The organism is Halorubrum tebenquichense DSM 14210, assembly GCF_000337415.1.
Classification (GTDB): domain Archaea; phylum Halobacteriota; class Halobacteria; order Halobacteriales; family Haloferacaceae; genus Halorubrum; species Halorubrum tebenquichense.
Map to the genome: position 1 here is coordinate 1 of NZ_AOJD01000064.1, position 52,045 is coordinate 52,045.

The 52,045-nt window shown below is 65.6% G+C and carries 67 protein-coding genes and 1 tRNA gene (1 of these 68 cut by a window edge); 61 read left to right on the forward strand and 7 right to left on the reverse strand.

The genetic code is table 11. The features are described 5' to 3' along the window. Positions 1 to 246: 246 nt before the first annotated feature. Positions 247 to 317: transfer RNA gene (locus C472_RS12075), tRNA-Gly, on the reverse strand. Between the two features lie 107 nt (positions 318 to 424). Between C472_RS12075 and C472_RS12080 the strand changes: the two genes are divergently transcribed. The 51 genes from C472_RS12080 to C472_RS12320 all read left to right on the forward strand — a co-directional run bounded on the left by C472_RS12080 (position 425) and on the right by C472_RS12320 (position 33,383). Next, positions 425 to 1,690: a PQQ-dependent sugar dehydrogenase gene (locus C472_RS12080; protein WP_006630122.1), complete on the forward strand. Its 1,266-nt coding sequence runs from the start codon at positions 425 to 427 to the stop codon at positions 1,688 to 1,690. 166 nt (positions 1,691 to 1,856) lie between these two features. Beyond that, positions 1,857 to 2,723 carry a putative RNA uridine N3 methyltransferase gene (locus C472_RS12085; RefSeq protein ID WP_049906615.1) on the forward strand — a complete coding sequence of 289 codons (867 nt, stop codon included), beginning with the start codon at positions 1,857 to 1,859 and terminating at the stop codon, positions 2,721 to 2,723. Between the two features lie 4 nt (positions 2,724 to 2,727). Next, complete coding sequence (locus C472_RS12090) at positions 2,728 to 3,744, forward strand: 50S ribosomal protein L3 (protein ID WP_006630124.1); 1,017 nt, start codon at positions 2,728 to 2,730, stop codon at positions 3,742 to 3,744. Positions 3,745 to 3,747: 3 nt separating this feature from the next. Further along, positions 3,748 to 4,494 (forward strand): 50S ribosomal protein L4, encoded by a 747-nt coding sequence (gene rpl4p / locus C472_RS12095; protein ID WP_006630125.1) that lies wholly within the window; start codon positions 3,748 to 3,750, stop codon positions 4,492 to 4,494. Further along, positions 4,491 to 4,745 carry a 50S ribosomal protein L23 gene (locus tag C472_RS12100; protein WP_006630126.1) on the forward strand — a complete coding sequence of 85 codons (255 nt, stop codon included), beginning with the start codon at positions 4,491 to 4,493 and terminating at the stop codon, positions 4,743 to 4,745. The genes rpl4p and C472_RS12100 overlap by 4 nt, the downstream gene beginning before the upstream one ends. Position 4,746: 1 nt before the next feature. Further along, the gene (locus tag C472_RS12105) at positions 4,747 to 5,469 is read left to right on the forward strand and encodes a 50S ribosomal protein L2 (RefSeq protein ID WP_049906594.1); all 723 of its coding nucleotides are present in this window, start codon (positions 4,747 to 4,749) and stop codon (positions 5,467 to 5,469) included. Next, positions 5,466 to 5,891, forward strand: coding sequence for a 30S ribosomal protein S19 (locus C472_RS12110; RefSeq protein WP_006630128.1), 426 nt, complete (start codon positions 5,466 to 5,468; stop codon positions 5,889 to 5,891). Before C472_RS12105 ends, C472_RS12110 begins: the two co-directional genes overlap by 4 nt. A gap of 3 nt (positions 5,892 to 5,894) precedes the next feature. Continuing rightward, positions 5,895 to 6,359: a 50S ribosomal protein L22 gene (locus tag C472_RS12115; RefSeq protein ID WP_006630129.1), complete on the forward strand. Its 465-nt coding sequence runs from the start codon at positions 5,895 to 5,897 to the stop codon at positions 6,357 to 6,359. Further along, complete coding sequence (locus C472_RS12120) at positions 6,359 to 7,297, forward strand: 30S ribosomal protein S3 (RefSeq protein WP_006630130.1); 939 nt, start codon at positions 6,359 to 6,361, stop codon at positions 7,295 to 7,297. Before C472_RS12115 ends, C472_RS12120 begins: the two co-directional genes overlap by 1 nt. Next, entirely contained in the window at positions 7,298 to 7,513 is a 216-nt protein-coding gene (rpmC, locus tag C472_RS12125; RefSeq protein ID WP_006630131.1) for a 50S ribosomal protein L29, read from the forward strand. A 1-nt stretch (position 7,514) separates the two neighbouring features. After that, positions 7,515 to 7,973, forward strand: coding sequence for a ribonuclease P protein component 1 (locus C472_RS12130; RefSeq protein ID WP_006630132.1), 459 nt, complete (start codon positions 7,515 to 7,517; stop codon positions 7,971 to 7,973). After that, complete coding sequence (locus tag C472_RS12135; protein WP_006630133.1) at positions 7,964 to 8,308, forward strand: 30S ribosomal protein S17; 345 nt, start codon at positions 7,964 to 7,966, stop codon at positions 8,306 to 8,308. Before C472_RS12130 ends, C472_RS12135 begins: the two co-directional genes overlap by 10 nt. After that, positions 8,308 to 8,706 carry a 50S ribosomal protein L14 gene (locus C472_RS12140; RefSeq protein ID WP_004597429.1) on the forward strand — a complete coding sequence of 133 codons (399 nt, stop codon included), beginning with the start codon at positions 8,308 to 8,310 and terminating at the stop codon, positions 8,704 to 8,706. The genes C472_RS12135 and C472_RS12140 overlap by 1 nt, the downstream gene beginning before the upstream one ends. Before the next feature lie 2 nt (positions 8,707 to 8,708). Then, a complete protein-coding gene (gene rplX, locus C472_RS12145) occupies positions 8,709 to 9,065 on the forward strand; it encodes a 50S ribosomal protein L24 (protein ID WP_006630134.1) in 357 nt (118 codons plus the stop codon). Beyond that, positions 9,062 to 9,781 carry a 30S ribosomal protein S4e gene (locus C472_RS12150; RefSeq protein ID WP_006630135.1) on the forward strand — a complete coding sequence of 240 codons (720 nt, stop codon included), beginning with the start codon at positions 9,062 to 9,064 and terminating at the stop codon, positions 9,779 to 9,781. Before rplX ends, C472_RS12150 begins: the two co-directional genes overlap by 4 nt. Continuing rightward, entirely contained in the window at positions 9,774 to 10,298 is a 525-nt protein-coding gene (locus C472_RS12155) for a 50S ribosomal protein L5 (protein ID WP_006630136.1), read from the forward strand. The genes C472_RS12150 and C472_RS12155 overlap by 8 nt, the downstream gene beginning before the upstream one ends. Then, positions 10,295 to 10,468, forward strand: a complete 174-nt coding sequence (locus C472_RS12160; protein WP_004597423.1) for a 30S ribosomal protein S14 — start codon at positions 10,295 to 10,297, stop codon at positions 10,466 to 10,468. The genes C472_RS12155 and C472_RS12160 overlap by 4 nt, the downstream gene beginning before the upstream one ends. A 2-nt stretch (positions 10,469 to 10,470) precedes the next feature. After that, positions 10,471 to 10,863 (forward strand): 30S ribosomal protein S8, encoded by a 393-nt coding sequence (locus C472_RS12165; RefSeq protein ID WP_004047215.1) that lies wholly within the window; start codon positions 10,471 to 10,473, stop codon positions 10,861 to 10,863. 2 nt (positions 10,864 to 10,865) lie between these two features. After that, positions 10,866 to 11,399 carry a 50S ribosomal protein L6 gene (locus C472_RS12170; RefSeq protein WP_006630137.1) on the forward strand — a complete coding sequence of 178 codons (534 nt, stop codon included), beginning with the start codon at positions 10,866 to 10,868 and terminating at the stop codon, positions 11,397 to 11,399. A 3-nt stretch (positions 11,400 to 11,402) separates the two neighbouring features. After that, entirely contained in the window at positions 11,403 to 12,113 is a 711-nt protein-coding gene (locus tag C472_RS12175) for a 50S ribosomal protein L32e (protein WP_006630138.1), read from the forward strand. Continuing rightward, the gene (locus C472_RS12180) at positions 12,106 to 12,567 is read left to right on the forward strand and encodes a 50S ribosomal protein L19e (protein ID WP_006630139.1); all 462 of its coding nucleotides are present in this window, start codon (positions 12,106 to 12,108) and stop codon (positions 12,565 to 12,567) included. The genes C472_RS12175 and C472_RS12180 overlap by 8 nt, the downstream gene beginning before the upstream one ends. Beyond that, on the forward strand, positions 12,567 to 13,124 hold the full coding sequence (locus C472_RS12185) for a 50S ribosomal protein L18 (protein ID WP_006630140.1): 558 nt from the start codon (positions 12,567 to 12,569) through the stop codon (positions 13,122 to 13,124). The genes C472_RS12180 and C472_RS12185 overlap by 1 nt, the downstream gene beginning before the upstream one ends. Next, positions 13,117 to 13,764, forward strand: coding sequence for a 30S ribosomal protein S5 (locus tag C472_RS12190; RefSeq protein WP_006630141.1), 648 nt, complete (start codon positions 13,117 to 13,119; stop codon positions 13,762 to 13,764). The genes C472_RS12185 and C472_RS12190 overlap by 8 nt, the downstream gene beginning before the upstream one ends. Next, positions 13,764 to 14,228 carry a 50S ribosomal protein L30 gene (locus C472_RS12195; protein ID WP_006630142.1) on the forward strand — a complete coding sequence of 155 codons (465 nt, stop codon included), beginning with the start codon at positions 13,764 to 13,766 and terminating at the stop codon, positions 14,226 to 14,228. Before C472_RS12190 ends, C472_RS12195 begins: the two co-directional genes overlap by 1 nt. Further along, positions 14,225 to 14,722 (forward strand): uL15m family ribosomal protein, encoded by a 498-nt coding sequence (locus C472_RS12200; protein WP_006630143.1) that lies wholly within the window; start codon positions 14,225 to 14,227, stop codon positions 14,720 to 14,722. The genes C472_RS12195 and C472_RS12200 overlap by 4 nt, the downstream gene beginning before the upstream one ends. A 1-nt stretch (position 14,723) precedes the next feature. Further along, on the forward strand, positions 14,724 to 16,208 hold the full coding sequence (secY, locus tag C472_RS12205; protein ID WP_006630144.1) for a preprotein translocase subunit SecY: 1,485 nt from the start codon (positions 14,724 to 14,726) through the stop codon (positions 16,206 to 16,208). 121 nt (positions 16,209 to 16,329) lie between these two features. Next, on the forward strand, positions 16,330 to 16,455 hold the full coding sequence (locus C472_RS18030) for a hypothetical protein (protein WP_275039751.1): 126 nt from the start codon (positions 16,330 to 16,332) through the stop codon (positions 16,453 to 16,455). After that, positions 16,448 to 16,645, forward strand: a complete 198-nt coding sequence (locus C472_RS12210) for a hypothetical protein (RefSeq protein ID WP_006630145.1) — start codon at positions 16,448 to 16,450, stop codon at positions 16,643 to 16,645. The genes C472_RS18030 and C472_RS12210 overlap by 8 nt, the downstream gene beginning before the upstream one ends. Beyond that, positions 16,638 to 17,150, forward strand: a complete 513-nt coding sequence (locus tag C472_RS12215) for a hypothetical protein (RefSeq protein ID WP_006630146.1) — start codon at positions 16,638 to 16,640, stop codon at positions 17,148 to 17,150. Before C472_RS12210 ends, C472_RS12215 begins: the two co-directional genes overlap by 8 nt. 183 nt (positions 17,151 to 17,333) lie before the next feature. Beyond that, positions 17,334 to 19,454, forward strand: a complete 2,121-nt coding sequence (locus C472_RS12220) for a minichromosome maintenance protein MCM (RefSeq protein WP_241432976.1) — start codon at positions 17,334 to 17,336, stop codon at positions 19,452 to 19,454. 2 nt (positions 19,455 to 19,456) lie between these two features. Next, entirely contained in the window at positions 19,457 to 19,909 is a 453-nt protein-coding gene (locus tag C472_RS12225) for a hypothetical protein (RefSeq protein ID WP_049906597.1), read from the forward strand. After that, entirely contained in the window at positions 19,906 to 20,127 is a 222-nt protein-coding gene (locus C472_RS17380) for a hypothetical protein (RefSeq protein WP_006630149.1), read from the forward strand. The genes C472_RS12225 and C472_RS17380 overlap by 4 nt, the downstream gene beginning before the upstream one ends. Then, positions 20,120 to 20,377 (forward strand): hypothetical protein, encoded by a 258-nt coding sequence (locus C472_RS12235; RefSeq protein WP_006630150.1) that lies wholly within the window; start codon positions 20,120 to 20,122, stop codon positions 20,375 to 20,377. Before C472_RS17380 ends, C472_RS12235 begins: the two co-directional genes overlap by 8 nt. 203 nt (positions 20,378 to 20,580) lie before the next feature. Next, on the forward strand, positions 20,581 to 21,000 hold the full coding sequence (locus C472_RS12240) for a hypothetical protein (RefSeq protein ID WP_006630151.1): 420 nt from the start codon (positions 20,581 to 20,583) through the stop codon (positions 20,998 to 21,000). Next, positions 20,997 to 21,173 carry a hypothetical protein gene (locus C472_RS17570; protein ID WP_006630152.1) on the forward strand — a complete coding sequence of 59 codons (177 nt, stop codon included), beginning with the start codon at positions 20,997 to 20,999 and terminating at the stop codon, positions 21,171 to 21,173. The genes C472_RS12240 and C472_RS17570 overlap by 4 nt, the downstream gene beginning before the upstream one ends. A 316-nt stretch (positions 21,174 to 21,489) precedes the next feature. Then, on the forward strand, positions 21,490 to 21,783 hold the full coding sequence (locus C472_RS12245; RefSeq protein WP_006630153.1) for a hypothetical protein: 294 nt from the start codon (positions 21,490 to 21,492) through the stop codon (positions 21,781 to 21,783). 120 nt (positions 21,784 to 21,903) lie between these two features. Next, entirely contained in the window at positions 21,904 to 22,617 is a 714-nt protein-coding gene (locus C472_RS12250; protein ID WP_006630154.1) for a hypothetical protein, read from the forward strand. Next, positions 22,601 to 23,938 (forward strand): terminase large subunit domain-containing protein, encoded by a 1,338-nt coding sequence (locus C472_RS12255; RefSeq protein WP_006630155.1) that lies wholly within the window; start codon positions 22,601 to 22,603, stop codon positions 23,936 to 23,938. The genes C472_RS12250 and C472_RS12255 overlap by 17 nt, the downstream gene beginning before the upstream one ends. Positions 23,939 to 23,943: 5 nt before the next feature. After that, positions 23,944 to 25,521, forward strand: coding sequence for an anti-CBASS protein Acb1 family protein (locus C472_RS12260; protein ID WP_006630156.1), 1,578 nt, complete (start codon positions 23,944 to 23,946; stop codon positions 25,519 to 25,521). Further along, positions 25,514 to 26,371, forward strand: a complete 858-nt coding sequence (locus tag C472_RS12265; protein ID WP_006630157.1) for a hypothetical protein — start codon at positions 25,514 to 25,516, stop codon at positions 26,369 to 26,371. Before C472_RS12260 ends, C472_RS12265 begins: the two co-directional genes overlap by 8 nt. 252 nt (positions 26,372 to 26,623) lie before the next feature. Then, complete coding sequence (locus C472_RS12270) at positions 26,624 to 28,150, forward strand: hypothetical protein (RefSeq protein ID WP_006630158.1); 1,527 nt, start codon at positions 26,624 to 26,626, stop codon at positions 28,148 to 28,150. Between the two features lie 3 nt (positions 28,151 to 28,153). Beyond that, complete coding sequence (locus C472_RS12275) at positions 28,154 to 28,639, forward strand: hypothetical protein (protein ID WP_006630159.1); 486 nt, start codon at positions 28,154 to 28,156, stop codon at positions 28,637 to 28,639. Positions 28,640 to 28,641: 2 nt separating this feature from the next. Then, positions 28,642 to 29,808, forward strand: a complete 1,167-nt coding sequence (locus tag C472_RS12280) for a hypothetical protein (protein ID WP_006630160.1) — start codon at positions 28,642 to 28,644, stop codon at positions 29,806 to 29,808. Positions 29,809 to 29,813: 5 nt separating this feature from the next. Then, positions 29,814 to 30,179, forward strand: a complete 366-nt coding sequence (locus C472_RS12285; RefSeq protein ID WP_006630161.1) for a hypothetical protein — start codon at positions 29,814 to 29,816, stop codon at positions 30,177 to 30,179. Between the two features lie 3 nt (positions 30,180 to 30,182). Continuing rightward, positions 30,183 to 30,593 (forward strand): hypothetical protein, encoded by a 411-nt coding sequence (locus C472_RS12290; protein ID WP_006630162.1) that lies wholly within the window; start codon positions 30,183 to 30,185, stop codon positions 30,591 to 30,593. Positions 30,594 to 30,595: 2 nt separating this feature from the next. Further along, positions 30,596 to 30,901 carry a hypothetical protein gene (locus C472_RS12295; protein ID WP_006630163.1) on the forward strand — a complete coding sequence of 102 codons (306 nt, stop codon included), beginning with the start codon at positions 30,596 to 30,598 and terminating at the stop codon, positions 30,899 to 30,901. A 3-nt stretch (positions 30,902 to 30,904) separates the two neighbouring features. After that, complete coding sequence (locus C472_RS12300) at positions 30,905 to 31,333, forward strand: hypothetical protein (RefSeq protein WP_006630164.1); 429 nt, start codon at positions 30,905 to 30,907, stop codon at positions 31,331 to 31,333. Next, positions 31,333 to 31,719, forward strand: a complete 387-nt coding sequence (locus C472_RS12305) for an HK97 gp10 family phage protein (protein WP_006630165.1) — start codon at positions 31,333 to 31,335, stop codon at positions 31,717 to 31,719. Before C472_RS12300 ends, C472_RS12305 begins: the two co-directional genes overlap by 1 nt. Beyond that, on the forward strand, positions 31,716 to 32,231 hold the full coding sequence (locus C472_RS12310; protein WP_006630166.1) for a hypothetical protein: 516 nt from the start codon (positions 31,716 to 31,718) through the stop codon (positions 32,229 to 32,231). The genes C472_RS12305 and C472_RS12310 overlap by 4 nt, the downstream gene beginning before the upstream one ends. Positions 32,232 to 32,262: 31 nt before the next feature. Continuing rightward, complete coding sequence (locus C472_RS12315) at positions 32,263 to 32,760, forward strand: hypothetical protein (RefSeq protein WP_006630167.1); 498 nt, start codon at positions 32,263 to 32,265, stop codon at positions 32,758 to 32,760. A gap of 2 nt (positions 32,761 to 32,762) precedes the next feature. Continuing rightward, positions 32,763 to 33,383: a hypothetical protein gene (locus C472_RS12320; RefSeq protein WP_006630168.1), complete on the forward strand. Its 621-nt coding sequence runs from the start codon at positions 32,763 to 32,765 to the stop codon at positions 33,381 to 33,383. Between the two features lie 172 nt (positions 33,384 to 33,555). Here the strand turns inward: C472_RS12320 and C472_RS12325 are convergent, their stop codons facing one another. Both C472_RS12325 and C472_RS17300 read right to left on the reverse strand, forming a co-directional pair. Then, positions 33,556 to 33,903, reverse strand: coding sequence for a hypothetical protein (locus tag C472_RS12325; protein ID WP_006630169.1), 348 nt, complete (start codon positions 33,901 to 33,903; stop codon positions 33,556 to 33,558). Positions 33,904 to 34,012: 109 nt separating this feature from the next. Beyond that, complete coding sequence (locus C472_RS17300) at positions 34,013 to 34,165, reverse strand: hypothetical protein (RefSeq protein ID WP_161612634.1); 153 nt, start codon at positions 34,163 to 34,165, stop codon at positions 34,013 to 34,015. 182 nt (positions 34,166 to 34,347) lie between these two features. Here C472_RS17300 and C472_RS12330 point away from each other — a divergent pair, with 182 nt between their 5' ends. After that, on the forward strand, positions 34,348 to 34,575 hold the full coding sequence (locus tag C472_RS12330) for a hypothetical protein (protein WP_241432977.1): 228 nt from the start codon (positions 34,348 to 34,350) through the stop codon (positions 34,573 to 34,575). 637 nt (positions 34,576 to 35,212) lie between these two features. Next, positions 35,213 to 35,404: an HNH endonuclease gene (locus C472_RS18140; protein WP_206536580.1), complete on the forward strand. Its 192-nt coding sequence runs from the start codon at positions 35,213 to 35,215 to the stop codon at positions 35,402 to 35,404. A 726-nt stretch (positions 35,405 to 36,130) separates the two neighbouring features. Here the strand turns inward: C472_RS18140 and C472_RS12340 are convergent. After that, on the reverse strand, positions 36,131 to 36,337 hold the full coding sequence (locus C472_RS12340; protein WP_006630172.1) for a hypothetical protein: 207 nt from the start codon (positions 36,335 to 36,337) through the stop codon (positions 36,131 to 36,133). A 44-nt stretch (positions 36,338 to 36,381) separates the two neighbouring features. Between C472_RS12340 and C472_RS12345 the strand changes: the two genes are divergently transcribed. From C472_RS12345 to C472_RS12370, 6 genes are all read left to right on the forward strand, one after another. Further along, entirely contained in the window at positions 36,382 to 38,598 is a 2,217-nt protein-coding gene (locus C472_RS12345) for a phage tail tape measure protein (RefSeq protein WP_049906605.1), read from the forward strand. A 236-nt stretch (positions 38,599 to 38,834) separates the two neighbouring features. Beyond that, complete coding sequence (locus C472_RS12350; protein ID WP_241432979.1) at positions 38,835 to 39,812, forward strand: hypothetical protein; 978 nt, start codon at positions 38,835 to 38,837, stop codon at positions 39,810 to 39,812. After that, positions 39,812 to 44,125 carry a fibronectin type III domain-containing protein gene (locus C472_RS12355; RefSeq protein WP_082238258.1) on the forward strand — a complete coding sequence of 1,438 codons (4,314 nt, stop codon included), beginning with the start codon at positions 39,812 to 39,814 and terminating at the stop codon, positions 44,123 to 44,125. The genes C472_RS12350 and C472_RS12355 overlap by 1 nt, the downstream gene beginning before the upstream one ends. Positions 44,126 to 44,202: 77 nt before the next feature. Continuing rightward, positions 44,203 to 44,886, forward strand: a complete 684-nt coding sequence (locus C472_RS12360; RefSeq protein WP_006630176.1) for a hypothetical protein — start codon at positions 44,203 to 44,205, stop codon at positions 44,884 to 44,886. Between the two features lie 63 nt (positions 44,887 to 44,949). Beyond that, complete coding sequence (locus tag C472_RS12365; protein WP_006630177.1) at positions 44,950 to 45,693, forward strand: homing endonuclease associated repeat-containing protein; 744 nt, start codon at positions 44,950 to 44,952, stop codon at positions 45,691 to 45,693. Between the two features lie 480 nt (positions 45,694 to 46,173). Then, positions 46,174 to 50,178 (forward strand): BGTF surface domain-containing protein, encoded by a 4,005-nt coding sequence (locus C472_RS12370; protein WP_161612638.1) that lies wholly within the window; start codon positions 46,174 to 46,176, stop codon positions 50,176 to 50,178. Between the two features lie 164 nt (positions 50,179 to 50,342). Here C472_RS12370 and C472_RS12375 read toward each other — a convergent pair whose 3' ends face one another. Genes C472_RS12375 through C472_RS12385 form a run of 3 tightly spaced genes read right to left on the reverse strand, consistent with a single transcriptional unit; the run spans position 50,343 to position 51,373 of the window. Continuing rightward, positions 50,343 to 50,984, reverse strand: coding sequence for a J domain-containing protein (locus tag C472_RS12375; RefSeq protein WP_006630179.1), 642 nt, complete (start codon positions 50,982 to 50,984; stop codon positions 50,343 to 50,345). Beyond that, on the reverse strand, positions 50,971 to 51,171 hold the full coding sequence (locus tag C472_RS12380) for a hypothetical protein (RefSeq protein ID WP_006630180.1): 201 nt from the start codon (positions 51,169 to 51,171) through the stop codon (positions 50,971 to 50,973). Before C472_RS12380 ends, C472_RS12375 begins: the two co-directional genes overlap by 14 nt. Further along, on the reverse strand, positions 51,161 to 51,373 hold the full coding sequence (locus tag C472_RS12385; RefSeq protein WP_006630181.1) for a hypothetical protein: 213 nt from the start codon (positions 51,371 to 51,373) through the stop codon (positions 51,161 to 51,163). Before C472_RS12385 ends, C472_RS12380 begins: the two co-directional genes overlap by 11 nt. Before the next feature lie 229 nt (positions 51,374 to 51,602). Between C472_RS12385 and C472_RS12390 the strand changes: the two genes are divergently transcribed. After that, complete coding sequence (locus C472_RS12390) at positions 51,603 to 51,914, forward strand: hypothetical protein (RefSeq protein ID WP_049906607.1); 312 nt, start codon at positions 51,603 to 51,605, stop codon at positions 51,912 to 51,914. Continuing rightward, on the forward strand, positions 51,914 to 52,045 hold the 5' portion of the coding sequence (locus tag C472_RS12395; protein WP_006630183.1) for a hypothetical protein. Its footprint extends 333 nt past the window's final position; 132 of the gene's 465 nt are visible here — the first part of the coding sequence; the start codon lies at positions 51,914 to 51,916; its stop codon lies beyond the right edge, outside the window. The genes C472_RS12390 and C472_RS12395 overlap by 1 nt, the downstream gene beginning before the upstream one ends.

Sequence of the window (52,045 nt, forward strand, 5' to 3'; positions counted from 1 at the left end):
ATCGCGGCCGAGGAGCGCGTGCGAGGGACGCGGCGAACGCGAGCGGCGAAGCCGCGAGCCGTGAGCCGCGAGGTTGGGGAGGCGTGAGGTGCGTTGCTGCGAGAGAAGACGGATCTACGGAACTACTCCGACCGAGACGAACAACTCCCTGTCCGGCTCGTGTAGTGAGGAACCGCACCGGCCGAGATTCCCGCGAGCGGAGCGAGCGGGAGTCAGGCCGGTGGATTTTCGAACGAAGTGAGAAAATGCACCGGCCGAGATTTGAACTCGGGTTGCAACCATGGCAAGGTTGCGTGATACCACTACACTACCGGTGCGTGCTTCGCATCCGATCGTAGCCGGAGTCGGAGATATAAGGGTTCCGAACGACGGTCGGCGGAAGGGTCATCGGTGCCGCGTCCCCATGTCGGGTCGAACGCAACCAATGGCCGACAGTTCCCCCCGGATCGACAGACGCACCGCCCTCCGCGCGACCGGCGGCCTCGTCGGGACCGGAGCCCTCCCCGCGCTCGCCGGGTGTCTCGGCGGCGAGGGTGACGACGGTGACGGCGAGGACGGCGACGACCCGCCGCCGGACGACGGCGCGGACGTGGACTACGCAGTCGAGACCGTCGCGGAGGGGTTCGAGAACCCGTGGGGGATCGCGTTCCTGCCCGGCGACGGCCGCCTACTCGTCACCGAGCGGCCGGGCCGGCTCTCGCTCGTCGACCCCGCGGACGGGACCGTCGAGGAGGTCGCGGGCGCGCCCGAGGTGTTCGCGGAGGGACAGGGCGGCCTGCTCGACGTCGCGGTCCACCCCGACTATCCGGACGACGGCCGGGTCTACCTCACCTACAGCGCGACCCGCGACGGCGAGCGCGGCGCGACGACGCACGTCGGGGCCGGGCGGCTCCCGCTCGACGGCGACGACGGGCCCGCGCTTGAGGGGTTCGAGGCCATCTTCGCCGCCGAGCCGTTCCGCGAGGGCGCGAACCACTTCGGGTCGCGGGCGACGTTCGGTCCCGACGGCGCGCTGTTCGTCAGCGTCGGCGACAGACGCGACACGAACTTCGGCCCCGACCACGTCTCGCAGGACCGGTCGACGGAGCTGGGCGCGACGCTGCGGCTCACGCCCGACGGCGACGCTCACCCGGAGAATCCCTTCTCCGACGACCCCGATGCGGCCGACGCGCTGTACAGCTACGGCCACCGCAACCCGCAGGCGATGGCCGTGCGCTCCGAGACGGGCGCGCTCTGGCAGTGCGAACACGGCGAGGAGGACGGCGACGAGATCAACGTCGTCGAGCGCGGGCGGGACTACGGCTGGCCGGTCGCCAGCGAGGCCTGTCGCTACGGGACCGACGAGCCGTTTGCCCCGGCGCACGACGAGCGCGAGGGCGTGACCGCGCCGGTCCACTACTGGCCGTGCGGCTCCGGCGGCTTCCCGCCGAGCGGGGCTGTCTTCTACGACGGCGACGCGTTCCCCGAGTGGCGCGGCGACCTCCTCGCCGGGACGCTCGCGGCGCAGTACCTCGGTCGGTTCACGGTCGCGGGCACGGGTGCCGAGGGGGCGTCGGTGACGGAGCGCGAGCCGCTGCTCGCCGACCGGGAGTGGCGGATGCGCGCGGTCGCGGTCGAACCGGCCACCGGCCACCTCTACGTCGCGGTCGACGACGGCGACGCGCCGATCGCGCGGATCGTTCCGGCGTGAAGGTCGTCACCGTCCCGGCCTCTCCCCCCGCCACCGCGGTGACGGTTCGCACGGTCTCGACGTCGAATTCGACCGCCAGACCCCGTGTGAACGCGGCACAGCCGGAGATCGGGACCGCTATCCTTTTACGGTGGCGTCCGAAATCGAGGGGTACAGTCTCGCCACGATGCGTACCGAAGACGGGCTCACGATCTGTGTACCGTCTTCGCTCGTTCGGGAGGCCGAGGATGACCGCGAGGCGACTCGCAAACTCGGCTACGTCGCCCGTGCGGCGGCGGTGTTCCGGGCGGATCGGCTGGTCGTCTTCCCCGACTCGGAAGGCGACGGTCGACGGGGCGGGGAGTACGTCCGCACCGTGCTGGGGTACGCCGCGACGCCCCCGGAGCTCCGGAAGGACCTCTGGGGGCAGCGCGACGAACTCCGGTACGTCGGTGTACTCCCCCCGCTCCGCGTGCCGTGGCGGACCGGCTCGACCCCTAGCGGGGGAGAGTCGAAAACACAGGGACTCGTGACCGAGGTCGGACCTGAAGGCCGCGTCCGGGTCAATTCCCCGCTGGGGGAACACCCGATCTCCCTGCTCGTTCCCTCCGGAATGGAGGTCGAGCAGGGGGAGCGCGTCACCATCAGGGTCTCTTCGAGAGAACCGGTCCGCGCCCGCATCACCGGGAAGCCCGAGGCGGGCTTCCAGGTCGTGGCCGCGGACCTGTCGGAAGCGCTCGCCGGCGACGGACTGGCCGTCGCGACGTCGCGACACGGGGAGGAACTCTCCGTCTCGCGGCTCGGCGACCTCGTCTCGGACGCCCGCGAGGCAGGCGGTTACACCGTCGCCTTCGGCGCGCCCGAGCGGGGGCTTCCGGAGATGCTCGGGCTCTCGCCCGACCGCATTCGAGCGGCCGTCGCCGACGGCCGCTCGGTCGAACCCGATCCGGGGTTCGACCTCTGGCTGAACACGATCCCGGCACAGGCGAGCGAGGTCGTCCGGACGGAGGAGGCTCTGTTCGCGACCCTCGGCTCGCTCACACTCACGGAGTAAACACATGCCACAACCAAGCCGACCACGAAAAGGCTCGCTGGGCTACGGCCCGCGCACCCGCGCAGACAGCGAGGTGCCGCGCATCCGTTCGTGGCCAGAAGACGACGGGGCCCCTGCGCTGCAGGGATTCGCCGGCTACAAAGCCGGGATGACCCACGTCATGATGGTCAACGACGAGGCGAACTCGCCGCGTGAGGGAATGGAGGAGGCCGTTCCCGTCACCGTCGTCGAGACGCCGCAGATGTACGCCGTCGCCGTGCGAGCCTACGAAGAGACGCCGTACGGACAGAAGCCGGTCGCAGAGGTCTGGAGCGGCGAGTTCCACGAGGAGCTCGACCGCGCCCTCGACCTGCCGGCGGAAGACACCTTCGAGGCCGACGCGGAGGAGCTGCGCGCGCTGCTCGACGACGACGTCGTCGACGACGTGCGCGTCATCACCCACACCGCGCCCTCGGAGCTCTCGAACGTGCCCAAGAAGAAGCCCGACGTCATGGAGACGCGCGTCGGCGGCGGCTCCTTGGAGGAGCGCGCCGACTTCGCGCTGGACCTGGTCGCCGAGGGCGGTGCCCACGAGTTCGGCGACGTCTTCCGCGCGGGACAGTACACCGACGTCTCCGGCATCACGAAGGGCAAGGGGACGCAGGGTCCCGTCAAGCGGTGGGGCGTTCAAAAGCGGAAGGGCAAACACGCCCGTCAGGGATGGCGGCGTCGGATCGGGAACCTCGGTCCGTGGAACCCCTCGCGCGTCCGCTCGACCGTGCCCCAGCAGGGCCAGACCGGCTACCACCAGCGCACCGAGCTCAACAAGCGCCTCATCGACTTCGGCGAGGGCGACGACGCCTCCGTCGACGGCGGCTTCGTCAACTACGGCGAGGTCGACGGCGAGTACGCGCTCATCAAGGGCTCGCTGCCGGGACCGGACCAGCGCCTGCTGCGCTTCCGCCCGGCCATCCGGCCGAACGACCAGCCGCGCCTCGACCCCGAGGTCCGGTACGTTTCAACCGAATCCAACCAGGGATAACCAATGAACGCAACAGTACACGACCTGGACGGCGACGAGGCCGGCACGATCGATCTGCCGGACGTCTTCGAGACCGCGTTCCGACCGGACCTCATCGGTCGCGCGGTCGGTGCCGCCCAGGCCAACCGAAAGCAGGCCTACGGGGCAGACGAGTTCGCCGGGCTGCGGACGCCCGCCGAGTCGTTCGGCTCCGGCCGCGGGCTCGCGCACGTGCCGCGTTCCGAGAACGTCGCCCGTCGCGTCCCGCACGCCGTGTCGGGGCGCGCCGCGCACCCGCCGAAGGCCGAGAAGGACCAGACGAAGAAACTGAACGACAAGGAGCGACAGCTCGCCATCCGGTCGGCCATCGCGGCCACGACCGACGCCGAGCTCGTCGCCGAGCGCGGCCACGCGTTCGACGATGACCTCGAGCTCCCGCTCGTCGTGAGCGACGAGTTCGAGGACCTCCAGAAGACGCAGGAGGCCCTGAGCGTGCTCGAAGCCGTCGGCGTCGACGCCGACATCGAGCGCTCCGAGGAGGGCCGCTCCGTCCGCGCCGGACAGGGCAAGGCCCGCGGCCGAAAGTACCGCCAGCCGAAGTCCGTCCTCGTCGTCACCAGCGAGGAGCCGTCCCGCGCCGCCCGCAACCTCGCGGGCGTCGACGTCGCGACCGCCGACGAGGTCAACGCGGAGGACCTCGCGCCGGGCGCGCACCCGGGCCGACTCACGCTGTGGACCGAAAGCGCCGTCTCGGAGGTGGCCGACCGATGAACTCGATCATCGAGCATCCGATCGTCACCGAGCAGGCGATGAACGAGATGGACTTCAACAACAAGCTCCTGTTCCTCGTCGACGTGGACGCGACCAAGCCGGAGATCAGCTCCGAGGTCGCCGACCGCTACGACGTGGGCGTCACGGACGTGAACACGCAGGTGACGCCGCAGGGCGAGAAGAAGGCGATCGTCACCCTCTCCGAGGACGACGACGCGACCGAAATCGCCTCGCGCATCGGGGTGTTCTAAGATGGGACGACGAATTCAAGGACAACGGCGCGGACGCGGCGGCCCGACGTTCCGGGCCCCCTCCCACCGTTACAAGGCGGAACTGTCGCACAAGAAGCTCGAAGACGTGGACACGATCACCGGCGAGATCGTCGGGATCGAACACGACCCCGCCCGCTCGGCTCCGCTCGCGGAGATCGAGTTCGAGGACGACGACCGTCGGCTCGTGCTCGCGCCGGAAGGCGTGCGCGTGGGCGAGACGATCCAGGTCGGCGTCTCGGCGGAGATCAAGCCGGGCAACACGCTCCCGCTGGCGGAGATCCCCGAGGGCGTCCCGGTCTGTAACGTCGAGAGCAACCGCGGGGACGGCGGGAAGTTCGCGCGCGCCTCCGGCGTGTCGGCGACGCTTCTCACCCACGACCGCGACGTCGCGGTCGTCCAGCTCCCCAGCGGCGAAGTGAAGCGGCTCGACCCCCAGTGCCGCGCCACGATCGGCGTGGTCGCGGGCGGCGGCCGGACGGAGAAACCCTTCGTCAAGGCCGGGAACAAACACCACAAGATGAAGGCGCGCGGCACGAAATACCCGCGCGTCCGCGGCGTCGCGATGAACGCCGTCGACCACCCCTTCGGTGGCGGTGGTCGCCAACACCCCGGACAGCCGAAGTCCGTCTCGCGGGACGCCCCGCCGGGACGCAAGGGGGGTGACATCGCATCCAAGCGCACCGGACGAGGTGGCAACAAATGAGTTCAGATTACCGAACCGGCCGCGAGGACAAGGAGTTCGCCTACCGCGGTCACTCGCTCGACGAGCTGCAGGAGATGGACGTAGACGAGGTCGCGGAACTGCTCCCCGCACGCCAGCGGCGAAGCATCGTTCGCGGACTCGGCACCGAACAGCAGAAGCTGCTGGAGACGGTCCGGAGCCGCGACAAGGAGACGACGGCCGACGACCCGATCCGGACGCACCTGCGCGATATGCCGGTGCTGCCGGAGTTCGTCGGCGTCACCTTCGCCGTGTACAACGGACACAGCTTCGAGCGCGTTCAGGTCGAGCCCGAGATGATCGGGCACTACCTCGGTGAGTTCCACCTCACCCGAAGCACCGTCGAACACGGCCAGGCCGGCATCGGCGCGACCCGGTCCTCGAAGTTCGTGCCCCTCAAGTAACCCATGGGAATCAACTACAGCGTCGAGGCCGACCCGGAGACCACCGCCAAGGGGATGCTCCGCGACCGGCCCATCAGCGTGAAGGACAGCAAGGAGATCTCCCGAGAGATCAAAGGCGAGACGGTCGCCGACGCGGAGGAGTTCCTCCATGAAGTCATCGACGAGGAGACCTCGGTGCCGATGCGCCAGCACAACGCCGGCGCGGGCCACCGCTCCGACATCGACGGCTGGGACGCGGGACGGTACCCCGAGAAGGCCGCCAAGGACTTCCTCAAGCTCTTGGAGAACGTCAAGAACAACGCCGACGAGCAGGGGTTCGACGGCGAGGAGATGGTCATCAAACACGTCGCCCCCCACAAGGTCGGCGAACGCCCCGGTCGGAACCCCCGCGCCGCGGGCGCGACGGAGTGGAACACCACGCTCGCCGACGTCGAACTGATCATCGAGGAGCCGGAGGCTGACAACTAATGGCTGACGAACACCAATTCATCGAGGACGGCCTGCGCCGTTCCCAGATCAACGAGTTCTTCGCGGACGAGCTCGGCCGCGCCGGCTACGGCGGGATGGACGTCGCCCAGACGCCGATGGGCACGCAGATCGTCTTGAAGGCCGAAAAGCCCGGCATGGTGATCGGGAAGGGCGGGAAGAACATCCGCAAGATCACCACCGAGCTGGAGGACCGCTTCGACATGGACGACCCGCAGATCGACGTTCAGGAGGTCGACGAGCCCGACCTGAACGCCCAGATCGTCGCGGACCGTCTCGCGAACGCCCTCGAACGCGGCTGGTACTTCCGGAAGGCCGGTCACACGACGATCGACCGGATCATGGACGCCGGCGCGCTGGGTGCCGAGATCGTCCTGTCCGGCAAGGTCACCGGCGCGCGCTCTCGCGTCGAGAAGTTCAACCGCGGCTACATCAAGCACAACGGCGAGCCCGCCGAGGAGGTCGTCGACCACGGCCAGGGCGTCGCGGTCATGAAGCTCGGGACGATCGGCGTCAACGTGAAGATCATCCCGCCGGGCGCGACCCTGCCCGACGACTTCGAGGTCCGCGAGGACGCCGAGGTCCCGGAGGTCGAGCAGGCCGCGGCCGCGGGCGACGACGAAGGCGTCGAGGCGCTCTTAGAGGAAGAGCCCGAGGAGGTCCCGGACGTCGGGGCCGACGACGACGTTGAGGTCCCCGACGAGGACCCCGCCGAGGTCATCGACGAGGAGGTCGTCGAGGAAGTCGTCGAGGAGACGCAGGACACGGCCAGCGAGGCGACCGACGTCGCCGAAGAGGAGCCGGTCGGCGACGCGGAGGCCGACGAGCTCGACGAGCTCGACGAAGAGATCGAGTCCGAGGCGGCCGACCTCGTCGCGGAGATGGAGGCGGCCGACGAGGAAGACGAGGAGGACGAGTAAATGGCGATACTGTACACCGACGAGATCCGCGACATGACCGCTGCGGAGCGGCAGGTCGAACTCGAGGAGCTCGAGACCGAGCTGCTCAACTCGAAGGCGCAGCGGGCGGCCGGCGGCATGCCGGAGAGCCCGGGCCGCGTCAACGAGCTGAAGAAGACCATCGCGCGGATCAAGACGATCCAGACGGAAGAAGGCGACTTCGACGAGGAACAGTGAGATGATCTCCCCCGACACCCTCGTTCGACACGAACTCGTCGGCCTCCCGGTTCGGGTGGTCGACGCCGACAGCGACGCCCGCGTTGGCCTCGCCGGTCGCGTGCTCGACGAGACGTTCGGCACCCTCGTGGTCCGGACGGAGTCGGGGGACAAGCGCGTGCCCAAGTCGGGCGCGACGTTCGAGTTCGGCGTCGTCGAGACGCCGACCGCTCGCACAGATGAAGCCGCCGGCGACGGTCAGTCGCCGGGGTCCGCGTCCCAACTCGGGTCGGATACTACGGGGGTCCGCCCCCGTCAGTCTGGCCCGTCCGGATCCACAAGCGCCGTCGACGGTGACGGTGCGGGTCCGGCGAGCCGGCGAGGCGAGTGCAAAGACGCGGTCTACGCGACGGTGGATGGCGATCGGTTGCGACATCGACCCGCCGAACGCACCGAACGAGGTGCCACACAATGGCGATAGGAATCGACGTACCCACGCCTCCGGAGCCAGACAACCCGGAGGATTACGACTACGAGAAGTGCCCGTTCTACGGGCAGCTCTCCGTCCGCGGCCAGACCCGCGAGGGAACGGTCGTGTCGACGGATATGGAAAAGACCGTCATCGTCGAGCGAGAGTACGACGTGTTCGTGCCGAAATACGATCGGTACATGAAGCGTCGCTCGCGCATCCCGGCCCACGTGCCGGGCGTGCTCGACTCGCTCGAAGTCGGTGACGAAGTGACAATCGCGGAGACGCGACCGCTCTCGAAGACGAAGTCCCACGTCGTCGTCGAGATCCTGTCGGGTGATCAGTGATGGAGGCGCTCAAGGCCGACGTCACGCAGGGGCTCTCGAAGGGCTCGCTCATCACGTGCGCCGACAACACCGGCGCTCGTGAGCTGAAGGTCATCTCCGTGTCGGGCTACTCCGGCACGAAGAACCGACACCCGAAGGCAGGGATCGGCGACAAGGTGACCGTCTCGGTCACGAAAGGGACCCCGGAGATGCGGCGGCAGGTGCTGGAGGCGGTCGTCGTCCGTCAGCGCAAGCCGATCCGCCGTCCGGACGGCACGCGTGTGAAGTTCGAGGACAACGCGGCCGTCATCATCGACGACCTCGAGGAGCCGCGGGGCACGGAGATCAAAGGCCCCGTCGCCCGCGAGGTCGCCGAACGATTCGGGAGCATCGCCTCGACCGCGACGATGATCGTCTAACTATGACGAAACAGCCACGCAAACAGCGAAAACGGTCGGAGACCGCGCCGCTCCACGAGCGGCAGAATCAGGTCCGGGCCACCCTGACCGAGGACCTCCGCGCGGAGTACGGACAGCGGAACGTCCGCGTCAACGCCGGCGACACCGTCGAGGTGCTTCGCGGCGACGCGGCCGGCACGGAGGCGGAGGTCGTCTCCGTCGACCTGTCCGCCGAGCGGATCACGGTCGAGGACGTCACCGTCGAGAAGGCCGACGGGGAAGAGGTTCCCCGCCCCATCCCGGCGAGCAACGTCCGGGTGACCGAACTGGATCTGGAAGACGAGCGCCGCGAGGCGCGGCTCCAGGAGGACAACGAATGACGCGACACCAGAAGCGACTGTCAGTACCGAACTCCTGGCCGGTCGAGCGCAAGACGGACACGTTCACGGTGAAGGCGGGCGCGGGCCCGCACGGCGAGGCGGGCGTTCCGCTCGTCGTCCTGCTTCGGGACGTGCTCGGTTACGTCGACTCGACGAAGGAGGCGCGCTACGCGCTGAACAACGACTCGATCCTCGTCAACGGGGACGCCATCTCGGACGAACAGCGTCCGATCGGGATGTTCGACATCCTGGCGTTCCCCGAGCGCGGGGAGTACTTCCGCGTCTTCCCCGACGAGGGCGGTCGGCTCGCGCTGACCCCCGTCGACGAGGAGGCCGCGGGCAGCCGGCTCGGGAAGATCACGAACAAGACCGTCGTCCCCGGCGGCGTCGTTCAGCTGACGCTCCACGACGGGACGAACGTCCGCGTCGACGACGACGCGGACTACGACACGAACGACTCGATCGTCGTCGACAACGAGACGAAGGAGATCGTCGCCCACTTCGAGTACGAGGAGGGCGCGCTCGTGACCGCCGTCGCCGGCCAGCACGCCGGGCAGATCGGCGAGATCGACGACATCGACGTGACCCTCGGCTCCGGAGACAACACCGTGACCGTCGCCAGCGAGGACGGCGGCTACGAGACGGTCGAGGAGTACGTCGTCGTGATCGACGAGAACTTCACCGACGACGACGAGGCAGGTGATTCGGATGAGTGAAGCCGAGAGCGCCGACCACGAGATGCGCGAGCCGTACCTCGAGAAGGTCGTCGTCCACATGGGCGTCGGGCAGGGCGGTGAACCCCTCGCCGACGCCGAGGAGATCATCGAGGAGATCACGGGCCAGCAGTCGGTCCGGACCACCTCGAAGCGCACCATCGCCGAGTTCGGGATCCGCAAGGGCGACCCGATCGGCGTCAAGGTGACGCTGCGGGGCGAGGACGCGCACGCGTTCCTCGAAACCGCGCTTGACCTGGTCGAGGTCGGTCGAAGCCAGTTCGACGACACGGGTAACCTCAGCTTCGGGGTCGAGGACCACACCGACTTCCCGAGCCAGGAGTACGATCCCAACACCGGGATCTACGGTCTCGACGTGACGACGACGATCGTCCGTCCCGGCTACCGCGTCTCGAAACGCGACAAGGCGACGGGGACGATCCCCGCCCGCCACCGAATGACAGCCGAGGACGCGGCCGCGTTCCTCGAAACGAACTTCGACGTCGAGGTAACCGAATGAGCGAAGCGAACAACGACACGGGCGAGCACGCCGCGAAGCGCACCGACTCCCGGCACACGTGCCGGCGGTGCGACCGCGAGCAGGGACTCGTCGGCAAGTACGACATCAACCTCTGCCGGCAGTGTTTCCGCGAGGTCGCCCGAGACATGGGATTCGAGAAGTACAGCTGATCATGACGGGAAACGATCCATTCACCAACGCGCTCGCCGGCATGGACAACGCCGAGAGCGTTGGCCATCTGTCGTACACGGTAGAGCCCGCTTCGAACATCATCGGCTCCGTCCTCGAGGTCCTCTACGACCGCGGGTACGTCGACGGCTTCGAGTACGTCGACGACGGGAAGGCCGGGAAGTTCGAGGTCGAACTGAAAGGCGCGATCAACGAGTGTGGCGCGGTCAAGCCCCGCTACTCGGCGGGCGCTGACGAGTTCGAGAAGTGGGAGAAGCGGTACCTCCCCGCCCGTGACTACGGGACGCTCATCGTCACGACGAGCCACGGCGTCATGAGCCACTACGAGGCCCGCGAAGAGGGCATCGGCGGCCAAGTGATCGCATACGTCTACTAACAATGAACAGAGTCGAAATCGAGATTCCGGACGACGTCTCCGCCGAGACCGACCACCTCGAACTCACCGTCGAGGGTCCCAACGGGAGCGTCACGCGACGCCTCTGGTACCCCGACGTCGAGGTGTCGGTCGAGGAGGGCGCGGTGGTCATCACCACCGACAACGAGGACGCGAAGACCAACGCGACGGTCGGCACCTTCGAGAGCCACGTCGCCAACATGATCCACGGCGTCACCGAGGGATGGGAGTACGCGATGGAAGTGTACTACGCCCACTTCCCGATGCAGGTGACCGTTGAGGGCGACGAGGTCGTCATCGAGAACTTCCTCGGAGAGAGCGCCGCGCGGCGCACCCCGATCCGCGGAGACACAGAGGTACAGGTCGACGGCGAGACGGTCACGCTTTCGGGCTCCGACAAGGAGGCCGTCGGGCAGACCGCCGCCGACATCGAACAGCTGACGAAGGTGACCGACAAGGACACGCGCGTCTTCCAGGACGGCGTGTACATCGTCGAGAAGCCCACCGGAGGTGCCTAACCAATGGCAGACGAACTGGAAGACATCAGCGGTGTCGGTCCCTCGAAGGCGGACGCCCTTCGCGAGGCCGGCTACGAGACGGTCGAAGACGTGAAGGCCGCCTCCCAGTCGGAGCTCTCCGAGGTCGACGGCGTCGGCAACGCGCTCGCTGCGCGTATCAAGGCCGACGTCGGCGGACTGGAGGTCGACGAGGAGGCGGACGCGGAGATCGAAGACGAGACGGACGAGGAGGAGGCGGTCGAGGAGACCGACGAGTCCGAGGACGTCGAGACGGAGCTTCGCCCCCGCGGCCACGCCGACAAGACGCCGAACCTGGACGACGAGACCGCTCGCGCGCTCGCACAGAAGCACCGCGAGGGGAAACCGCAGTTCAACCGGCAGGACTACCACAAGAAAAAGCGGATCCCGACGTCGTGGCGAAAGCCGCGCGGCGGGCTCTCCAAGCAGCGCCGTCGGATGAAATCGAAGGGGCCGGTCGTCGAGGCCGGCTTCCGTTCGCCGACAGCGTCCCGCGACCTACACCCGAGCGGCTTCGAGGAGGTCCGCGTTCACAACACGGACGACCTCGAGGGCGTCGACGGCGACACGCAGGCGGTGCGGATCGCCTCGAAGGTCGGCGGTCGCAAGCGCGAACTGATCGAAGACGAGGCGGAGGAGCGCGAGATCCGCGTGCTGAACCCGACCTACGTCGAAGTGGAGGTCGACGATGAGTGATCTGAAGGCCCAGAAACGGCTTGCGGCGGACGAGTTAGACGTCGGCAAGGGCCGCGTCTGGCTCGACCCCGAGGCACAGGAGGAGATCGCGGACGCGATCACCCGCGAGGATGTCCGCGAACTCATCGAACAGGGAACGATCCGCGCGAAGGACGCGAAGACGAACTCGCGCGGTCGCGCCCGCGAGCGCGCCGAGAAGCGCTCCTACGGGCACCAGTCGGGTGCCGGTACCCGGAAGGGCAAATCCGGCGCGCGGCAGGACACGAAAGACGACTGGAAGGTGCGGATCCGCGCACAGCGGGCGCGCCTGAAGGAGCTTCGCGACGAGGAAGACGTGCTCGACGCCCCCGAGTACCGCACGCTTTACAATAAGGCGAGCGGCGGAGACTTCGAGGACGTCGCCCGTCTCGAGGCGTACATTCGGACGCAGTACGGCTACGAGGTGACGGACTAATGGCGACAGGACCACGATACAAGGTGCCGATGCGCCGCCGCCGCGAAGTCCGGACGGATTACCATCAGAGGTTGCGCCTGCTGAAATCGGGCAAGCCTCGCCTGGTCGCCCGGGTGAGCAACGCTCACGTCAGGGCGCAGCTGGTGACCCCCGGACCGGACGGCGACGAGACCCACGCGGCCGCCTCCAGCGAGGAGCTCGACGAGTACGGCTGGGACGCCCCCACGGGCAACCTCCCCAGCGCGTACCTCACGGGCTACCTCGCGGGCGCTCGCGCCGTCGACGCCGGCCTCGAAGAGGCCGTCCTCGACATCGGGCTCAACACGGCGACCCCCGGCAACAAGACGTTCGCGGCACAGGAAGGAGCGATCGACGCGGGCCTCGAGATCCCGCACAACGACGACGTGCTGGCCGACTGGTCGCGCACGCGCGGCGAGCACATCGCCGACTATGCCGAGCAGCTCGACGAGCCGCTGTACAGCGGCGAGTTCGACGCCAGCGAGCTACCCGAGCACTTCGACGACGTGCTCGCGACAATCCAGGAGGACCATGAGTAGACACAACGACGGCTGGGAACCGCGGACGCGACTCGGCCGCAAGGTACAGGACGGCGACATCACGTCGATGGAACAGGCGCTCGAATCCGGGCTCCCGCTGAAGGAGGCCGAGATCGTCGACCAGCTCCTCCCGGGGCTGGAAGACGAGGTGCTGGACATCAACATGGTCCAGCGCATGACCGACTCGGGCCGCCGCGTGAAGTTCCGCTGCGTGGTCGCCGTGGGCAACCGCGACGGCTACCTCGGCTACGCGCAGGCCCGGGACGACCAGGTCGGCGGTGCCATCCAGAAGGCGATCGACGTCGCGAAGCTGAACATCATCTCCGTCGACCGCGGCTCCGGGTCCTGGGAGGACCAGCCCGGCGGCACCAACTCCCTCACCCGGACGGCGAAGGGGAAGGCCGGATCCGTCACGGTCGAGGTCAAGCCCGCCCCGCAGGGGCTGGGTCTCGCGGCCGCGGAGACGGTCCGCAACATCTTGGAGCTCGCCGGCGTCGAGGACGCCTGGACGAACTCCGACGGCAACACGCGCACGACGGTGAACCTCGCGAAGGCGACGTTCAACGCCCTGGAGAACGCGGCGCAGTCCCGCACTCCGCAGCACGCGCGTGAAGTCCACTACGACGAGGTGAGCGAGTGATGCAGGCGATCGTCCAGCTCCGCGGTGACGTCAACCTCGACTACGGCGTCGAGGACACGCTCGACATGTTGAACATCGGGCGCGTCAACCACGCGACGTTCGTCCCCGAGACGGACTCGTACAACGGCATGATCACGAAGGTCAACGACGTCGTCGCGTTCGGGGAACCGAGCGTCGAGAGCGTCGCGCGTACGATCGCGCGACGCGGCGACCCCCTCGAGGGCTCCGCCGACATCGACGACGAGTGGATCGACGACAACACCGACTACGCCGACCTCGAGGCGCTGGCCGAGGCGCTCGTCGACGAGGAGACGACCCTGCGCGAGCAGGGCCTCTCGCCGACGCTGCGGCTCCACGCGCCCCGCGGCGGTCACGAGGGGATCAAACACCCCGTGATCGAGGGCGGCGAACTCGGGAAACACACTACCGAGGAGATCGACAGTCTCCTGGAGGCGATGCGATGACGAGCAAGAAAAAGCGACAGCGCGGCTCGCGCACGCACGGCGGCGGCACGCACAAGAACCGGCGCGGAGCCGGTCACCGCGGCGGCCGCGGCGCGGCCGGCCGCGCGAAACACGAGTACCACAACTACGGCCCGCTCGGCAAGCACGGGTTCAAGCGTCCCGAGGACGCCAAGACGGAGGTCCTCGAAGTGAAGGTCCAGAAGCTCGACGAGGACGCGGCGCTGTACGCCGCGGACGGCCTCGCCGAGGAGGACGGCGACGCGTACGTCTTCGACGCGCGCGACGTCGTCGAGGACGGCCACGAGGCGGACGTCGTGAAGGTGCTCGGCGGCGGGCAGGTCCGCCGCGAGCTCCGCGTCACGGCGGACGCGTTCACCGCCGGCGCGGTCGAGCTCATCGAGGAGGCCGGCGGCGAGGCGACGCTCTCGGAGCGCGCCGAAGACGCCGCTGACGAACCGGAAAACACTTCCGACGACGAGAACGACGAGGCGTAACATGAGCTGGAAGGAGGCCGCCGAACCGGTGCTCTCGCGGATGCCCGTCGTGGAGCGGCCCGCGGGACACGTCCCGTTCAGACGGAAGCTCACGTGGACGGCCGGAATCCTGATCGTCTACTTCTTCCTGACCAACATCAACCCGTTCGGGTTGGCGGTCGGGCAGGGGTCGGACTTCTTCGGGCAGTTCCGGTCGGTGCTCGCCGGGTCGTCCGGGTCGCTGCTACAGGTCGGTATCGGACCGATCGTCACGGCGTCCATCGTCCTCCAGCTGTTGGGCGGTGCGAACCTCCTCGGACTCGACACGGAGAACGACCCGCGGGACCAGGTCCTCTATCAGGGCCTCCAGAAGCTGCTCGTGATCATCGTCTCCGCCTTGACGGCGGCTCCGATGGTGTTCACGGGCTCGTTCCTGCCGGCTGACGAGGCCGTCGCCAGCACGCTCGGGATCGGCGTGTTCGGCGTTCAGGTGCTGATCTTCGCGCAGATCTTCGTCGGCGGCATCCTCATCCTGTTCATGGACGAGATCGTGAGCAAGTGGGGCGTCGGCTCCGGCGTCGGACTGTTCATCATCGCGTCCGTGAGCCAGCAGATCGTCGGCGGCTTCTTCAGCTTCTCCGCGCTCGGCGCGTCCGGCTTCTTCGCGAACTGGTACGGCGTGATATTCGGCGACGTGCCGGTGTCGATGTCGCCGTTCACGGCCGAAGGGCTCCAGAACCTCCTCTTCGATCCGGGGAACATTCTGGCGCTTTTCACCACGGTGTTCATCTTCGGTATCGTCGTGTACGCGGAGTCGGTCCGCGTCGAGATCCCGCTGTCACACGCCCGCGTGAAGGGGGCTCGCGGACGCTTCCCGGTGAAGCTCATCTACGCGTCCGTCCTGCCGATGATCCTCGTTCGCGCGCTACAGGCGAACATCCAGTTCCTCGGCCAGTTCCTCTCCTCGCAGTGGGCGGGGATGCCGGCGTGGCTCGGCACGTACACCGACGCGGGACAGCCCATCTCCGGGCTGTTCTACTACCTGAACCCCATTCAGGCGCGGACCCAGTGGATGTGGTTCCTCGGCGAACTCGAGGCGGCGTCAATCGAGCCGTGGATGATCGGCATCCGGCTCGCCGTCGACCTGACGTTCATGATCGTCGGCGGTGCCATCTTCGCGATCTTCTGGGTCGAGACGACCGGGATGGGCCCGGAGGCGACCGCGAAACAGATCCAGAACTCCGGGATGCAGATCCCCGGGTTCCGCCGGAACCCGCAGGTCGTCGAGAAGGTCATGGAGCGGTACATCCCGCAGGTGACCGTCATCGGCGGTGCCCTCGTCGGGCTGCTCGCCGTGATGGCGAACCTGCTCGGCACCATCGGTCAGGTCTCCGGAACCGGGCTGCTGCTGGCGGTCTCCATCACGTACAAGCTGTACGAGGAGATCGCCGAAGAGCAGCTGATGGAGATGCATCCGATGATGCGCCAGATGTTCGGCTCAGAATAGCGGATATCTGCGGTCCTTAGGCCCTCTAAGGCCTGTTCCATCTTTCTTAGAAACCCGGCGGGCGACTGCCGGACATCCTGCTCAGACACCTTCAGCGGCTGCTACGGAGGTGACCGCGTAGATGGCGGTCTGTACCGCCCTCGGCTGTACCGACGACGCCGAGGTCGTTATCCGCCTCGAAGACGGTCGCGAGCGCCCCGTCTGTCCTGACGACGCCAACGACGGCGAGGTGATCGGCGATGCCTGAGGAGGAGGTGAGTGTCGAGGAGGCGCTGGCCGTTGCGCAGCGCGCTCTCGCGAAGACTGTCGGGATCGAGGAAGACATCTCCGACCTCAAGGACGAGACTGCTGAGTTGCGTTCACGACTCGACGAGGTCGAACGCCGCCTCTCGAAGCAAGAAGCTCTCGCGGACGAGGAGGGGGGAGACGATGTCTGAGGACGATGTCTCCGCCCGTGACGCCCTCGCGATCGCACAGCAGTCGCTCACACGCCTCCAGGAAGTCGAAGACGAACTGCGCGGTGAGCTCGAGGAGACGAACGCGACTGTCGACCAGCTCCAAGACGACCTGACCGCGCTCGAACTTCGCGTCTCCGAACTCGACGAAGACCGCGACGCGAACGACCTCTCCGCCGACGAGAAGGTCGGCATGGTCCGAGAGCACGGCTTCCGGAAGGCGACGGAGAGCCACGGCCGCGCGAAGCTCGACTACGACGACATCAAGTGGGAGATCTTCGACGGCGACATCGGCGACTCGACGTGCTACCGTCTCATCCGGAAGGCGGCCGGCCTCGCCGACGAGAAGACGGGGAGCAAGGTTGACGGCTTCGTCGCTCGCAACCCGGCCGGAGACAACTACCACCTCGCGATCGACGCGCAGGAGGCAAAACGAGGCCGGGCGTTTTCCGGCGGAAAAATCGGAATGACCGAGGAGGTGCGCTGAACATGGCGCAGTTCGATCGCGGGATTCCACCTCCGTTGTCCTCCGCGTAGATCACAGCAACCGCAGTAGTGTACGCAACTATCCGTTAGCCGGAAGGCCGTCGTCTTGGCCGACGTTTGGCCGACGTCGGCGGTCTCGGAGAACGCCTCGCTGGCGTTTTTTCCGGCGGAAAACACGACCTCGATGTCAACCCCCCACGACCGACGCAAGGAGAACGAGACGCTGACCGAGACGCTGATCCGCTTCCTCCGGGAGCGGTACCGCGACGAGGTCGGGATGCTCGCCCAGCGCTATCCGAACGACCAGCGGTCACTCGTCATCGACTACGACGAGCTGTTCGAGTTCGACCACGACCTCGCCGAGGACGTCCTCGCGAAGCCGGACCAGATGCGGGAGTACTTCGAGGAGGCGCTTCGGCAGTACGACCTCCCGGCCGACGTTTCGCTCGCTCGCGCTCATGTGCGCGTGTCGAGCCTACCGACCGAGCACACGCACTACCCGGGGCACTTCAGCCCAACCAAGGTCCATCGCGACCAGCCGTACATCGGCGTCGAGGGCGAGATCGTCGCGGCGAGTGACGTCCACCCCAAGGTGACGGAGACCGCGTTCGAGTGTAATCGCTGCGGGACGATGACCTACATCCCGCAGACGGACCGCGGCTACCAAGAGCCCCACGAGTGTCAGGGCTGTGAGCGGCAAGGGCCGTTCCAGGTCAACTTCGAGCAGTCGGAGTTCATCGACGCCCAGAAGATCCGTCTCTCGGAGCCACCAGAAGTCGCCGGCGGCGAGGGACAGACGATCGACATCTTCGTCGAGGACGACCTCGCCGGCGAGGTGACGACGGGCGACCGCGTCACCATCACTGGGAAGCTTCACCTCGAACAGCGGACGAGCGGCAACGAGAAGCAGTCGACGTTCGAGCCGTACCTGAACGGCCACGCGATCGAAGTTCAGGAGTCGGACCAGACGTCGGTCGAGGTCTCGCACGACGAGCGTGAGGAGATTGACGCGATCGTCGACGGCGAGCGGGGCGATCCGCTTGAGGTCGCCGCCGAGTCCATCGCGCCGGGCGTGTTCGGCGAACAGTACGACCACATGAAGCGGGCGATCGTGTTGTCCGTGGTCGGCGGCGACTGGGTCGAGGGGAAAGACGGGAGCGTCGAGCGCGGCTCGATCAGCCTGCTCCTCGTGGGCGACCCGTCGACGGGGAAGTCCGCGCTGATCAATCAGGCCGAGTCCAACGCCCCGCGGTCGGTCGGCGTCTCGGGGAAGGGCGCTCGCGAGGCCGGCATCACCGCTTCGGCCGTTCGCGATGACTTCTCCGACGGCGAGTGGACGCTCAAGGCAGGGGCGTTCGTGAAGGCGAACGGTGGAATCGTCCGCATCGACGAGCTCGACGACATGCCGCCGGACGTCCGGTCGGCGATGTTGGAGCCGATGGCGAACGGGAAGATCAACGTCTCGAAGGCCGGAATCAACGCGACGCTCCAAACGCGCGTCGGCGTCGTCGCCGCAGCCAACCCGAAGTACGGCCGTTTCGACCCGTACGAGCCGGTGGTCGAGCAGGTCGAACTCGGCTCGACGCTCATCTCACGGTTCGACCTCGGCTTCACGGTCACCGAGACGGATGAGGTCGACACCGTCAAACAGGTCGCTCGGGACATCGTCGGCCGTCGCGAACACAAGAAGCGGCTCGACGTCGCTCCCGAGACGATCGAACCCGGGGAGACGGACAAGTACGACCCGCCCGTTCGCAGTGAACTCCTCCGGAAGTGGCTCGCGCTCGCCAGCGACCAGCCGTCACCCGTCATCGCGAGCGAAGAGCTCGAACAGCGAATCGCCGACGAGTTCTCGGACTTCAAGACGAAGCACATGGACGAGGACGCGCCCGTCCCGGCAACGTGGCGCGACCTGGAGGCGCAACTCCGGCTCGCCGAGGCGGCCGCGAAGCTAGAGTTCTCCGAGACCATCGAGGAGCGGCATTTCAAGACGGCGCTCTCGCTGACGATGCGGTCGATGCGGGACTTCGGGATGAACGAGGACGGCGAGTTCGACGCCGACGTGCGGGAGTCTGGGACCTCGAAGACGCAACGCGACCGCATCACCGTCATCGAGGACATCGTCGAAGAGCAGTGCGCCGACGGCGACACCAACGGGACAGACGTCGAGGACGTCCTCGACGAGGCGGAGGCCGAAGGCGTCGACCGGAGCCGCGCGGAGAAGACGATTCGGAAGATCAAAGAGGAGATCGGGTCGCTGTACGAGCCGACTGATGGGACGCTCAAGTGGCTCGGGAGGGCGTGACCATGCCGGCCACAGGTCAACACAACGAGCAGGCGGTCGCGACGCCGAACCCGTTCCCCGAGCCCGCCCAGGAGTACGGCGAGAACCCAGCGCGGTTCCTCATCGAGGAACTCACCGTCGACGACGGCGACGGCACGACGGGCGAGCTGCTGCTCGCACGGATCCGCGGGCTGGAGACGATCGAGCTGTGCGGGTTCTGGCTCGCCGTCGAGCGGGCGCTCGCCAACAAGGAAGGCCGGGAGCCTCGCGATCGCGTCGAACGAGCGATCCGTGAGCGGAAGGCGCACCTCGAAGAGCACGGTGACGGTCTCGCGCAGGCCGGGATGACGCCCGCGGAGCGCCGGTCGGCCGCCGCCGAGCGCGACGTCGAGTCCGTTGCGGTCCTCCTGGACGCGGATGGCGAGCCCGTCCCGTGGAGCCGACAGCGCGGTGCGACCGTGGAGGCGAGCCGATGACGACGTACGGCTGCCAGATCTGTGACTTCTCGTCCACAAGCCCGGCCGGGATCTCCTCGCACGGGCGGAAGCACCGGAACGAATTCGAATCGATCGTCGGCCGCCAGCCCGACGACTACGACGAGGTCGTCGCCCTGCTTCGAGATGGAGACACACCCGAGGATTACGACGGCGAGACAGGGGTACCGACCACACTGGAGGAGTACGCCGATGACTGACGCCGCGCTCGGCGACCTCGGCCGTCGCACCCGCGAGCAGCTGGCCGACCTCCCGCCGACGGCCTCACTTGTCTACCTCGAGCTCTACGCCGCCGACGGCCCGCGAACCCTGCGCCAGCTCACCCACCGAACGGCCCGGCCCGAGCGGTCGATCCTCCGCGCGCTTCGGCAGCTCCACGACGAGGACCTCGTCTCGTGCTCGCCGCGTCACACCGATCCACCGTCGTCCGAGTGGAACGTCGACGGGTGACCGACAAAATGGCGGTCGATGGACCACTTAAGCCCTCGGCCAAGCAATGGTCTGGTGACGACGCATCGCCACATGATCCCGAGCCCGCGAGGGCGATGACAGGGTCAGTCCAACAGCCGTGCGCTTCTCCCCGTTCTCCGATGTCCACTACGCAACAGTCACTCGACGAGTTCGTCAGCCGTCGCGAGGTCGTTCCTGGTCGTGTGTTCGAGCGCTACCTCTGGACCAACCCCGAGGTCTGCTCGGAGTGTTTTGCCCGGGTCCGGACTGAACACGAGCTCACCGTCGACGACTGGGGCAACACCGTCTCCGAGCTCAACCGCTCGGGGTCGGGCATCCAGGGGTACGACAACGTCAACGGCGGCGGCGTGTACCTCCCGCGAACGTTCTGCGAGGAGTGTGGCGGTCGGGGGCGTGCTGACCCCGACCCTGACTCAAAGCTTCAGGCGACGCGTCGGGCGTCGTGTATCGGCGATCGCCTCGAAGAGCAGGACATTGCCGTCGACCGGCCAGCACTCCGCCGGGCGGTTCGGACGCTCAAGTCCAAGCCCGAACTGGTGGGTCTCGACCGGGAGATCTACGAACGCGCCACGAAGATCGCCGTCGGGAGGGCGCAGCGATGAGCGCCTCGCAGTACGGCCGCGTGGCGTTCGACTTCGCCGGCCGCGAGCTCGAGGGCGACGTGGCGGAGTACCTCGCTGATGGCGACATCTCCGGGCCCGACGGACTGCTGGTCGTCGACGTCGACGGTGGGCGCTACCGGGTCGCGGAATCAGACGCCGAGTCACTGGGGTAGGCCCCGGACGCGGGTTCGACTCCCGCGGGTGGCCTTCCCCGAGGGCGTGATCACTGTCGGCTTTTCGACGTGGTCAGGTCAGCGCCTGAGGGGAGCGTACCGAACCACGAGTGGCCGGCACCTCCTGTGAGGACCGACGATCGTGCGTTCCATTCTCGTCTTCGACTGTCACGAGCAAACTGACAAGTCCGGCCACCTTGCGACGCCACTGGTGTGGTCACGGACGGCCCTATGGGCTCAGGCGAAACCAAAGCCTGAGACGGGCCTCTCCCGTGCCGGGTTCGATTCCCCGGCGTCGCCTTCGAACTGTCTGATTATGGCAACCGATGATCGTAGCTACCCGAGTCGAGGGTACAGCGGGCTCCGGCAGGACGTCCGCCGGTACAACGCCGCCCTCGACGCCCGACTACAGCACCGCTGGGGGATCTCCGTGAAGCTCTGGAAAGTCCTCCGAGCAACGACCGACCTTGTCGCCGTCATGCTCGCCGGCTACGCGATGTGGCTCGGCGCTGATCCCGGTGTCGCGCTGCTCGTCATCGCCGCGGTCGTCGTCGGCGTCGAAGCCGTCGAGGTGATCGTCGCCCAGGGCGAGGAGAGTTCGACGGGGTGACCCTGATCTGTCCGATGCTGTGACACACGCTCGATGTCACTCTCGCCGTCGACGCCGTCTGCGCTCGCCCCCACTTAAAGTATAAACCCGCCTCGAACGCTGTAGAACGCTCTCACACTCATGTCCACCCGCGACCGACGTGTCACGCTCGCTCTGAAGTGGCACTATCTCGACAACCTCGATGTCGACCAGATACGGGAGCGCTTCGAGGAGGAGGGCATCGGCTCGTACGCGGCGTCGACGGTCCGGAAGTACCTCAACGAGGAGCCGAAGGAGGCGGTCATCGAGCAGATCGAGGCGGAACACGCCGACGTCCGCCTCCAGATCGCTGAGCGGGAAGAGCGGATGTTCAAGCGAGCTCGCGAGAGCGAGGCCAAGGCGACCGACGACGAGCCCATCCACCGCACGGTGCCGAAGACCGACACCGTCCCTGCAGACCGGGAGAGCCCGCTGTCGTGGCCGGCGTGGGAGATCGTCGAGCCCGGCGACCCTGACCGCCCCGAGTGGGCCGAGGAGCGCGACGTCGTGATCCGGTTTGACGACGAGCAGCGAACGCAGGTGCGGCCCGGGGAGCGCTACCCAATCCGAGCGATCGACGGGTCGCCGACGTACACGACGGAGATGGTCGGCCTCGAACGTGACGTCGACGACCTCAAACAGCAGGCGATGGCGCGCCAAGAGCAGTCGCAGCACCTTCAGGCGAAGGGCGACGTCCTCGGCGTGTACTCCGAGAAGATCGAGCTGGAGGGCGACCTCGAACACAGCGGTGAGTTCGACGTCTCGATCACTCACCACCGCGTTACAGAGGAGGACACCGATGTCGATAACGAGTGAGGGCGTCGCGGTCGACACGACGGGCGGCACCCTCGATCTCGACTGGGGGTTCTGGGACGCCCAGCTGGACGCGATCGCGGCGCTGGAGTCGGGCGAGTACGACGTCGTCAACTTCCGCGGCGGGTACGGCTCCGGGAAGACGATCCTCGGCTCGCGGTGGATCATGGAGAAGGCGACGGAAGTCGCCGGCTCCGACAACCTGATCATCGCCCCCGACTCCAAGAAGGGCGGTCCGACGACGTACAAGGTCTTCTTCGAAGAGCTCCCGGGCGACAACACCGTCCCTGATGAGGGTGGCGACCCCGAGAACTCGCCGTTCGTCGCCGAGTACAACCGCAACGAACGTCGGATCACGTGGTTCAACGGCTCCGTAGTCCGACTCGGGAGTGCCGACGTCTGGAATCGGTACGCCGGCGGGGAGTTCAACGCCATCTGGTGCGACGAGGTCGCCCACTACGAACACACCAACATCTTCGACCTCAACCGGATGCTGCTCTCGCGGCAGCGCACTCGCGACGGGCCGAACGTCACCCTCTGGACGTCGACCGGGAACGGCTACAACCAGTACCACGAGTTCGTCGAGCTCCAGGAGACGCCGGACGGTGACGACCTCCCGACTCGCCTGATCAACGTCGTCGCTGACTCGCGGAACAACCCGTTTCTCCCGGAGAAGGAGAAGCTGGTCCGCCAGTTCGAGGGGACAGCCAAAGAGGATCAGGGGCTCGCCGGAGGCTTCGCGGCTGCCGAGGGACTCGTCTACTCGGGGTTTTCTCGTCCGACGCACGTTCGAGAGCGAGAGGATGTCGACCTCCGAAGCAACTGGCGGCTCTACGGGTACGACTACGGGTTCAAAGACCCCCGTGTCCTGCTTGAGATCGGCAAGACGCCGGCGGGCCAGTACGTCGTCCTCGACTTATACTACGAGAGCCAGCAGCCCGTCGAGAACCTCATCGACCCGAGTGACGGCTCTGGGTGGATGCTCCGGGAGGAGAAGCCGGCAGGCGAGCTCTACTCCGATCACGAGCCCGAGCACATCCACAAGTTCCGTGACGCCGGCTACGACGCCCATGCTGCGACAAAGGACCTCGATGAAGGTATCGACGAGGTTCGGAGCGTCCTCGACACCGACGTCGACGGCCGTCCGGGACTCCTCGTCCTCGAAGATTGTACGGAGCTGATCAAGGAGTTCCAGAGCTACAAGGAGGAGGACGTCGGAACGAGCCGGGCGACAGACCACGGGCTCGACGCGCTCCGGTACGCCATCATGGGCGACCGGTACGTCGAGGAGGACGACGGCAACAGCGGTTCGGGGACCTGGTGATCCACATGAGTGACACAGACGACATCGAGAGTACCGACGCCGGCGTCGAGGGCGATCGCGCCACTGAGGCGACGGGCGACGCCCACACAGAGGCGCAGGCCAGAGAGGACGAGCTTTTCGCCGCGGCGCAGGTCGACATGGCGATGCGGCAGGTCCTCCAGAACCAGCTGGGCGAGAACATCGACGCCGAGGGGATCAACGACTACTACGACGTCTTCGACTGGGACCCGAACCCGACGGCGACCGACTTCTACGCGATGGCGCTGCGGAACCCGTACGCGTTCGCGGTGACGTTCCTCCCGCCGATGACGTCGTGGCGCGACCCACCACGGGTCGTCGACGACACCGAGAGCGACGACGCCCAGACCTCCTTCGAAGAGGACGTCGAGGATCTCGTCCGCGAACACGACCTGTGGAGCTACGCCGCCCGGGCGGACATGCTCGCCGGCATCGGGACGTTCGGGATCCTCGTGCTGGAGTTCGACGACGTCGACCAGGGGGCGGTCGGCGACGGCGAGGAAGGCAAGGGCTTCGATACCGAGGTCGACAACCCGCAGCAGCTTCAGGGACTCCGCCCCTACTCGCGTGAGTCTGTCGAGGACGTCAAGCTCGGGGGTCCGGGGTCCGGCCGCTGGGGCCAGCCGGTCAAGTACCAGATCGACCTCGGCGACGAGAACGATGAGGAGTTCGGGATCGAGCAGGAGGGTCCGGACACGATGTGGATCCATCACTCGCGGGTCATCCACATCCACTCGGACCAGCTGCTCGACGACGAGATCCGCGGCATCCCGCGCCAGCAGCCGGTGTACAACAACCTCGTCGACATCGAGAAGACGCTGGGGAGTGCTGGCACGCTGGCGTATCGGGCGTCAGCGTGGGGGATCAACATCAACATCTCCCCGGATTTCGACATCGAGGACAACGGCGAGCAGATGCGGGAGCACCTCGCCCGGTGGCAGTCTGGCCTTGAGAACGTCCTCCGGACACACGGTGCCGACGACGTCCAGAGCCTCGGCGGCGAGGATATCGACCCCGGCCCGGTGATCGACCCGAACGTCGAGGCGATCTCTGCGCAGACGGGGATCCCCCAAAGCGTCCTGAAGGGCAACGAGACGGGCGAGCGCTCGACCACGCAGGACCTCAAGGAGTGGTACGGGAAGATTGGCGAGCGCCGCCGGGAGTTCGTGACGCCGACGATCGTCCGGGCGCTGCTCGGCCGGCTCATCGAGTACGACATCCTCTCGGCACCGTCGAACGGACCAGACTCGTACTCGGTGGAGTGGACGCCGCTCCACGAGCTGAGCCAGAAGGATCAGGCCGACATCCAGCACACCCGGGCGCAGGCACTCAACGAGTGGACCGGCGGGATGCCCGAGGCGATGCTCACCCGCCAGCAACAGGGCGACTACATCGAGGACGGCGTCCTTCCGAGCGAGTTCGACGAGGTCCCCGACGATGCTGCCGCCCTTGAAGAGGCGTCCGCCGCGGCCGACGGCGCTCGCGACGTCGAGGAGATGACCGCGGAGTACGACGCAGGCGACCAAGCCGTCGCCGACGGCGGTGAGGAGGTGGACGATGAGTAGCACCCACGACCACGCTCACCAGCTGACGGCCGCGGAGTACGCGCTCGACGAGCCGGGCCGGGTCGACCCCACGAGTACGACGTCGATCCAGCGCTCGCTCGCTCGGTACCTCCGGGGACGTGTCGGGACGCTCAACGCGGACGTCCGCCAGCTGCTCGTCGAGGAGGATGCGCTCGGTCTCGGCGACGGTGTCGGCGGCCGGTGGGCGGACCTCTCGGCTGCGGAGACGGCCCGGCGGTTCGACGACTGGATCCAGCAGGCGATCCAGACGGAGGTCCTCGACCCGATCGAGGCGCGGAAGGTCCGCGACTGGTTCGAGCGGGCGAGTCGGCAGGCCATCCGCACCGCCAACGGCGAGCTCCGGTCGTTCGACGCCGACCCCGACCCCGTCGACGACGTCATCCAGCAGGACGCTGTCCAAGAGCAGATCGACCTCCAGCAGGAGGACACCCGGCAGCGCGTCGAGTCGTGGATGGACGACTACGCGACCGACACGCGGTCGCTCGTGACGGCCGGCGTCGGCGGCGAGGTCTCGAAGTCGCGGCTGATGGCTGATATCTCCGAGCGGGCGCAGGTGTACAAGTCGCAGGTCACGTCGACGGCGAGCGGCCGGGTCGTCAACCAGTACTCGACGACGAAGCTCACTGCCTACGACCGCGTTCGGGGCGATGTCGAACTCGACGTCGACGTCTCCTACGAGGACGCCGGCGACGACCGCGTCTGCGAGCGCTGCCTCGCGCTCTCCGGCCAGTCCTGGACACTGGAGCGGGCCCAGCAGGAGGACCCGATCCCGGTCCACGGACACTGCCGGTGCCAGTTCGTGGTGACCGACGTCCAGGAGGTGTCCTGATGTCAATTAAAGGTGCTTCCAAAACTTGTGGGTCAGTCCACAACCCCAACACGTCGCTAGGAATCGATCTCCGGCGTCTTCCACTGAACTCCATTCGAGCCCCCCGCAGTTCGGACATTCGATTTCTGCCATACCCTCAACTCAATAACCGTCTGACATAGGCTTTCTGTCAATCCGGCCGATGACCCCCGTTCGAATCCACGCGAGTGCGTGAGGGGCGAGGATCTGGGCGACTGACTTCTTCAACATGACATGAACAACCACAACCAAGACCTGCGGGTGTCGGCGCGATCGTGCCGCCTCACCGCAGCCGCAGACGGCGACGAGGACGGCCCGCCGTGGCGCTTCGGCGGGATCGCCGTCGCCGCCGGCGACATCCTCCACAACCGGCAGGGCGAGCGCGTCCTCTTCACCGCGGAGGAGCTGAAGGCCGCCGCCGAGTCGCAGGCTGGCGAACCGCTCACGAAGGACCACCCTGAGGACGACCACGGGCGGCCGAAGTACCCGCCGGACGTCGACGAGTCGATCGGGAAGGTATCGAAGGCCGGCTGGGTCGACGAACGCGAGGGTGTCGGCTACGAGGCCAGCACGCACGACGAGACGGTCGCCTCTGGCGTTCAGGCAGGGAGTTACGAGGTGTCCGTCCATCCGTTCTTCGACACTGAGCCGTACGATGGCCCGGAGGCCGACCTGAAGGCCGTCGACATCACGTTCGGCGACCTCTCGGTCGTCTCGAAGGGTGACTCGCCGAGCAACACCGCTCAGTGGGGGCCCAATCAGGCGCTCGCGGCCTGGACGGAGACGGCGGACATCAGCTCGGAACTGACCGCCGCCGACGTCGACGAGGATGACGACACCCGGTCGCTCATCCGCCGGCTGGCTGAGCGTGTTGGCATCGCCGACTCGCAGGACCGGCGCGGTGGCGTCTTCTTCCCCGACCAGACGAGCGATGGCGAGTCGGTCGGGATCGCGGACGCGAGCTTCGACGACGCGCCGTGGCTGATCAGCATTCACGCGCCGGGTGAGGAGTACGCCGACGTCGGCGACGGCCTCGGGCCCGAGCTCGGGATGAGCGAGCCATATGATCCCGGCGAGTACCCGTCCGAGCCGCGGATCAGCCTCGACGAGCCGGTCGAGGAGGACCAGACGCTGTTCGCACTCTTGCGGTACCACGCGGACGGCGAGGTTTCCGAGCCCATCCCTCGGAGCGACGGCGGCTACTACCTCGACTCCGCGTTCGTCGCAGCCGCGCCCGAGGGCGTGATGGACGTCGACGGTGGGCAGGCGACGGCAGGCGCAGCGGACGGTGACGAGCCGGCGGAATCCGGCAGCGGCGCGGACACTGACACTCAAATGGGAGACACCGACGGCGGCACGAACGACGGACCGAGCGACCCTGACGGCGGCGACGTCGACGGGGACGACAACAAGACGCTGGGCGAGATGACGCCCGACGAGGCGGCCGACGAGCTCGGCGACGCGCTGCGAGAGCAGGGCTTCGTCACCGAGGACGACGCCGACCAGCTGGTCAACGAGGCCGGCGCTCAGGCCGAGAAAGAGCAGAAGGTCGACCAGATCGTCGCGAAGAGCGATGACTACGACGAGGAGGACCGCGAGGACCTCATGGCGTCGGCAGACACGCTCATCGACAAGGAGTTCAAGCGCGTTCGCGGCGAGGCGGCGGCGAACCTACCGGGCAACGCCGGCGCGGCCGGGACGCTGACCGCGGGTGGAGACAGCCCCGTCGACGAGTACGGGACTGGGGTGAAGGAGGACTAACCGATGATCGACGAACACCAGAGCGTGCTGGCGCAGACGCACAACGAGAACAGCTACCTCGAAGGCGCGGCTGACTCGGGGCTCGACCCCGGGACGGGTGCGGTCGCCTACAAGGACGCCGACGGAAACTGGCAGATCCGACAGGCCACCGCCGACGAGGACACCAAGCGCGTCGTTCGCGAACAGCGGAACACGCCCCGCGGCGGGATGACCGTGACGGACACGGGCGAGAGCGCACTCGACCAGTCCTACAACGCTGGCGACAACGCTGAGACGGTCGGATTCCACCGCTACGACCGCGCCCGACTCCGTGTCTCGCCGAACGCGACCGCGGATCCGACCGATGCCGAGGTCGGCTGGGACGCGAACGGCCTGATCACTGACGACATCGACGGTGCCGGCACGGACCCGACGAGTCCGGTCGGCCGTGGCATCGAGCTGATCGAGCGGACTGACGCAGACGACCTTCTGGTCGTGGAGTTCTACTGAACATGAGTACGCACAACGTTTCGGGCCCCTCTGTTTCAGGGCCCAAGGAGTTCGAGTCGAACATCCCGCTGACCGCCCAGGCTGCCCTCTTCAACCCGCGACCCGACGTCCGGGAGCAGGCGCTCGCGCAGCTGCGCGCGAAGTCTGCGTTCGACCCGGAGATGTGGGGACAGCTCGACGAGGCGACCGGCGTCGCGTCGACCGACGACACCAGCACGCTTCAGGAGCTGACCGCGGACTCGACGCTCGTCGTCGACTCGTGGGAGCAGATCACCGACATGGTGCTCGACAGCCAGTTCGTCGAGTCCACGATCGTCGACCAGCTCATCGCGGCCGGGTTCGGCGTCTCCTCGTCGCTGTCGCGGTACGCCTACTTCAACCCGATGAGCAACACCCGGCTCGAAGCCGAGACGGGGATGAACATACGGACCCAGTCCGAACAGCAGATGCCCGGCTTCGGGCTCGACGGCGTCCCGCTCCCGCTCCATCAGGTCGAGTACCAGATCGACGCTCGGGAGTACCAGAACGCGCAGGCGTTCGGCGAGGACTTCGATGACTCCGTCGGGACCGAAGCACGCCGCGCGCTCAACCGCTCGGAAGCGAACATGCTCTGGGACGGCTGGGGCGGCGACATCGAGACGCAGCGCGGGCTCGTCTCCGTGACCGGGCTCGACAGCGACGCCGAGCCCATCCTTCAGGCGTCCGGCTCTGGCGGGTGGATCGCCGACCCGAACAACATTCTGGAGGACTTCAAGGAGCTCCACGACACGGTGGAGGACCAGACCGACGTCGTCGACGAGGACGACGTCCCGCTGGTCTCGGAGATCGGTGGCTGGGTGCTCGTCCCGCGTGCGATGTGGGGCGAGTACGACCGCGAGGACTACGAGACGTCCGCGACCGACGAACCGGTCGCCGAGCGGATCGACCGGAAGTACGACTACCTGAACGTCGTCCCCGCGCCGCGGCTGGACAGCGACTCGCTGATCCTGCTGCTGAACGACCCGCGGTACTTCCAGATCGTCAACGCGCAGGGCGTCACGAACACCACTTGGGAGTCCGACGGCGGGGCCGCGCTCAACGCGCGGCTCCTCTCCAGCCGGACGCCGTTCGTCCGCCAGCAGCCGGACGGCATCTCGGGAATTGCCAGAATGACGGGGATCGACGCCTGAACGCCATGAGCGACGACACCATCCGTGTTCGCGTCGACCGAGGCGACTACCGCCACGAGCGCGAGCACTACACGCGCGGCGACGAACTCGACGTCGCGCCCAAGGTGCTGGAGCAGCACCCGAACTCGCTCACTCGCGTTGAGGATCCCGACGAGTCGAGCGACGACCAGAGCAACGCTGACGACGCCGGCGACGAGGTCGTGGTCGACCCGGACCCGTCGGAACTGACCGTCGACGAGCTTGGAGACCGGATCGCCGATGTCGACGACGTCGAGCTTCTCGGCGCGATCAAGGACGCCGAGGAAGCGGGCAAGAACCGGGAGACGGCCACGGACGCCCTCGAAGACCGTATCGCGGAGCTGGAGGGGTAGGCCATGACCGACTACCGGAGCAGCGTCGACGACGTCCGGGCCGAGCTGGAGCGGACGGACTTCCCGACCGCCCAACTGTCGGACGGCCAGATCGAGACGGTCGGCCTCGACCCGGCTGCCCTGGTCGTCACCGAGGACCTCGCTGATACGGGCCAGTCCGACGACCGGCTGGCGCTTATCGAGCGCTATCTCGCTGGTCACAACATCCTCTCATCGGGGATCGACGACCTCCGGCAGACCACACGAGAGAGCACGGACCGCGAGTCGAAAACCTACGCTGGTGACTTCGGTGAGGCACTCCGGTCGACGACGCTCGGCCAGAAGGCGATCTCGATGGATGAGTCCGGAACGCTCGCGAACGCTGCGAAGCCGACGGCGTCGATCGCCGTGCCGGACACGTCCGGAGGGCACTGACCATGGCGGACCGACCAGCCATCTACCGCGTGACCCGGACGTGTCGCTACGGTGGCGGCGAGCTTCGCGATGCGGGCGAGCTCTGGATCGACCCGCCGGCCGGCGCTGTCGACGGCCTCGGTCGCCACCTGAAGCGCCTCGACGAGGACGGCCGCCTCCCTCGTGACGAGCTCGGGACGATGCAGTACCAGGCGCTCCAGCAGCTGGCCGCTGCCGGCGACGTCGACGAGGTCAACGGGAACAGCGAGGCCCAGGCGATCGTCGACGCGTACGCCATCGACACAGACGACAGCGAGGCCGAGGACTGACCCATGCGCGGCACGCTCACGCACCTCGTCACGGTCGAGCACTACGAGGAGACCGGCGAGACCATCGACGACGGAGCTGGTGGCACGATCCCGGTCAAAGAATGGGTCGCCGTCGTCGACGGCGTCCCCGGTCGGTTTGAGCCGGCTGGACAGGGGTACGTCCGCGAGGACCAGGGCGGCCGCGTCTACTCGACGCCGCGAGTGTTCCTTCCGGCACGCTCCGCCGGCGAGATGGTCGACACCTCGGCCGACGACGAGCCCGCCGATCACGAGTACGAGGTCGCCGTCGACGAGGGCGACGACTGGCGACTCACGATCGCCGGGATCGCCGGAACGTTCGCCGTGACCGACGTCGACGTCCACTACGAGGGACCGGAGCGACCGAGTCACGTCGTCATCGAGGTTGAGAAGATTGACCCGGAGGACAGCTGATGGACGCCGACTTCGAGTGGAAGCGCGGCTCCGACCCGCCCGTGATGCAGGAGACGCTGGGCGAGTTCCTCGACGCGCTCGCTAACGAGCTCGAAGATGCGATCGACCGCCTGATGGAGGACGTCCTCCAGACGGTTCAGCGCCTCGTCAACGTCGACACTGGCCAGCTCCGCGAGTCCTACGAGACTGAGGTCCGTGAGGCGATGGAGTCCGCGTTCGGACTTGTCATCGAGGGGATCGTCGAGTCGGATGTCGAGTACGCCCCCTTCCAAGAATTCCTTGAAACCGGGAAGCCACACGTCGCGCCCGCTATCGAGGAGCATCGCGACGCCCTCGAAAAGCAGGGAACGGAGGCGTGGAACAACGCGGTCAAGGAGGTCACATGACACGAAACGTCGGGAGCGGACAACTCCGGAACGCGATCCTCGCGGATCTCCGGAGCTACCAACCGCTGCTCGACGCGCTCGACACCGCGAACCTCGACGGTGTCGACGGTCCGGATGACCCGTCGGCGCAGGTCTACAGCCAGCAGACGATCCAAGACACCGACTTTCCGGTGGGTGTCGCCATCGGGTTGATGCGCGCCGGTGACGGCTCGTCGACGTCCTCGTCGACGAGTGCGACGTTCCTCGTTCAGGCGACCGTCGTTGCCCGGCTCGGGTGGCGACAGGCTGTCGATCGGACACCCGAGCTCGGCCTGTCGGAGTCCTACATGGACAACCTGTTGAGCCGTGTCGGTGCCCGCGCGAATATCGCGTTCGGCGTCCCGTACTTGGAACCGAACGGCAGCGTCGGCGGCTCCGAGATGATCGAAGCCGACGACGGTGGCCAGTGGTCGCTTCCGGCGCGGTGGAGAGTCACCCGCCGCGTTGTCGGCGACGACGGCCCGCGAGCATAGCCCGCTAACTATACGCGATTTACAACCAATCATGGCCGCACCAGACAACTACGACGCAACTGAAACGCTCTCCGGGGCCTGGACCGACATCTCTGTCGTTCAGGATCCCGGAACCGCAGAAGAAACCGAGACGTTCCTCACGCGAACGGCTGGCGAGATCTCCATCTCGCCGAACACCAACCAGTGGGAGTCCGAGCCGAACGCCTCCCGCCACCGAGAGTCCGGCACTGAACACGTCGACTACACGATCGAGGTGCCGCTCGATCACGACGCCGAGAGCGACCTCGAAGAGGCCGGTGTCGTCGACGCCGACACGAAAGAGCGGATCTTCAACGAAGTCCACGACGCTGTCCGCATCTACGTGTTCAAGGAGCGCGAAGACGCTGACGGCGAAGAGGTCATCCAGCGTGAAGCTGCCCGCACCCGGATCGAAGAGACCGAGGAATCGTTCGCGAGCGGTGATCCCGCGAACGCCACCATCACGATGCGCGTGATGGGCAAGATCAAACACGAGTTCACGACGCAGTGACCATGTCCGGAGCAAAACCCCGCGGCTCGACGGACCACTTCGATCGCTTCGACAACGCCGAGGAGGCGAAAGAGTTCGTCGACAAGCGCGAGGAGACGAAACGCGAGCAGCGCAAAGAGGCGGTCGAGGTGTACGGTGCCGCCGCCGAGCTGTTCGAGCAGCGCGTCCTCGACACGGTCGCGATCGAGCGCCACGGGACGGAGATCGAGTTCTACCGACCCGTCGACGCCACGGATGCGGACCTCTCGGCGATCGCAGAGAATCGACCTGAGCTCGCCGACCGCCTCAAGCGCGGGAGCGAACACATCACGGCGTTCGAGGAGGCGCAGCGACAGGCGCTTCAGGTCATCGGCAGCGCCGGCGACGAGGGCGTCTCCGCCGAGGACCTCGAACAGCTCCACGGCGACGCCATGGAGGGAACCGAGACGATCCGGAAGGCGCTCTCGTGTTTCGCCGTCGACGACTCGTTCCGCGACCCCGACATCTGGAAGACGATCTTCCAGAGCGAGGACACCGTCCGTGAGCTGTTCGAGGATTTTTTCAGCGAAGGGGATCGGGAAAAGCTGGAAGCGAGGCGCGACGTGTTGCAGAACATGGTTGGGGCCGGCGACTCGACGAGCTGAAAGTCCTCTGGGACATCGGCCCGCGGGAGTTCTACGCGATGCCCAGCTGGGAGCAGGAGTTCTGGCTCGCCCGCCTCCAGGACCGTCGTGAGAACCCCGGCCAGACGATCGACGAGCGGAGACACACCTCAGCTGGGCTGTAGGCCCCACCCGAAAAATGGTCGCAGAGCGGTTACTTGTCGCGCGAGTCGCCGACGTGCCGAGTGTTCAGGATGTCGATGACTCGGAAGATGAGCGCGGCCTCTTGGGTCGCACAGTCGGAGGCGACCGCGAGCCGGCCACGGGCAAGGATCTCATCATGATCGCGCTTTCCGTGGAGTTCGACGTTACGGGCGTCGACGCCATAGACGCCGACGATACCCCACGCATCGATGCTTTGGTGCCGATCGACATGAACCACGACCTCATAACCTTCCCGCAGCGTCTCACCGGTCGCCGAGCAGGTGAGCGTACACGAGCCGCCGTAGGTGAGCGACTCGCCGTTGAGGATCTGCTCGGGCGTCGCCTTGAACGTCGTCATGCGCCACCTCGCTGCTCGCGGAACGCCTCGCAGTCGTGGGCGTCGATCCGCTCTGGGAGGCCAACCGCACCACACACCATGCACTCGCGGAGTTGTGGGCCGACGCTACTCATCGGCCGTTGTGAAAGCGGTTGTTCGCGTACGGGGCGGCCTCGGCGATCGCGTCGCCGAGCGGGTTCGGCTCGGTCGCCGTCGTGTCGCCGTCGATACTACTGCCGTCGTTGCCCGAGTCTTCAAGTCGGGCGGGTGTCTGAGTCGACATGGGAATCTCGTTACCCCGAGAACCCCAAGGTCGGTGTACTAGCACCGGCCGATCCTACATCGGCGAGCCGCGGCGTTCTCAACTATACATTATAGACGCAACCACTTATAGGTTGCTACTATAGTGCGAACGTATATAGTATAAACGCAACACTTTAGCAAGTGGAGTACACAAGATATTGTATGGCCGCAACCTCAACTGAGAGCATGGCCGACCGCCGTGCACTCTTGACCGAACGGGAACGCGAGATCGTCGCCGGCGACGCCGATGTCTCCGACAGCTACCGATACCAGACCATCAGTCGTGTCCGAAAGCGCTTCGATCAGCTTGACGACGATCTCGACGCGCTCGAAGCTCACGGCGATCTGATCGACGAACTCCGCGAGGTGGTGTGCGATGGCGGCGACTGAAGGCGATAGCACCCACGGGTGCCCATCCTGCGACCGCAGTTTCGGCAGCGAGAAGGGGCTGAATATCCACCACGCCAAAGCACATGGAGAGAGCCTTGTCGCAAGCGAGGAGGTGTGCCACTCTTGTGGTGAGACGTTCGTGGATCGGCGGAATCGCGGGCGCGATAGTGACCGACGGTTCTGTTCTCAAGAGTGTCGCGCCGAGTGGCTCGAATCTAGAACTGGCGAGGATCACCCCAATTGGGCTGGGCGTGTTCACACCACTTGTGCGCACTGTGGTGCGAGTCTCGGCCGTCCTCCATGGCAGGCAGAACGGTCTGCGCGAGCCTTTTGCGATCCTAGCTGTTTCGGAGCGTGGCGATCCAAAAACCGCTCTGGCCCGGACTCGCCCCGCTACAACACTGTCGCCGTTGACTGCGAATGGTGTGGGGCGAGTGTGTTCAAACCACTATCCCGACTCGACGGCCGGCGGCACTTCTGCGATATTCACTGCCACGGAGAGTGGTTATCGGAGAACAAGACAGGTGAGAACAGCGCGAACTGGCAAGGGGGTCATGACCGATACTACGGACCCAACTGGGACGAGCAACGCCGGAAGGTGAGAGAACGTGACGGTTATGAGTGCCAGTCTTGTCGGATGTCGAACGGCGAACATCACGATGAATGGGGTGAGGATCTCCATGTCCACCATATCACGCGATTCGGGGCGTTCGATTCTTATCAAAAAGCGAACCGGCTTGAGAATCTCGTCACTCTCTGCCGATCCTGCCATCTCGGGAAGTGGGAGGGGATCCCACTCCGCCCTGACACCCGATCGACGGCCGACTGACGACGACGCCGATGACCCGCTGTGGCGAGGAAAATGGGCAGGGTGTCTGATGCTCACACCGACGACGTAGCCGGCCGCGGGTAAAGGGGTCTGGGTGGCCGAGGGGGAGGGCGATGACGTAATCATAATAGCCTAAGTGAAAATGAAGCTCCCAATAATAACGGTTCTTAGGGCCTCTATCCGGTGTTTACTATAACCGCCGGATTTATTTATCACGCCACCTGTACTACAGGTGTAGGAGTCCACCCCACCCATCGGACCCTACACCCACAACGCCACCAAGCGGGAGTCACCATAGACCACCTAAGTCGTGTATCCGGTTGCGCGGTATTGGCTACAATACTGCGCTGAAAAGCGGATACATGGGGCTGGGAACAAGCTAACCATGGGCTCTCGCTTTCTGCGGACAACAAGAAATTGCCACAGAGGGCGGTAGACTCGTAGTGCCTATTAGCCACTACGTCCCTACGCGTTAACGTAGGCATATGCTCCCAGAGCTAGGGTGGCGTATGCCAGTGCCCAGAGTGGAAGCCCATAGACCAGAGCACCGAAAGAGGCTATTACACCCGCAGTCGGAGCTGGTACTTCAAGCAAGCTAACCATGGCTTGAGTGCGGTTTTTATTCACCGCTGACAAACGCTACCGGATACTGACCCATAAGCATCTCGGGGGTGCGGTGGAAGTGAAACCCACCAGCAAATTGGGAACCGCACGGCGTGGGCGTGTCTACTCGCCGCGCTGATCGTACCAAACACCGATTCCAACGAGAGGCGCGGCCAATAGGAACAACCCTCCGAGAGCCATCACGAGCGCCCCGGCCGGCCAGAAGACGAGGCTCGCGAGGAAGCCGAAGAACAAGAATGCAAAGCCAGCAATCAGCCCGACTATTGTAGTCATCACGGCCCCCATCTCTTCCGGATCGAAGTCGCTCATACAGGATAGTCGATCAGCAGTGAAATAAACTTAGTGACAACACAATGGCAATAGCAGACACACTCAGAGGCATAATCACGGCTGACGCGAGCGGTGTTGAAGAGGCCGTCAGTACCGCTGATCAGGAGCTAGACACTCTCGCTGGCCGGGCTCAGTCAACCGGGAAATCGATGCAAAGAGCAGGAGCAGCGATGACTGCCGGTATCACCGCGCCATTAGCCGCGCTCGGTGGGATGGCACTTCGGCAAGCCGGTTCGTTCGAAAAATCGATGGATCGATCGATGTCAGTAATGGATTCCGTCTCCCAGTCCATGGAAGAAGACCTCCGCGACACCGCCCGCGAAGTCGCCCGCGAGACGCAGGTGAGCGCGACACAGGCCGCAGACGCGCTGTATTATCTCTCTTCATCAGGGATGGATGCTGCCGAGTCGATGGAAGCGATGCCGACAGTTGCGGAGTTCTCAGAGGCGGCTGGTGACGCCCTTTCCATGGCTGATGCGGCAGACATCGCCACCAACGCAGCGAGCGCCTTCGGGTACGAGGCGAGCGAACTCTCCGAGGTCACAGACACGCTGGCAGGCGTCACAAAGAACCACAATCAGACTGTTTCTGACATGTCGTCGGCGATGAGTCAGGTCGCACCAGTAGCATCCAGCCTCGGACTGTCGATCGAAGAGACGGCGACGGCGATCGGGATGTTGGGCGATCAGGGGATCAGCGCGGAAAAGAGTGGCACGGCGCTCCGAAACGTACTGTCGCAACTGTCAGATTCGTCAAGTACAGCCTCTCAAGATCTCGAATCGATGGGAGTCGCCGTCCGCGACGGCGAGGGGGACCTACTCTCGTTCTCGCAGATTCTTACGAATATGGAAGAAGCAGGTGTGGAAGCTAGCGAGGCGACGAAGTTATTCGGACAAGAGGCTGGGCCGGCGATGGCTGCGCTCCTCTCAGAAGGAGGGGCCGCCCTCGACAAAAATACAGGCAAGATCAAAGAGATGGAGGGCGCCTCCGGCGACCTCGCAGAGGAACAACGCGGCGGGCTCAACGCCCAACTCGGGATCCTCCGAGATAACGTCGCCGACCTCGGGATCGAATTTGGATCGGTGTTACTCCCGGCTGTTACAACTGCGACCGGAGTGGTTAGCAAAGCCACGGATCGGTTCCGTGGACTCGACGACTCACAAAAGCGAATTGTTGTGAGTTTACTTGGGATCGCAGCCGCGATCGGCCCGGTAATCGCTGGGCTTGGAACGATCGGTGTGGTCGCGCCTGCTGTATCGGGCGGAATTGCGACTTTAAGCGGGGCCGCAACAGGTGCCGCAGGGGCGTTCGGTACGATGTGGACAGCACTGCTCGGTCCTGTTGGTGTGGTCATTGCAGCTATCGCCGGCCTCATCGCTATCGGGGCAGGCCTCCGATACGCGTGGAACAATAATATACACGGAATCCGCGACACCACAGAGGCAGCGTTCCAGCGCGTCAAAAACTGGTTCACGTCGGCGCCGGCGTGGATGCTCGCTCTTCTCGGACCGGTCGGCCAGCTCTATCTCGCCTACCGTGAGAATCTGTTCGGAGTGAGAGACATCGTCGACAACGTCTTCGACTTCATTGGATCGAAGATCGGGTGGCTTATCGACCGGATCCAGTCGCTCCCAGGGATCAACTTCGGCGACGATGACGTCGACGTGGACGAGACTGCGGTTGAAGAGGAAGGTGCAGCAGCCGGTGAAACGTATTCTGACTCCTTCGAGGCGAGTGCCCAACCAGACTCCGCGGCCATGATGCTTGCGGGTGTCGGCGCCGACACGAGTGAGGCGATCAAAGGCGAGATGACGCCCGAGATCCGGCAGGCGCTCGAAGACGGCGTCGACGGATACGTCTCCGACCCGGACGAGATCGAGGACGCACCGACCGAGATCAACGAGGATCTCTACAACGCTGTCGTAGAGGACCACGGAGGGTCCGCCGAGAACCTCGGTGTCTCAGAATCGGAGTTCCAGCTGCTCATGCGCCGGTACGAAAGCGGCTCGGGAGCGAGCAGCTCGACGCCGTCGGTGGACCTGCTCTCCAGCGGTGACGGTCCTACTGGAGTAGCTGGATCCGGGGGCATGACGCCTGACGAGCTGAAGACCGCACTCCGGGATGTCCTCGACGGACTTCGGCTGGAGACGCGACTCGAAACTGACCAGCGCGGCCTCGAACAGTTCATCGAAGACATCGCCGACGCCCAGATCGCCGACGCCGGCGGCGGGCGGCCGTGACCATGGATATCTACGGACAACACCTTCCAGACCAGACTGTTGAGATCAGCCCGCGGACGGGCGGGCACGAAACAACGAGCGCAGCTGTACTGAATGGCCCGACGCTCGTCGAATCAACCGGCGTCGGGACGCTCTCGTTCGACATCGACGTTCGGCTCGATGGCGATCGCCGGGCGACACGCCGAGCGGCAGCCCTCGAAGAGCTCGGAAACAATCCCGTGTTCGGTGTGCTGCCCGTGAGCGGGAGTACACACGTCGGTATCGACGGCTACTACGTGGCCGGATCGACGCGTCGGAATCCGGCACTCGCCGAGCCGCGCCTCGATGACCCGGCCGCGAGCGATGTGACCGAGGGGGTACGGTTCGGGCTGGAGCGTGCCGGCTCGCGAAAGACGCACGTCGTGGGTGTCGAGACCTCCGTCTCCCAACCCGAGCCGGGTCACGAGTTCGGCAACGACACCGACGCGATCGTCGGCCTCCCTGCCGCGGCCCGACGGGTCCGGCTCGTCGACTCAACGTCCGAACCAACTGTTCGCGAGCGCCCGACGCCCATCGCGACGGTCGAGGCCGAACACGGCGCTATCGATCTGTTCGACGCGTCGAGCGAGACCGTCGACGATCCGGTCTACCTCTACGATCTGGAGTACGACCTCCAGGGCGACGTCGACGTCGGCGTCTGGGACACCTACGGGCACGACTCGATCCTCGACGCGGACGACGTCGTCAGCTGGGCGCGCGTGTTCGACACGGCTCACGAGTTCGGCGAGGGCGAGCTCGTCATCGAGAACGGGCTGCTCCGCCTGACGATCGACGAGCCGACCAACGCCGACGAGACGGCCGCCCTCAAAGCCGAGACGTACGACCCGAGCGCGGCCGGCGGCGACGGCGCGTGGACCACGATCGCGCTCCCGGAGTACGACGCCGACCTGGACACGGACTGGCAGCCGGCCGACGTCGACCTCACGCACATCGGGCCGGCGCAGGTCGCCGCGCAGGTGCAGTTCGAGGCCGTCGCCGGCGTCGACGAGGGCGAGGTGTACGTCGTCGACATCGAGCTGGAGCGTGGGGGGGAGGTGGTGGAGGTGTGGCGGACCGATGTATCGGACGCGATCCCGGTGGACCTTGTCAGTCTGTTAGAGCCGATCGCCTCAACGAGTGTTGCGGATAGTGGCGTTGAGCAGGGTCTTGTGGCGCGTGAGGAGGTGCGTGAATAATGGTCGAAGGTACATACGGCGATGGCGACACCATCGACGTATCGGATTACGTCGAGGTAAACGTCCTACTGACTGCCCAAGCGGGTGAAGACGGCGGGAACGGTAGCACTGGAAATACTGACCTTGAAGAGACGGGATATGGCGGTGACGGCGGGGATGGGGCGGTCTTAGACGCGACTCTTGATGTCGACGGCCTAACCCAGATTGAGGTTAACGCCTATCAATTCTCCCACGGTGACGGCGGGGACGGAGGAACAGATAACGACATTGGTGTATATGGCGGCGACGGCGGCGACGGGGGAAATGTCATTTACATTGAAGACGGCAACGGGACTGGCCTTTTGGGCGCAGGCGGAGGTGGCGGTGGAGGTGGAGGCGGCGCAGCAGCCAATGAAGACATCACTTGGAGGGCGTCCGCTGGCGGTGGAGGCGGCGGAGGAGCAGCATCCGGGAGTAGAGGGATTAACGGCGAGACATCCGGCACGGGCGACGAAGGCGAAAACGGCGATAGTGGTAGTTTTAGCGGCGTCGCCCCGGGCGGAGACGGTGGGGATGGAGGCGACGCAGACGCAGACGGCGTTGCTAAGACAGTTTCCGCCGGGGACGGAACGGATGGAACCGATGGCGGAGTTGCGACGCCGAGCAGTCGCGCGACAGAAAACGCCAGTTACGGTACGTCGTCGAGGTCGGAACCGACGGCAGAAATAACGGACGCAACGCCCGAAGCCGCTCCAGCCCCGAGCGATCTATCGGCGTCCGGCCAAAACGGATACGTATCGTTGGACTGGTCGGTGGCCGGCGCGGAGAACGAATACTACGTGTACCGCGACGACACCCCCGGCGTCTCGAAGTCGTCAACGAGGGTCGGGACGCCCTCGTCGACGGGCTTCAACGACTACGGCACGCTCGACGGGAAGACGTATTACTACGCCGTCGCGTCGGTCACACAGGGAACTGAGAGCGACGGGGTGTCGAACGAAGCGTCCGCCACCACGGACCTCCCAGCGCCGTCGTTTGATACTGTAGACACGGTCACGCCCCGAGAAATAGCGGTCACCGCGTCCCCGGACGACGACAACCCCGGGGGGTCGGTCGAACTAGACTTCGAAGGATCGCAGGTCGATTCATCGAACAGCGACGGATCGGTCTCACACACGGCGACAGGGCTGTTGGACGGCGAAGAATACACGTTCACCGTGACACGGTCGACCCCCGACGCGGGGTCAAAGTCCACGCAGACAACACCCGTCACGGCGCTCCCTACCCCGGACGGCGTGACCGTGGACGCAATCGGTGACACCGGCGTCGATCTCCTATGGAACGATAACTCGAACAACGAGACCGAGTACCAGATCGAGGCGCGAAAAGATAACTCGGGTTCGTTCTCTCAAGCGGGGAGCGCCCCGTCCGACGCAGAGACGGGTGCCGCGACCGGTCTGCTGAACGGCCAGCCGTACGGCGTCCGCGTGGTGGCGGTGACCGACCACGCAGAGTCGGCGAGCGGCATCATCTCCGTTACGACGACGGTTCCAACGCTCGCTCCGGGCCTCGACAACGGTGTCCTCGACGAGGTTCGCGTCAACTTCCCCGGCAGCCTGAACAACGGCGACCGTCGAGCGCAAATACGTCGCAGCGGCGAGTCCTCGTGGGACAATGGTGCCGCCGGCTTCGACGAGACGGTGGTTCCCCACGACGGCGGCGGCGATGCGATCTTTAGCGGGCTGCTGGACGGCGAGGAGTACGAGGTCCGGCTTCGTGGCGAGACGGCGGACGCCACCGGGGCGTGGACGCGCTCGTTGATCGTCACTAGGTTCCCCGGGGCAGCGGATCTGAACGTCGATTCGGTCACTGATACGTCGGTGGGTCTCACGTGGAACGAAAACGCCGACAACGAGGACGGCCAGCTCGTCGTCCGAGAGCAGTACAACACCGCTCGGGGCGATTGGGACAGCGAGCGGGTGATCGGTAATCTCGGGCCGAACGTCGAAACTTACACCGACGACACGGCTCAGCCGGACACTCAGTACCGTTACCGCATCCGGGCCTACACAGAGTACGCAGAGGCAGACTCCGACACCAGAACAGTTAGGACGCCTGCTATTGGCTTCTCCCGAACACGCGTCCCGGCGTCGGGCTGGCACGTCGAGATCGACACGCCTGATGGCGACACACTCCGCCCGACCGTCCTCGAAGGCTCGACACCGAAGCGGTCGCTCAACGACGTCCCACGCGTCGAGGTGGCCGTGCCCGAGGCCGACCGCTGGCTCGACGATGACCTCCAACGCGCGCCGATGCGCGTCTGGAAAGACGGTGACCGCCTCCCGATCGAACGCTTCGAGAAACCCGTTCGCAAGCCCGACCGGATCGTCCTCCACGGGCGCGGCGGGATCAAGCTCGATCGCGACATGGTGCGCGACGTTGGCCCAGTGATCGATGTCGATACTCTCGTCCGGGAGATCCTCGACGACGAGGTGCCCGAGTACGCGAAGACCGTCGACGACCCGAACAACAACCTCCGGGACGACGCCCGCTTCCTCACCGGGAACAATATAATCGGGTTCCTTGACGCGTTCACTGACATCGACGAGCAGTTCGGCAACAACCTCCCGGTGGTTGTCGACACTGACGGGCACACGCGTCTCGCGCAAGTAGCGTGGATGGAGTCTGCGAAGAACGCGACTGATAAGAACGCGTTTCTCGGCGAAGCACCAGAGGACAGCGTCGGGAAATACATGGATAACGAGACGTACAGTCTCCAGTCGGTCGGCGACTACATTGAGTGGTCGTTCGACCCGGACTACTCGGTGACTATTGCGGACCTCGATATTCGCGTCCGGAGCCGATCGGTCCCCACAGAGGGATCGAACCCCGGTCTCTCGTTCAAACTCAACGGTGACGAGGTGAACACGTACCCCGTGGACATACCCGGCACGGGGCCGGATGCTGAGGCCGGGTGGAGAAGTTTCAGTAGCTTTGACGCCTCGAACCCCGACGAGGACGTCGGGCAGGGCGGCTCGACTGACTTCAGAGTTGAGGTGGCAGAAGAATCAGCGGACTCGGACGCCCGGTGGCTCATCGACGGATTTGTCGTCAGCGACGAGCGGTACGACGCCGACCTCAACTACCAGCTCGGCAACGGCGAGGACGCGATCAACGACGACGGGATCATCGAGGGGCCGCAGATCTACCCCGAGAGCCTCGCGCTCGAAACAGTCGAGCGCTCTGCCATCGAGCAGGTGGTCGCCGGGCGGCTCGATGTCGAGATGAACGCGACCGGCGGGGCGCAGGCACTCGCGGTCTCGAATGACGGCGGCACGACGTGGGTGAGCGCGTCCAACACCGACTCGGTGAGCGGCGCGTTCGCGGACGGCGACTCAACCCGCATCCGTGGCCGGGTGACGCTCTCGCGTCGCGATGGCGACCAGTCTACACACCCGCGGACGGGCGGCGCGTCTCAAGAGCTGTCGAGTCTCGATCTGTACGCCACGCTCGACGACACGCCGTTCGAGCAGAACGCCTCGCACACGGGGACCGTCCTCGAAGTGCTTCAGACGCTCGCCGACACGCACTACTCGATCTTCGAGCTGCGGTGGGACCCCGACGCGAACGGCGGCGACGGCGGGATCTCGATCGAGTGGACGCAACCCGGCCAGCGGGAGGCGTCGACGTCGGCGGCCGTCCTCGACTACCAGACCGAAGTCGACAGCGAGACCATCGTCGAGGCGGCCTACGTGTACGGCCGCTCGCGACGCGTGCGCGACCAAGAGGTGACGCTTGACGTCGGTGCGTACGTCGGCGTCGGCGACGGGTACCTCCAGCCTGGGACGGAGCGCGTCGCGAGTACGTCGGACGATACTGTCTACGTGGCGGGCGAGGACTACGAGATCCGGTCGGTTGACGGGACGATCACGGCAACCGAGGGCGGCGCGATCGACGACGGCGAGACGGTGGTGATGGACTACGAGACGCGACTCGTCGGTTACTACGAGCTGCCGAGTGCGGACGGGTCGGGCGACACGATCCGGGAGACGATCGGGTCGGCGACGACCCAGAACCTCGCCAACCAGGCGGCCCAGACGCTAGTGAAAGAGCTGTCCGAGCCGCAGCGCTCGGCGACGATCACCCTCGACCGGACGGCTGACATCGGACTGGTCGGGGCGCTTGACGTCGACGCGCCGGTCGATGCGGAGATCGTCCGCGGGATCGAAGCCGACGAGCGCAAGCAGGAGGTGCGGACCGGGTCGCGGCTCTCAGGTGGCGAGGCGATCGACGACATCCGGCGGCGGGTGAAGGCGGTCGCAAAGCGGCTGTAGCTATCCGCGGACTTGGAGACCGATGACCGCCCGCCGGGCGCGCCGGGCGTGAGGACCGACGTCGCGCCCGCCTCTTCATGCTCGAACACCTGATCGACACGGCCAGTCGCATCGCTCTCAGTTACCCGTGGCTCATCGCCCCGGCGCTCGCACTCCTCGCGCTGCTCGTTTCCCACTGCCTGTGGGGTGGGTGGCCTGACCTGTGGCGAAGCCGGCGCGTGGTCCTCCCGGTCGTCGACCGTCTCGCCGACGGCGACTACGACGACCAGGTGGACGTCGTCGACGAGCACGTCGGTGTCGACGTCGACGCCCTCGTCGCAGAGCTCCCTGAAAAGACCGGGCTGCCGCTCAGCACGCAGACGTTCGTCGGCACGATCGACGCGCCGCCCGCGCAGGTGCGCGCGGAGTTCCGTTCGATGGAGCGCTGGTGGCCCTGCTGGCTCGCCAGCATCCAGTACGAGATACGAGACGGCGAGCGCGTCTACGAGGTCGGCTCGTACGCGTTCCGGTCGGGAGGGTTGCTCGACCCGCGGCAGGTCCACATCCGGCTCACGCCGCGCGAGGGTGGCGAGAAGACGGCGTTTTGGAGTCACGAGGAGTTCTCTCCGTGGCGACGGCCGGTGGCGCACTACCGCGGCGAGACGTGGTCGGCGGCGCGTGGGGTGCGACATATGGCCTCTGCGTTCGCGAGCGACGACCGGTTCGAGCCGAGCAACCGGGCCGTCGACCTCGTTGATCGCGACGAGCTCACGTCGGCCTGACGGGCCACCGCCGGGCACTATTCTGTCCGAACACTCATATTCCCGGCTGGCCCTCTCTCAGACATGCCCTCGTACAGCGACGAGGAGATTCTTGACGAGATCCGTCGCGTCGCGAACCTCCCGGCCGCCAGCGGACGGCCGAGCAAGCGGGTGTTCGACGAGCACGCCGACCTGTCCTCCTCGACCGTCGAACGCCGCTTTGACTCGTGGAACGCCGCGATCGAACAGGCGGGCCTTGACCCCAACACCGAGACTGACAAGATCCCGCGTGCCGATCTCGTTGCCGAACTCCGCCGGCTCCGTGACGAACTCGACCAGATCCCCACCGCTGACCAGATGGACGAACACGGCGCGTACGCGTACATCACGTACTACGAGCGGTTCGGCTCGTGGGCGGACGCGCTTGAGGAGGTCTTCGGAGAAGTCCCTGATCGGGAGTGGAAACACATCTCGGATGACGAGCTCATCGCTGACCTCCAGCAGCTCGCCGACGACGGAGAGCGTCCGACGGCAAGAGACATGCAAGAACGCGGCACTCACGCGGTCGAGACGTACATCGACCGGTTCGGATCGTGGGGAGACGCGCTTGCGGCAGCGGGCTTTGACCCATCACAGCGCGTGACGACCGAGGCGCTACTCGCCGAGTTGCGCCGGCTTCACGACGAGTATGGCGGCAGGCCAACGATGACGGTCGTCCGAGAGCACGGTACGTACTCGTCTCAGACATATTACAACCGGTTTGCGTCGTGGGACGACGCGCTCGACGCGGCGTTCGACGAGGACGGGGCAGGAGAGACCAACGACTAACCCAGTGAAAACGTGGCCGCATCCCGATGCGGCCGAACTCGCAGACGACGCGGCACAGCCCCTATCAAAGAACAGGTCCGCGTCGCCTGAAGGACCCTAGGCGTCCATATATAGGTGTTTACGCACTGGGTGTAGGTGTTTCGGTCCGCCAGACACCTCTTACGCAGGGCAGACGGTGTGGCTCTTTTTATACTGAGCAACCGTGCCACCAGTACACATCAATTTTGAAAACGGCTGCGAGACGGCCGCTGCGTGTATTGTGGCGCGTTACCACACCATCACACACCCCACAAAGCATATATAACAACCGCCTCAATCATCGTCCGCAGACCCCTATCCAACGCGGATAATGCGACGCCGACGTGAGTAATCCCGGTCGAGTCCGGTCGCGCCCTCGATGCGATGTCGGTCGATGACGAACGGGCGACCCGAGAACGGGGCAAAGCAGGGTGTCGCGACGCAGAACACAACACAACAACAATGACAAACGACACAAACTATCGCGGGAAGGCCAACGCGGTCTTCTTCGCGGCGATCATGGTCGTCTCCATGTTCGCGGCCGGCTTTGCGGCAGCACCTGCTGCTGCGGCAGCAACAGACGTTGCTGTTTCGGACGATAGTCCGGGCTCGGTCGATATTACGGTCACGCACGATGATGTAACGGATGGAGAAGTAGCAATAATTGTTGATGCTGGTACCTCGGATCAGTACGATTCGGGTACGGACATCTTCCTCAAGGCCACCGCGAGTGGTACTGAAACCACATTTGAGGATGTGGACATCAGTGGTCTCGACACCGGCAGCTATGATGTTGCTGTCCAGCAGGCAGCTACTGTCGACGAGCCTTCTGATTCCGGTGACATCAGCACCACTGCCTGGGCCGATGACAAACAGGACATCGTTACAGTAGAGGCAGCCAACTTCGCTGTCTCCAACCTTGCTCCGGCGGACGCCACGGTTGATCAGGGCGACCTGATTACGATCTCGGCTGATGTCGAGAACACTGGAGACAAGGAAGCTACCCAGACGGTGACGGCTGACGTTGACAATGGAGTCGGCCAAGTCGGCTCGTCTGAGGAAACACTCGCGCCCGGCGCGAGTACGACTGTTGAGTTCGCCGATGTTGACACGTCTAGCCTAGAAGGCGACTACGCGCACTCCGTCAGCAGCGCTGACGATAGTGTGTCGGGGGCCCTCACGGCTAACGTGTTCGATGTGACTATCACCGACTTTGCGTCGTCTACCATCGTTGACCAGACGGCCGAAGTGACGGCGGAAGTCACCAACGTCGGCTCGGGGAGTCAGAGTGACATTGATACTGTCCTCTACTTCGACACTAACGAACAGGACATCTCGACGAACAGCTTCGTCTCCGGTCAGACGCGTACGCTGACGTTCGAATACACACCGACCAGCACAGGTACGGACGTTCCGCTTGAAGTTACCACGACTAGCGAAGGTGACGCTGACTATACTGCTAGTGAACAGGTAGACGTCCAGGACGAAGGCGCGAACTTCGCTGTGACCGTTGACGCGGTCAACGCGAACGTTGATGAGGGTGATCCGGTTGAGTACGACATTACTGTTGAAAATACCGGAACCGATTCCGCCACCTCGGATGTCTCGTACACCGTTGACGAGGGCGCGTCCTCGAGTGCCGGTGACGTTGACTCGGGTACCTTCAGCGATGTCCAGCTTGACGTTGGCGACACGTTCTCGGAGACCGTTTCCGTGGACGTGAGCCCGTCGGAGTCGGACCTGCCGCAGGACTACACGCTCAACGCGGAGACTACTGTCGACGGGACGACGAACTCCGACTCTGCGACCGTGACGGTCAACGAGGTCGGCGACTTCGTCGACACCGACTACGATGTTGAGATCGATGACGGAGACACGACCTACCAGGGTCAGCGCCTCCTCATCGCTGCGAGCGATCTCCCCAACGCAGAAACAGTTGATGACGTCGAACTTCGCCGTGTCGACGATGACAGTGAGGTTGCCGGGCTTGAGAGCCGCCCCACCGTCCTCGAAGACACGTCTGGTAATGAGTTCTTCATCATCGACACGGATGACCTCGACGCCGACCGGTACGTCCTGACGGATCGGTCGACCGGTACGGGCGTGGACTCTGAGAGTCTGTACACCTTCGAGGTCGCTGTCCAGGGCCTCACGGCGGAGTTCGACGACGACACCGTCGGTGACCAGGGCGACGACGCGCTGGTTGACTACGAGATTGAGTCCAGCATCCGCAACAACTACGCAGTTAACATCGAGGCCGACAGCCTCGACGAGGACGACTTCGAACAGATCTTCAGCAACGCGCTGGACGTTGAGAACGACGAGGTCGACCTCGGTGACGACTACGGCGACGCAGACGCAGCCGCCTACGCACGCGGTGCTTCCGACGGTGAGTTCGCGCTCAATTCCGAAGACGGCTACATTACTGTCTTCGGCGCTGAAGCGACTCACGAGCTGAACTTCACCGACATCGACGCCGGTGACTACGAGTTCAACGTGAGCGTCGTCGACACGACGGCCGAGGACGCTGACTCCATCACCGTCGAGGAGAGCGGCGACGGCGAAGTCAACATCGAGGAAGGTAGCCTCACCCAAGAGCAGGGTGACACCATCGAGTTCAACGTGACCGCTGACGGCACGGCCAGCTCCGGTACGGTCGTCGTCGGTGACGAGGACGACTTCGGCTACCAGACCAACGTCACCATCAACGACTTCGGTGACGATGACCAGGTCACGCTCGAATTCAACACCTACACTGCTGGCGGCTTCGGCAGTGAGGACGCGGTCTCGCTCGTCGACACCGACGACGACGACGACGAGATCGACGTTGAATACGAGTCGGATCTTGAGAACATCCTGTCGAGCGGTGACTACGACATCTCGTCGAGCGCTTCGAGCGACTTCGACCAGACGCTCGACAACTCGGACGACGTTGCGACGCTCTTCATCGAAGAGCGCACCACGGAGAGCATCCAGCTGTGGACGGCCTCCGACGACACGGCGAGCGACGTGACCGACGCTGACGACGACGAGCAGCTCGGCGAAATCACGAGCGCCGTCNTCCAGCTGTGGACGGCCTCCGACGACACGGCGAGCGACGTGACCGACGCTGACGACGACGAGCAGCTCGGCGAAATCACGAGCGCCGTCGAAGACGACCTGATCACGCAGACTGAGACGGTCGCCTACAACGACGTCAGCATCCACCAGCTTAGCGCGAGCGGCCTCGAAGGCCTGCTCGACTACGCTGCTGCGGAAGACAGCCTCGACGACGATGACGTCGCTGGCCAGCTCGAATACCTCGCGACGACTGAGCAGAACGAGCTCAACGATGACACCATCGTTGACCTCACGATCGAGGAGACGCGCGACAGTGCCGGTCCGAACGCGGACCGCCGCACCGTCGACCTCGCGGACACTGACTTCGATGTCGTTGAGGACGAGACGAACGACGACTACTACATCCTCCTCGACACGAGCGACGTCGCGTTCGAGGATGACGACGCCTCGCTCGACAACGACGAGGATGTCGACTTCACGGTCGAGTTCACCGTTCAGGACCAGCGCCTGCTCGACCCCGAAGACGACGTTGACCAGGACGAGTTCGAAGACTCGTACGTGACCGTGGAAACGCCGTTCAGCGTGAACGAGCGCACGGCNCAGGAAGACACGTACAACGTCTCGAACACCGACTCCGAAGAAGTGAGCGGCACCTCGAACGTGGCTCCCGGTACGGAGTTCACCGTTCGCGCCCGCTCCGCGTCGGGCACCCAGCCCGCCTTCGTCGTCACTGACGACGAAGTGACTGTCAACGCCGACGGCACGTTCACCGCTGACCTCGACTTCAGCGACACGAACGTCGGCGACGAGTACACGCTGAGCGTCAACCAGCTCGGCCTCAACAGCGACAACGACGAGGTTGAGGTCGACGGCACGGTTGTCGAGCAGACCCAGGAGCCCGCGGCCTTCGAGGTCTCGGACCTGAACCCGCAGGAAGCCACCGCGACGGCTGGTGACTCGGTCGACGTCTCGGCGACGATCGAGAACACCGGCGGTCAGGAAGGCACGCAGTCTGTCGCGCTCACGCTTGACGGCGACGAGCTCGACAGTCAGGAAGTGACGCTCGCGGGCGGTAACAGTACCACCGTCGAGTTCACTGCCGACACGTCCGGTCTCGAAGCCGGCGATTACACGCACGGCGTCGCGACCGACGACGATGAGGCAACCGGTACGCTGACCATCGAGGCAGCGGACGGCTCCGGCGACGACTCCTCTGGTGACGACTCCAGCGGCGACGACTCCTCTGGTGACGACTCCAGCGGAGACGACTCCTCTGGTGACGACTCCAGTGGTGACGACTCCAGCGGCGACGACTCCACCGACGACGGAACGCCCGGCTTCGGTGCGCTCGTCGCACTCGTCGCCCTCATCGCTGCTGCGCTGCTCGCGACCCGCCGCAACGACTAACATCGTTGCCTAACGGTCGCGACTCGTAGCTTCGAACCATCGGCCCTCGCGGGCCGACCCCACACGCGGTTCTCTTTATCGGACCTCGACTCGACCACTGAGCGACCGCTGTCGGCGTCGCTCGCGAACGTGGTCCAGACTCCTCCTCGAAAAGACCGACCGCGCTACGCGTCGAGAAGCGCGTCTCTCGCTCGTTTTAACTCCGACACCTCGTACTCGTCGCTGCCGCCCTGATCGCCGTGGGCTTCCTTCACCAGCTCGCGGAACGCTCCCTTCACGACGGGATCGGGGGCGTCCGGCGCGACGCCCAGCACCTCATGCGGCGGTGGCGTCTCGACCCGGCCGCCGGCGACGACCACCGCATCATCTTCGTCGCCGGGCGGCAGGCGTGCCGTGTCGAACTCCGAGTCCGCCGTGGTGACGCCGCACTTCTCGGCGAGGCGCTTCCGCTTGGCGTACAGCGCGATCGCCCGGGCGTTCTCCCGCTGCGTCTCCCAGCGGTCACACGCGATCGCGTAGCCGGCGTCCGCGGGCTCGTCCTCGCGACGGAAGCGCGCCACGACGCCGACGTCGTCGGGCTTGTCGTGCTGGTGCGGGATGTTCGGGCGGTCTTTGTAGTGCGTCGACGCGGTGGAGATCCGGACGTCAGTCGCGCCCCAGCGCTCCAGCTCGTCGACGACGCTCTGGAACGACTCCTTGCGTGTGGGCGCGAGGTCGCCAGGGTAGGGCTCGCGCTCCTCGGCGGGCGTACGGGGGTAGTTCTCCGGCCACTGGAGTTCGGGCGCGCGCTGCTCAGTCGTGCTCATCGGTCACCTCCTCATCGACCTCGACGTTGACCGCGAGCTCGCGGAGCGTCTCGGTCATATTCGCGAGGACATCATCCGTCTTCGCGAGGACCTCGTCGACATCCTCGCTGTCGACATCCTGGAGCGTCGAGCGGGCGTCCGCCACGCTGTCGGCCGCCTCGCGGATAGTTTCGGCGTCACCCGCCATCGTCACACACCTCGTCGACCACGAGATCGTACGCCTCCGGGAAGTGCTCCTCAAGGAACTCGACGTCGTCGCCGAGTCGATTTCGGATTCGCGTTCGCACGACACTCTTCACTTTGTATTCGTAGTTGTCTGATACGTTGGCGTCGCCGCTGATGATCTCCCGCTCGCGGTCAGTCACCAGGGCGCGACCCTCATCGCTCATTAGTTCGTCTTTTTCAGCGGCTCCCATATATTACCTCATGTCGTAATCATACCGCATGACGTAAATAGATTACTCTAAAGCGTATGTACTTTACAAAGTATATACTCTATAGAGTAAGGTATAAGTCACTGCGGGATAGACTATAGAGTAGGAAGCACGGGACTCCGGTCAAAATCTGGCCGGGGCGTGTTTGGACCACGCCCGACCGTGCTGTCCACTAACGACAGCGATGTCAACTACGAACCCACGCGGTGAAAACCGCACCGACACGCGATTGATCGCACAGCACACCACACTCGGCGTCGACGCCGAGGGCTTCATCCACCACCTCGACCGCGCGGCCGAGATCGTCCACCGTATCGACCCGACCACCGGCCGTCGCGAACGCCGCTCGGACCTCGCCGAGTGGGTCGCCGAGCGCGAGCACGTCGAGCTGGGCAACGCCGTTGACGTGTACGTCCACGACTACATCGGCGACGAGATCGGCTGGAGCGAGCGCACGCAGTACACCGACCGCGACGTCTTCGGAGGTGGGGTCTGATGCCGAACCTCAACCGCTCCGAACGGAAGCTGCTGGACGAGAAGATGGAACCGTACGTCGACGGCTTCGACTCGATGCTCGCCGACGTCATCCACGACACGTTCGCGGACGACCCACAACTGCGGCGGCTC

What these genes read in the sequence shown, in the direction of transcription:
- C472_RS12285 (WP_006630161.1), top strand. Translation starts at nt 29,814, where the DNA reads ATGAGCGACGACACCATCCGTGTTCGCGTCGACCGAGGCGACTACCGC.
- C472_RS12315 (WP_006630167.1), top strand. Translation starts at nt 32,263, where the DNA reads ATGGCCGCACCAGACAACTACGACGCAACTGAAACGCTCTCCGGGGCC.
- C472_RS12090 (WP_006630124.1), top strand. Translation starts at nt 2,728, where the DNA reads ATGCCACAACCAAGCCGACCACGAAAAGGCTCGCTGGGCTACGGCCCG.
- C472_RS12140 (WP_004597429.1), top strand. Translation starts at nt 8,308, where the DNA reads ATGGAGGCGCTCAAGGCCGACGTCACGCAGGGGCTCTCGAAGGGCTCG.
- C472_RS12300 (WP_006630164.1), top strand. Translation starts at nt 30,905, where the DNA reads ATGCGCGGCACGCTCACGCACCTCGTCACGGTCGAGCACTACGAGGAG.
- C472_RS12180 (WP_006630139.1), top strand. Translation starts at nt 12,106, where the DNA reads ATGAGTGATCTGAAGGCCCAGAAACGGCTTGCGGCGGACGAGTTAGAC.
- C472_RS12200 (WP_006630143.1), top strand. Translation starts at nt 14,225, where the DNA reads ATGACGAGCAAGAAAAAGCGACAGCGCGGCTCGCGCACGCACGGCGGC.
- C472_RS12365 (WP_006630177.1), top strand. Translation starts at nt 44,950, where the DNA reads ATGCCCTCGTACAGCGACGAGGAGATTCTTGACGAGATCCGTCGCGTC.
- C472_RS12255 (WP_006630155.1), top strand. Translation starts at nt 22,601, where the DNA reads ATGTCGATAACGAGTGAGGGCGTCGCGGTCGACACGACGGGCGGCACC.
- C472_RS12150 (WP_006630135.1), top strand. Translation starts at nt 9,062, where the DNA reads ATGACGCGACACCAGAAGCGACTGTCAGTACCGAACTCCTGGCCGGTC.
- C472_RS12155 (WP_006630136.1), top strand. Translation starts at nt 9,774, where the DNA reads ATGAGTGAAGCCGAGAGCGCCGACCACGAGATGCGCGAGCCGTACCTC.
- C472_RS12100 (WP_006630126.1), top strand. Translation starts at nt 4,491, where the DNA reads ATGAACTCGATCATCGAGCATCCGATCGTCACCGAGCAGGCGATGAAC.
- C472_RS12130 (WP_006630132.1), top strand. Translation starts at nt 7,515, where the DNA reads ATGATCTCCCCCGACACCCTCGTTCGACACGAACTCGTCGGCCTCCCG.
- C472_RS12250 (WP_006630154.1), top strand. Translation starts at nt 21,904, where the DNA reads ATGTCCACCCGCGACCGACGTGTCACGCTCGCTCTGAAGTGGCACTAT.
- C472_RS17300 (WP_161612634.1), bottom strand. Translation starts at nt 34,165, where the DNA reads ATGTCGACTCAGACACCCGCCCGACTTGAAGACTCGGGCAACGACGGC.
- C472_RS12310 (WP_006630166.1), top strand. Translation starts at nt 31,716, where the DNA reads ATGACACGAAACGTCGGGAGCGGACAACTCCGGAACGCGATCCTCGCG.
- C472_RS12390 (WP_049906607.1), top strand. Translation starts at nt 51,603, where the DNA reads ATGTCAACTACGAACCCACGCGGTGAAAACCGCACCGACACGCGATTG.
- C472_RS12320 (WP_006630168.1), top strand. Translation starts at nt 32,763, where the DNA reads ATGTCCGGAGCAAAACCCCGCGGCTCGACGGACCACTTCGATCGCTTC.
- C472_RS12245 (WP_006630153.1), top strand. Translation starts at nt 21,490, where the DNA reads ATGGCAACCGATGATCGTAGCTACCCGAGTCGAGGGTACAGCGGGCTC.
- C472_RS12380 (WP_006630180.1), bottom strand. Translation starts at nt 51,171, where the DNA reads ATGGCGGGTGACGCCGAAACTATCCGCGAGGCGGCCGACAGCGTGGCG.
- C472_RS12305 (WP_006630165.1), top strand. Translation starts at nt 31,333, where the DNA reads ATGGACGCCGACTTCGAGTGGAAGCGCGGCTCCGACCCGCCCGTGATG.
- C472_RS12210 (WP_006630145.1), top strand. Translation starts at nt 16,448, where the DNA reads ATGCCTGAGGAGGAGGTGAGTGTCGAGGAGGCGCTGGCCGTTGCGCAG.
- C472_RS12085 (WP_049906615.1), top strand. Translation starts at nt 1,857, where the DNA reads ATGCGTACCGAAGACGGGCTCACGATCTGTGTACCGTCTTCGCTCGTT.
- C472_RS12265 (WP_006630157.1), top strand. Translation starts at nt 25,514, where the DNA reads ATGAGTAGCACCCACGACCACGCTCACCAGCTGACGGCCGCGGAGTAC.
- C472_RS12160 (WP_004597423.1), top strand. Translation starts at nt 10,295, where the DNA reads ATGAGCGAAGCGAACAACGACACGGGCGAGCACGCCGCGAAGCGCACC.
- C472_RS17380 (WP_006630149.1), top strand. Translation starts at nt 19,906, where the DNA reads ATGACGACGTACGGCTGCCAGATCTGTGACTTCTCGTCCACAAGCCCG.
- C472_RS12080 (WP_006630122.1), top strand. Translation starts at nt 425, where the DNA reads ATGGCCGACAGTTCCCCCCGGATCGACAGACGCACCGCCCTCCGCGCG.
- C472_RS12105 (WP_049906594.1), top strand. Translation starts at nt 4,747, where the DNA reads ATGGGACGACGAATTCAAGGACAACGGCGCGGACGCGGCGGCCCGACG.
- C472_RS12260 (WP_006630156.1), top strand. Translation starts at nt 23,944, where the DNA reads ATGAGTGACACAGACGACATCGAGAGTACCGACGCCGGCGTCGAGGGC.
- C472_RS12355 (WP_082238258.1), top strand. Translation starts at nt 39,812, where the DNA reads ATGGTCGAAGGTACATACGGCGATGGCGACACCATCGACGTATCGGAT.
- C472_RS12170 (WP_006630137.1), top strand. Translation starts at nt 10,866, where the DNA reads ATGAACAGAGTCGAAATCGAGATTCCGGACGACGTCTCCGCCGAGACC.
- C472_RS12110 (WP_006630128.1), top strand. Translation starts at nt 5,466, where the DNA reads ATGAGTTCAGATTACCGAACCGGCCGCGAGGACAAGGAGTTCGCCTAC.
- C472_RS12275 (WP_006630159.1), top strand. Translation starts at nt 28,154, where the DNA reads ATGATCGACGAACACCAGAGCGTGCTGGCGCAGACGCACAACGAGAAC.
- C472_RS12235 (WP_006630150.1), top strand. Translation starts at nt 20,120, where the DNA reads ATGACTGACGCCGCGCTCGGCGACCTCGGCCGTCGCACCCGCGAGCAG.
- C472_RS12195 (WP_006630142.1), top strand. Translation starts at nt 13,764, where the DNA reads ATGCAGGCGATCGTCCAGCTCCGCGGTGACGTCAACCTCGACTACGGC.
- C472_RS18030 (WP_275039751.1), top strand. Translation starts at nt 16,330, where the DNA reads ATGGCGGTCTGTACCGCCCTCGGCTGTACCGACGACGCCGAGGTCGTT.
- C472_RS12385 (WP_006630181.1), bottom strand. Translation starts at nt 51,373, where the DNA reads ATGAGCGATGAGGGTCGCGCCCTGGTGACTGACCGCGAGCGGGAGATC.
- C472_RS12220 (WP_241432976.1), top strand. Translation starts at nt 17,334, where the DNA reads ATGTCAACCCCCCACGACCGACGCAAGGAGAACGAGACGCTGACCGAG.
- C472_RS12280 (WP_006630160.1), top strand. Translation starts at nt 28,642, where the DNA reads ATGAGTACGCACAACGTTTCGGGCCCCTCTGTTTCAGGGCCCAAGGAG.
- C472_RS12295 (WP_006630163.1), top strand. Translation starts at nt 30,596, where the DNA reads ATGGCGGACCGACCAGCCATCTACCGCGTGACCCGGACGTGTCGCTAC.
- C472_RS12225 (WP_049906597.1), top strand. Translation starts at nt 19,457, where the DNA reads ATGCCGGCCACAGGTCAACACAACGAGCAGGCGGTCGCGACGCCGAAC.
- C472_RS12345 (WP_049906605.1), top strand. Translation starts at nt 36,382, where the DNA reads ATGGCAATAGCAGACACACTCAGAGGCATAATCACGGCTGACGCGAGC.
- rpl4p (WP_006630125.1), top strand. Translation starts at nt 3,748, where the DNA reads ATGAACGCAACAGTACACGACCTGGACGGCGACGAGGCCGGCACGATC.
- C472_RS12340 (WP_006630172.1), bottom strand. Translation starts at nt 36,337, where the DNA reads ATGAGCGACTTCGATCCGGAAGAGATGGGGGCCGTGATGACTACAATA.
- C472_RS12175 (WP_006630138.1), top strand. Translation starts at nt 11,403, where the DNA reads ATGGCAGACGAACTGGAAGACATCAGCGGTGTCGGTCCCTCGAAGGCG.
- C472_RS12190 (WP_006630141.1), top strand. Translation starts at nt 13,117, where the DNA reads ATGAGTAGACACAACGACGGCTGGGAACCGCGGACGCGACTCGGCCGC.
- C472_RS12330 (WP_241432977.1), top strand. Translation starts at nt 34,348, where the DNA reads ATGGCCGCAACCTCAACTGAGAGCATGGCCGACCGCCGTGCACTCTTG.
- C472_RS12115 (WP_006630129.1), top strand. Translation starts at nt 5,895, where the DNA reads ATGGGAATCAACTACAGCGTCGAGGCCGACCCGGAGACCACCGCCAAG.
- C472_RS12375 (WP_006630179.1), bottom strand. Translation starts at nt 50,984, where the DNA reads ATGAGCACGACTGAGCAGCGCGCGCCCGAACTCCAGTGGCCGGAGAAC.
- C472_RS12135 (WP_006630133.1), top strand. Translation starts at nt 7,964, where the DNA reads ATGGCGATAGGAATCGACGTACCCACGCCTCCGGAGCCAGACAACCCG.
- C472_RS12325 (WP_006630169.1), bottom strand. Translation starts at nt 33,903, where the DNA reads ATGACGACGTTCAAGGCGACGCCCGAGCAGATCCTCAACGGCGAGTCG.
- C472_RS18140 (WP_206536580.1), top strand. Translation starts at nt 35,213, where the DNA reads ATGTCGAACGGCGAACATCACGATGAATGGGGTGAGGATCTCCATGTC.
- C472_RS12185 (WP_006630140.1), top strand. Translation starts at nt 12,567, where the DNA reads ATGGCGACAGGACCACGATACAAGGTGCCGATGCGCCGCCGCCGCGAA.
- C472_RS12270 (WP_006630158.1), top strand. Translation starts at nt 26,624, where the DNA reads ATGAACAACCACAACCAAGACCTGCGGGTGTCGGCGCGATCGTGCCGC.
- C472_RS12290 (WP_006630162.1), top strand. Translation starts at nt 30,183, where the DNA reads ATGACCGACTACCGGAGCAGCGTCGACGACGTCCGGGCCGAGCTGGAG.
- C472_RS12165 (WP_004047215.1), top strand. Translation starts at nt 10,471, where the DNA reads ATGACGGGAAACGATCCATTCACCAACGCGCTCGCCGGCATGGACAAC.
- rplX (WP_006630134.1), top strand. Translation starts at nt 8,709, where the DNA reads ATGACGAAACAGCCACGCAAACAGCGAAAACGGTCGGAGACCGCGCCG.
- C472_RS17570 (WP_006630152.1), top strand. Translation starts at nt 20,997, where the DNA reads ATGAGCGCCTCGCAGTACGGCCGCGTGGCGTTCGACTTCGCCGGCCGC.
- C472_RS12360 (WP_006630176.1), top strand. Translation starts at nt 44,203, where the DNA reads ATGCTCGAACACCTGATCGACACGGCCAGTCGCATCGCTCTCAGTTAC.
- C472_RS12215 (WP_006630146.1), top strand. Translation starts at nt 16,638, where the DNA reads ATGTCTGAGGACGATGTCTCCGCCCGTGACGCCCTCGCGATCGCACAG.
- C472_RS12120 (WP_006630130.1), top strand. Translation starts at nt 6,359, where the DNA reads ATGGCTGACGAACACCAATTCATCGAGGACGGCCTGCGCCGTTCCCAG.
- rpmC (WP_006630131.1), top strand. Translation starts at nt 7,298, where the DNA reads ATGGCGATACTGTACACCGACGAGATCCGCGACATGACCGCTGCGGAG.
- secY (WP_006630144.1), top strand. Translation starts at nt 14,724, where the DNA reads ATGAGCTGGAAGGAGGCCGCCGAACCGGTGCTCTCGCGGATGCCCGTC.